The sequence below is a fragment of the Mucilaginibacter aureus genome, assembly GCF_053514885.1.
Genome location: NZ_CP170601.1, coordinates 4,319,354 through 4,377,024 on the forward strand (window position 1 = coordinate 4,319,354; position 57,671 = coordinate 4,377,024).

A 57,671-nucleotide genomic window follows, 5' to 3' on the forward strand; every position below is an offset into this window, starting at 1 on the left:
AAGGAACAGAGAAGTTGGGTAACCGTTGCGAGGTTAAAAATCTCAATTCCATCCGTAATGTACAGCGCGCTATTGAGCATGAGTTTTTACGCCAGATTGAGGTGATTGAAGCAGGAGGGGTGATAGACCAGAATACGCTTAATTTTGATGCTGATACCGGCGAAACATCAGTATTACGATCGAAAGAAATGGCTAACGATTACCGGTATTTTCCCGATCCCGACCTGCCGCCTGTGATCATAACAGAAGCCGAAGTACAGCGCATCCGCGAAAAAATGCCTGCTTTGCCAAAACAGCTTTACCATAAATATACCGGGCAGCTTGGCTTACCGGCGTATGATGCTTCGGTAATTACTGCTGATAAGGAGCTTGCCATTTATTTTGAAGAGCTGATAGGCCAAACCAGTTATTATAAAACTGCCGCAAACTGGATGATGGGTACCGTAAAATCATACTTAAACGAAAATAACCTGCAAATGAGCGAGTTTTCGTTAAGTCCGGCAAAACTGGCTGATATTATTCAACTGGTTGAAAGCGGCAAGGTAAGCAGTTCTGTGGCTGCGCAAAAAGTATTCCCGGAGTTGATCAAAAATCCGGGTAAAAGTGCCTTGCAAATTGCCGAAGAGCAAAACCTGGTTATCGATCAAAATTCATCCGACGTAGCCTCGTTTATTAAAGAGGCCCTGGCCAAACATCCCGATAAGGTGATAGAGTACCATAAAGGGAAAAAGGGCGTTTTGGGTTTGTTTATGGGTGAGATCATGAAAATATCGAAAGGAAAGATAGATCCTAAAAAAACAAACCAGTTATTAATTGAAGTATTAGAATCATCAAAATGAAAATAAAAACATTAACTCGTTTAGCGGGCTTTTTGTGTGCGATCGCATTCGTATCATCATGTAAGGATAATGATGCCTTTGTGCTTAAGGGGCAAATTGATAACCCGGGGAAACTGCATAGTGTTTACCTATTGCAGCCCGATACCGCCCTGAGCTATTCAATGGTAACAGTTGATTCGACAGTGATAAACGATGACCACAAATTTTCGTTTAAGCGACAGGCATTTTTTCCAACTTTTTATAAATTATTGATCGGCAGCCGTACCTATGATATTATTGCCAAAAACGGCGATGAAATATCGTTTAAGCTGGATGGTAAGGATACTACTTACAGCTACCAGGTGTCAGGATCGGATGATTCGGAAAATATGTATAGGCTCAACAAAATGAGCAATTACTTTTCGGCAATTACCACCAAACTTAGTGATGAGTATGGCGCCAAAACAAAGCTTGCCAAAAACAAAGCCGACTCGGATGCGCTGTATACCTTGTATTATCCAAAGTTTATCAAAAATATGGATAACTATGGTGCAAGGGCCTGGGCTTTTATCGATTCGAATAAAAACTCGCTTGCGGGCTTTATTGCATCAAAATCATTAGATAAATATAAATATGAGCAGCAGTTAGTTGCTTACGCGGATGAAATAAAAGATAAGTTTCCGGGTAATAAAGATGTACAAAGTTTTGTGAAAGCCATGGCTGCTGTAAAACCTGTTTCGGTTGGCCATACCGCGCCTGATTTTACTTTGTTCGATGCCGACAACAAACCGGTTAAATTATCAGACTATAAAGGCAAATATGTAATGCTCGATTTTTGGGCATCATGGTGTCAGCCTTGCCGCCAGGAAAACCCTAACGTGGTTAAGCAATATGCAGCATTTAAAGATAAGGGCCTTAACATATTGGGTATCACCTTAGATGAGGATCGCCAGGCATGGCAAAAAGCCATAGCTGCAGATAAGCTGACATGGCGCCACGCGGCTGAGTTTAAACGCTTTGAAGGGCCTACCGTAAAACAATTTAAAGTAGAGGCTATCCCTTCTAATTTTATTATCGACCCCAAAGGTATCATTATCGCTAAAAATATTACAGGTGTTGAACTTGAAGCTTTTTTGAACAAAACGTTTAATAAGCCTCAATAAAAAGTTAAGTTAATGTAAGCATTAACAATTTGTTAATATGTATTTAACCTTTTGCTATAATTAAGGTTATACATTTACACAAAAAATACACATGAGCAGTTCAAAACAAAAGATTCTGATTGTTGACGATGAGCCGGATATTTTGGAGTTGATAGAATACAATTTAAAGAAAGAAGGTTACCACGTATTTACTGCGCGCAACGGACAAGAAGCCGTTTCTGAGGCCAAAAAGGTACTTCCCGACCTGATCATACTGGATATTATGATGCCTAAGATGGATGGTATTGAGGCCTGCCGCATTATGCGCACTATGCCCGAATTTAAAAACACCTTTATGGTTTTTTTAACCGCCCGCAGCGAAGAATACTCTGAAATTGCCGGCTTTAACGTTGGTGCCGATGATTATATAGCGAAACCGATCAAACCCCGTGCATTGGTTAGCCGTATTAATGCAATATTAAGACGTAATTCGCCAACCGAAGAAGTATCGGATAACAAACTGGAAATTGGCGACCTGGTTATTGACCGCGAAGCTTACCTGGTTTTTCAGGGTGGCGAAAAGGTAGTTTTAGCGAAAAAAGAATTTGAATTATTATACCTGCTGGCCTCAAAACCAGGCAAAGTATATACCCGGGAGATCATTTTAAAGAACATCTGGGAAGATTCGGTAGTGGTTACCAACCGAACCATTGATGTGCATATCCGTAAATTACGCGAGAAACTGGGTGAAACTTATGTGTCTACCGTAAAAGGTGTAGGATATAAGTTTGAGCTACATTGATTTCGGATTTCGGATGTTCGATTTCGGATTTATTTAATTAAGAATAGTCGACTTAAATAAAAAGTCTTTCTGTGATATACAGGGAGACTTTTTTGTTTCTAAGCCGTTTGCCTGGCACAAATTCGAAATCCCAAATCCGATATCCGAAATATTACGATATTTGCAGCGAAATGAAGATACCCAAGTTCCAGGACCTGATATTGTTTGAAAACGATGATGTTATAGTAGTTAACAAGCCACCGTTCATAAGTTCGCTTGATGAGCGCGAAGGCGGTGAGATCAATATGCTGCGCCTGGCTAAAAACTACTGCGAAGACGCACAGATATGCCACCGGTTGGATAAAGAAACATCAGGCGCGTTAATTATTGCCAAAAATCCGGAAGCTTATCGCTATGTGTCCATCCAGTTTGAAAAGCGCCGGGTTAAAAAAGTATATCATGCCATTATTGAGGGCACACATGTTTTTGAAGACCTGCAGATAGATCTGCCGATATTAAATGCCGGCAAGGGTAACGTAACCATCAGCAGGCAGGAGGGTAAAAAGGCCGAAACGCATTTTCAATCCATCAAATATTTTAAACACTATACCCTGGTTGATTGCCGCCCGGTTACCGGCCGCATGCACCAGATCCGTATACACTTAGCCACACAACGCGCGTCGATAGCCGGGGATGAGATGTACAAAGGAAAGCCGGTATTTCTTTCGGAAATAAAACGCGGGTACCGTATTGGCAAAGACCAGGAAGAACTACCCATTATGAAGCGGTTTGCGCTGCACGCTTACGAGGTGAGTTTTAAAACCAACGAAGATACACCGGTAACCATACACGCGCCGTATCCAAAAGATTTTGAAACTTTATTGAAGTTGCTGGATAAGTTTGATAGCTAATATCAAACCAGAAAAAGCTCATCAATTTCAATCTTTTCGTGCAAGCTGATCTTGCTCAGGTCGAGCACGATCTGTCCGTCGCCATCGCGGTTAAAAACAGGCTTGAATTTGGCGCCCCAAACTATTTCATCGGCCTGGTAGGAGGTACGCGAGTGCACTGTTTGCGAGAAGGTATCATCAAAAGCCTTTAGTAAAACAGTGAAGTTAACTTCCGCTTTGAGCATCTCATCATAAGTAACGCCTTTTAGCGGGCTGTGCTCGTCAAGCGGGTGCACTACTGTCCAGTTTAAGCTGAGCAGACTTACCTTTTTACGTTCCAGATCCAGTTGTACAAACCGCCTGACAGGTTTGCCGTCAACATCTTCCACGTATGACAGGTTAAGCTCAACCTGCAGATCGATGAGCGAACTTCGGCGTTGATTGGCCAGCCTGAACATCAAACCTAAGCCATGTTCGCCGTAAGGTGCTACGATCATGTGTTTGCTGTAAACAATTTTGGCCGTCGGCCTCGAAAAACGCCCGTATAGTAAACCGGTAGCCAAGGCAAACAACAATAAACCCATCATGGATTCGAGCGCTGCAACGCTATTGGTAGGCACGCCGGATGGACTGATATGCCCGTAACCAACCGTAGATATAGTTTGAGCGGAGAAAAAGAACGCATCAAAAAATTGACTCATAGGAGTCTGGCCCTCTGATCCTATCAGATTATTTGCTCCGATAGCCAGATAAATACAGGTAAAAATCAGATTGATGATGATGTACCCGCTTAATACCAGCAGCCAGAATTTAGTCCAGCGCATGGTAATCAGCGTATGATAATTGTTTGAGGTATCAAAAAACGATAACCCCTTGCGTTTAACATTCACCGATCCGTCCTGGTTGATCAATCGTTGATTTTTAACAACCGCCTGAGTGCCAAAACCAAGATCGTTTTCGGGGTTAAATTTTACTTTCTTAAATCCCATGCTGTAAATATGAAGCTAATACCTGTAAATTTATCATAAAGCTTGTTTTTAGAAAAAACAATTTCCATATTTGTGCAGCAAAATGAAAAAAACAGGTTTAAATAACAATTGGTGGTGGCTTAACGAGTAATCGTAAGGCAATCCCTGTGTTTAAACTATGCTAAATATATTGAAAGGGTTGCCAATGGCAGCCCTTTTTTATTGTAATCCCAATAACCTTCCCTGAGGGTAGTAATTAGTGGAAGTTGAGAATTATAAGATGAAATCGATACTAAATCACCTTTTTGAGCACAAAACCTTTAGCAAGGATGAGTCGAAAACTATTTTGACCAACATTGCCCAGGGCAAATACAACAATTCGCAAATGGCAGCCTTTATGACGGCTTACTGTATGCGGAATATTACGGTTGACGAGCTGGAGGGCTTTCGCGACGCCATGCTTGAGCTTTGCCTGCCGGTAGACTTAGGCACCGATGAACTGATAGACCTTTGCGGTACCGGCGGCGATGGAAAGGACACTTTCAATATTTCAACCCTGGCATCGTTCGTGGTAGCCGGGGCAGGGTATAAGGTGGCTAAACATGGTAATTACGGTGTGTCGTCGGGGTGTGGCTCATCAAATGTGATGGAATACCTGGGTTACCAGTTTACCAGCGATATGGACAAATTAAAACGCAGCATTGATAAAGCAAATATTTGCTTTTTACATGCGCCGTTGTTCCACCCGGCTATGAAAACTGTTGCGCCTATACGTAAAGAGTTAGGTGTGAAAACCTTTTTCAATATGCTGGGGCCAATGGTTAATCCGGCAAAACCGAAGAACCAGATAGTAGGCGTATTTAGTTTGGAATTGGCAAGACTGTATGCTTACCTCTATCAAAAATCAGATAAAAACTATACCATACTGCACGCTTTGGAAGGTTATGATGAAGTATCATTAACCTGCGACTTTAAAACATTCGGTAAGGCAGGAGAGAAGATCAATTCGATCACTGATCTGGGTTTTAAAAAACTGCAGCCTGTTGAAATTGCAGGTGGTAATACCGTACCTGAGTCGGCTGATATTTTTATCAGTGTTTTGGTTGGCGAAGCAACCCCGGCCCAAACAAATGTGGTACTGTGCAACGCGGCCCTGGCCATACAAACGCTTAACGCGGATAAAAGCTTTGCCGATTGCTATTACGAAGCCGAGGAATCGCTGTTAAGTAAAAAGGCATTGATCAGCTTTAAAAATCTGACAAGTAATTAAGCAATGAAGATCAAGGTTTGTGGTATGACGGATATGAATAATGTTAAGCAATTAAAAGAGCTTAACCCGGATTATATCGGCTTTATTTTTTATCCTAAATCACCACGATTTGTTAAAAATGAAAATGCATTAAACGCAGTACCCAAAAACATTATAAAAACCGGTGTTTTTGTAGATCTATATGAAGGCAGGGTTGAGGAAATGATCCATCGTTACCATCTTGATGCTATACAATTACATGGGAATGAAAGCCCCGGATTTTGTGCTCACTTTAAAGGTAGCGTACAAGTTTTAAAAGCCTTTGGTGTGGACGAGAACTTTGTTTTCGATGTACTTGAACCTTACAAAGATTCCGTAGATTATTTTTTGTTCGATACTAAAACAGCGCAGCACGGCGGCTCGGGTAAAACTTTCAATTGGGATATCTTACAGAAATACAGCCTTAATGTGCCTTTCTTTTTAAGTGGTGGTTTAAGTATGGATAACCTGGCTGAAGTACAGGAACTTAAACATCCTATGTTTTACGGTGTTGATTTAAACAGCCGGTTTGAAACAGCCCCCGGTATAAAAAATATTGAGCTTTTAACAAAAGCATTTAACTTATTAAAACAAGCATGAAATACGGAGTTAACGATTTAGGTTACTATGGTGACTTTGGCGGAGCATATATTCCCGAAATGTTGTACCCCAACGTTGAAGAATTACGCCAGCAGTATATGGCCATTACTACCGATAAGAGCTTTATCGAAGAGTTCGATCAGCTTTTAAAAGACTATGTGGGCCGCCCGTCGCCGTTATATTTAGCCAAACGTTTTTCGGAGCGTTATGGCGCTAATATCTTTTTTAAGCGGGAAGATCTGAACCATACAGGCTCGCATAAAATAAACAATGCCATAGGGCAGATCTTACTGGCGCAACGGCTCGGTAAAAAACGCATTATTGCCGAAACAGGTGCCGGGCAGCATGGGGTAGCTACGGCTACGGTTTGTGCCTTAAAAGGTATTGAATGCGTGGTGTATATGGGCGAGATAGATATTGAGCGCCAGGCGCCAAACGTTGCCCGGATGAAGATGCTGGGTGCTACCGTAGTGCCTGCAACATCGGGCAGTAAAACGTTAAAGGACGCAACTAACGAAGCTATGCGCGACTGGATCAATAACCCGGTTGATACGCATTATATTATAGGCTCTGTAGTGGGGCCATATCCGTACCCCGAAATGGTGGCACGTTTCCAGTCTATCATATCGGCGGAAGCCAAAAGTCAGTTATTTGAACATACCGGTAAGCATTTGCCCGAATATGTAATGGCCTGTGTAGGCGGTGGCAGCAATGCTATGGGTATGTTTTATCACTTTTTGGATGATGAAAGTGTAAAGCTGGTAGCGGTTGAAGCAGCAGGTAAAGGCGTTGACAGCGGCCACTCGGCAGCGACATCGGTATTGGGGCGTGAAGGTATTTTGCACGGCAGCCGTACTATTTTAATGCAAACCGATGACGGGCAGGTTGTTGAACCTTACTCAATTTCGGCCGGGTTGGACTACCCGGGTATAGGTCCGCAGCACGCACATCTGCATAAAATTAAGCGCGCACAATATGTGAGCATTACAGACGATGAAGCTTTACAAGCAGGTTTATTGTGCTCTCAGTTAGAAGGCATTATCCCGGCTATTGAAACAGCACACGCCCTGGCACAGCTGGAAAAGATGAAATTTAACCCGGATGATAACGTGATCATTTGCCTTTCGGGAAGAGGGGATAAGGATTTGGCGACGTATATTGATTACTTTAATTTTTAAGATTTTTAGTCCATGGACCATAGTCCATAGACCATAGTTTTTTATTAATATATTTCCATGGACTATTGACCATGGACTATCGACTAAAAATGAACAGACTACAAAAGCTTTTCGCATCGGGTAAAAAGGACCTGTTATCGATATATTATACAGCGGGTTATCCCACATTGAGCAGCACGGTTGCTATTGCCGAGGCACTGGAAAAAGCGGGTGCGGATTTTCTGGAAATAGGTTTTCCATACTCAGACCCGCTGGCTGACGGGCCGACCATACAGCATAGCTCGCAAATAGCGCTCGATAACGGGATGAACCTGAATGTATTGTTCGATCAACTGGCTGACCTGCGTAATCGCGTTAATATCCCGGTTATCCTGATGGGGTATGCCAACCCGATGATACAATACGGAGTGGAGTGCTTTTGTAAAAAGGCTGCCGACGTTGGTGTAGATGGTGTTATTGTGCCCGATTTGCCGATGCACGAATATGAGCAGCTTTACAGTAAATACTTTAAGGATAATAACCTGAGCAATATCATCCTGGTAACGCCACAAACATCAACAGACCGGATACGCAAAATTGATGAGTTAAGTGATTGCTTTATTTATCTGCTGTCGTCGTCAACTATTACCGGTAAGAGTTTGCAGATGAGCGATGTGGTGGATACGTATTTTAAACGTATTAAGGATATGCAACTGAAAAACCCAACCATTGTAGGTTTTGGTATCGCCGATAAAACATCGTATAAAAAAGCCTGCGAATACAATACCGGGGCCATAGTGGGGAGTGCGTTTGTGAAATACCTGGGATCGGATGAAAATTATTTAAATGGAATAAGCAATTTTATAAAGCAATTTAAAGGATAAATTGTTAACTTACCGGCAATTACAGATCATATTTGAGCTGCCCCCTGAATGAAAATAAGTGTTCTAACCCCGTCGTATAATACCGGTAAATATCTCGAACGAGCGATACAAAGCGTAATAGCTCAAAATTATGAGCCATACGAACACATTATTGTAGACGGGGGGTCGACTGATAATTCGCTCGAGCTTTTTGAAAAATACGACGAGCATTTGAAATGGGTATCAGAACCCGATAAAGGCCAGTCGGACGCTATGAACAAGGCATTTAACATGTCGACCGGTGATGTGATCGTTTACCTGAATGCTGATGATGAATTTGCGCCCAATGCCTTTAAAGAAATTGCTAAAACCTTTAAAAGCAAACCGGGCATTGATATGGTAGTTGGTAACCTGGTATTTATTAATCCTGAAGGGAGCTCGATAAGGGTGCCATCGCACAAATACCTGGATATTGTTCAATACTGGTTAAACCTGTTCCCTAATAACCCGGTAAGCTATTTTTATACCCGTAAAATGCAGGCAATACTTGGCGATTTCCCCATTGACGACCATTATGCTATGGATATCTGGTTTTTATTGCGTGCTTACAAAAAGTTCAATATCGTTAAGTTGGATAAGGTTTTGGGTACATTCCATTCGGATGGAACCAATAAAACAGCCACTTCTGATGTTGGCGGAAATTTGCACCGCGCAGTAAAAAAACACCTGAAAACAGAAAATAGGATAATGATTCCTTATTTTTATTATAAGCTTATTATAGGGAAAGTGAAGGGCAAAAGTCAGTAGCTATCGTTATTAAAAATGCCCAAATTTGCTTTAGCAATAACAGCAATTGAAATTTCGAAGAGATACCTTGATAAACAGACCTGTTGCCAGGTTAAATAAACCTGGTGCTGTATTTTTGTTGTTAATTATCAGCGTAACTCTATCTGCCTGGAGCTATTATCGCGAGGTGATGCCCACCGGGCCATACCAGTTTAATTACCCTGCCAACTTTGGTAACCGCGTCAACATACCAGATGATAACCCCACAACAAAGCAAGGTGTTTACCTGGGGCGGATGTTGTTTTACGAGCCACGTTTATCGGTCAACAATACTTTAAACTGTGCAAACTGCCATAAGCAAGAGTTTGCATTTACGGACAGACGCCCGTTTAGTGTGGGCGCAGATGGTGTGGAAACCAAGCGCAACGCCATGTCGTTGGCTAATTTGCTGTGGACGCGTAAGTTTTTTTGGGATGGCCGTGCAGCAAGTTTAGAAGAGCAGGCTGCTATACCATTAACCAATCCGCACGAAATGGGGCAATCGCTGGAAGCCTCAGTTAAAAAACTGAATGCCGAACCCAAATACCCTGCTTTATTTATGGCAGCTTATGGCGATGAAAATATTACCGGAGAGCGGATAGTTAAAGCTTTAGCACAGTTTGAGCGCACTTTGATATCGGCAAACTCGCGGTATGACCAATATCTGCGCAAAGCATACCAACCTACTACAGAAGAACTAAAGGGAATGGAGCTTTTTAACACCGGGCCACAACCCGAGAAAGGCATCCGCGGGGCAAATTGCGCACATTGCCATGGGGGTGCTAAAACTTATATGGAGTTATTTCACAATAACGGCCTGGATAGCATCGCGAAAGATAAAGGCATTGAAACCTTAACGGGCTTAGCCGGCGACCGTGGCCGGTTTAAGGTACCTACACTACGAAATATTGCTTTAACTGCACCGTATATGCACGACGGCCGTTTTAAAACCTTAGACGAGGTGCTTGACCATTACAGCGACCATGTTAAACAGTCGGAATCGCTAAGTACGGTTTTTAGGGGAGAAAGTAACCAAGTTGGCGGGCAAACATTGAAACTGCTTCCGAAGGAAAAGAAAGAGATCATCGCGTTTTTAAATATGCTGACCGACAAAGATTTTATTACCAATCCCGAATTTTCGGACCCGCATTTACATCCTATAAAAAAATAGATGCATCTATATTATGAAAAAACAATTGCTTATCGCTCTTATCGGTTTTATTGGTTTAACCATTCCGGTAATAACCAATGCACAAACAGCTGCAACCGTTAAGGTAACCGGAGAAGTTACTGCGCCGCTAAATCTGACACTTACCGATCTGCACCAGTTTACCCAGGTGACGGTTACCCGTAAAGACAAGGACGGTAAAGATCATATTTATACAGGCGCGGTATTATCGGATATCCTGACAAAGGCCGGCGTAACCATGGGGCAGCAGTTAAGAGGGGAAAACCTGACCAAATATTTATTGGTTGAAGCCAGTGATGGTTACCAGGTTGTATTTGCTTTGGCCGAACTGGATAAAAGTTTTACCGACAGAGCAATTATACTGGCTGATACGATAGATGGCAAGCCGTTGGCAGCCGGTGATGGGCCGTTCCGGATTATTGTGCAGGATGATAAGAAGCCAGCACGATGTATGAAACAGGTTACCAGTATGAAAGTGGTTTTTGCTAAATGATGTTTTGACAGATACCCGTATTTTTTGTATTTTAACCAACATCATCTACTCAATTAAATTGCACAATGGACAGAAATTTACGGGTGCTTAAAAACGATATACTTTTTGCCGAACTTGTTTTTATTTATGAAACCCAGGTATCAGGCAATGTTTCGGTAACTATGTATGGAAGCAAGCCTATAGGCGATGGATTAAGCACTGTTTTTCCGTTGGTTACTTACAGAACTGAATTTTCGCATTCGCTTTTAACAACTTTTGATGCGATTGAAGAGTTTGACCGTGGTTTTTTAAAATCGCAACCCGCACCTCCGCAACCCGAAGACCTGGCAGATGTCGCATCAATTACCTATGATGATAGCATGGCATTAGTGTACGATGCTGTGCATTACAGGTATGTGTTTAACAGCCCGTTTGGTGGTATCGCTGACGTTTATGCCAACTTTATTGAAAACACAAAAGAGCTTAAGTTTATATCAGGGAACAGCATCAGCGGAGACAATTCAGCGTCATCCAATAGTTTTGAAACAAACCTGAATTTTTGTATCCGCTTTGCAAATGATAACCTGATAGACCCACCCACTGAATTTTCCCTGATCGGCTGGCGTTAAGATTAAGTAAATGAGCGTTTCAACAAAGTAATTTGAGCTTTTTAACAAATTGGAACGACTGTAAACCCAGCACCTTTGTTTAACATAAATATTAAACAAATGGAAAGAATATGGTTTATAACAGGCAGCTCCCGGGGATTGGGAAAAAGCCTTACAGAAGCAGTACTTGCCCACGGAGATAAAGTTGCGGCAACCGCCCGTAATACCGAACAATTGAAAGCATTTACGGAAAAGTATCCCGGTAAGGTATTGCCAATTCAACTGGATGTTACTGATCAACAACAGATCAATATCGCAGTTGAAGCAACGATTGCACATTTTGGGCGAATAGATGTGCTGGTTAATAATGCAGGTTTTGGCATAACGGGCGCTGCCGAGGCTTATACCGATGAGCAGGTTCGCAGTCAACTGGAAACTAACCTGTACGCACCCATTGCCGTAACCCGCGCGGTATTGCCTTACATGCGTAAACAACGGTCGGGGCATATTTTACAGATCAGTTCGGTTGGCGGCCGTGCCGGTAGCGCCGGGATAACCATTTACCAGGCTGCTAAGTTTGGTCTTGGTGGTTTTAGCGAAGGTTTATCAAAAGAAGTGGCACCGCTGGGTATCAAAGTAACGTGTGTTGAACCCGGAGGTTTCCGTACGGATTGGGCGGGCGACTCGATGACCTATGCGCAAAGTATTGAAGGCTATGAATGGACCGTTGATGTACGGGCAGGCTTTTTTAAAAGCGGTAGCTTTGTGCCGATGGGTGATCCCGATAAGGCAGCAAAAGTAATGGTTGATATCATTGATCACCCGGAGCCGCCCTTACACCTGATATTGGGTAGTGAAGCTATCGGAATAGTTAAAAGTTCAGAAGCCGGTAAATTAGCCGAGCTGGAAAAATGGCTGCCGGTAAGCGTTTCGACAGACCATGAGGATGCGGTTAACTTTTTTGAAACTAAAGAAGGGCAATCATACCTGGGTTTAAAAGGGTATAAACAGGAATAATTAAATTTGAGGATGCCTACCAAAGAAGAGAAAAGCAAATCGTTGCCCATTTTGTATTCGTGTTATGCAACGCGTAATCGCGAAGGGGAGCAGTTTGTGGCAGACCATGTGTTTAGTTACCAGATATCGGGCACGCTTACGCTGAATGATGGTGATAAAAATTATACGTTTAGCGAAGGCGAGTACAGGTTTATCAGAAAAAATCAATTGCTTAAGTTTAATAAACAGCCGCCTGCGGGCGGCGAGTTTAAAACCTTATCGGTATACCTTGACCAGCAAACGCTGCGAAATTTTAGTATGGAATATGGTTACAAGGCGGAGAAAAGTACCGTTACTGTACCCGGTGTTATCGAATTGAAACCGGATAGACTTTTGGCAGCTTATATCACTTCGGTAATGCCATACCAGAATACCGAAGAGCAGCCGGGTAACGAGCAATTGATGGCTCTTAAGCTACGGGAAGCTATTTTGATCTTGTTGCAAACTAATCCTGAACTGAAAAATGTATTGTTTGATTTTAGCGATCCCGGCAAAATTGACCTGGAAGGTTTTATGAATAAAAACTTTCATTTTAATGTACAGCTTAAACGGTTTGCTTATTTAACCGGGCGAAGCCTGGCTACTTTTAAACGCGATTTTGAAAAGATATTTAACACCTCGCCGAGCCGGTGGCTACAAAAACGCAGGCTGCAGGAGGCGCATTACCTGATCAAAGAGAAAGGGAAGTCGCCATCGACTATTTATCTCGACCTCGGCTTTGAGGATCTTTCGCATTTTTCGTTCGCGTTTAAAAAAGCTTACGGCGTTGCGCCAACTAAAATTTAGCGAAGCAGGGTATTATGTGCCCTGCTTATCAGTTATTTTGCCGGAACGAATTTTAAGGCATACGAATCAAGACAATAGCGTTTGCCGGTAGGTGCAGGGCCATCGTCAAATACATGACCGAGATGTAAGCCTGTGCTACGCTCCACAACTTCCTGCCGTACTTCGCCGTATGAATCGTCTTCAACGATCATGATATCTTTATCATTGATAGGCTTAAAAAAACTTGGCCAGCCTGTGCCCGAATCGAACTTGGCATCAGAACTGAACAGCGGCTTATCGGTGGCCGCGCTTAAGTAAATGCCTTTTTTGTGATTATCCCAATACGGGTTTCTGAATGGAGGCTCGGTACCTTTATTGACCATAATATCGTAAGCATCAGATGATAACACAGTTTTCCAGTAGCTGTTTGGTTTGGCACCCGGAAAGGTTTTGACATCTTCGGAACTGCCTGGTTTGATGGTATGATTTTGACTACAGGCTTGTAGTGCCAATAGCAATAGGGTGGATATGGCTATGTTTGTTCTTTTCATATGGACTTAGTAGTTGTTTTACTATAAACCTTACATGGTTTTTATATTTCAAAGAACGATATTTAGTACCATCGCGGTACCAGGAAACTTAATTATTACAAAGTAATTATCAAAGGTACGGGGGCTGGGGCAGAAAGTAGTCTCACATATTTAAGACAAGCTGGTGTGCGTGTTTACGGTTACAGTGAAAATTTTAAATAATTTAGCTGCAAATACTCAAATGCCAGCAAGTAGAAAGCCAAACACAGAGGAAAAGGATCAACTGCACCCGCGCAACAGACACAGGCAGCGCTATAATTTTTCAGAATTGATAGATGCCTGTCCTGAATTATCAGCTTATGTTGCGTTAAACCAGTTTGGTGATAGATCTATCGACTTTAAAAATCCGCTGGCTGTAAAAGCACTGAATAAGGCCTTGCTAAAACAGTTTTATACTATTGAGCACTGGGATATCCCGGAAGGCTATTTATGCCCGCCTATACCCGGCCGTGCTGACTATATTCATTACGTGGCCGATCTGTTAGCTGAAACCAATCAAGGTATGATCCCAAAAGGAAAAAACACAAAAGTGCTGGATATAGGCACCGGGGCCAATTGTATTTACCCGTTGATAGGTAATTACGAGTATGGCTGGAGCGTTGTGGGTTCGGATATTGATGAGCGTGCTGTCCGTTCTGCAAAAAACATTGTAACGGTTAACTCATTATCTAAAGCCATCAGCATCCGGAAGCAAAATTCGACACAAAACATTTTTACTGGCATAATTAACCCCGGTGAACGGTTTGATTTGACGATATGTAATCCTCCGTTCCATTCGTCGGCAAAAGAAGCGGCTGCCGGTACAGAGCGTAAGTGGAAAAATCTTGGTCGGCAAGATAATGCCAAACAGGTTTTAAACTTTGGCGGCCAAAACGCGGAGCTTTGGTGTGAGGGTGGCGAAGAACGTTTTGTGCGACGGATGATTGATGAAAGCATTGGTTTTGCAAAGCAGTGCCTGTGGTTTACCACATTGATCTCTAAAAAAGAAACATTGACCTCATGTTATCGCGCATTGGAGAAGGCCGGCGCTGTTGAGGTGAAAACGATCAGTATGGCGCAGGGGCAAAAGGTAAGCCGAATTTTGGCCTGGACGTTTTTAAACCAGGAAGAGCGCAATCAATGGTGAGCAGGCTGAAAATAAAAAAGCTCCTTATTTATCATAAAGAGCTTTTTGTTTGATCGGTAAACTTTAAAAGTTAGGTTTCAATACATATTTATCGTAGAACCTGAAGATGTGTTCAACAGCTTCTTCGGCGGTATCAACCAAACGGTAAAGGTTCAGATCATCGGGGCTGATGTTATGTTCTTGTGCAAGCATTTTTTCTTCCACCCATTTAAATAAGCCACCCCAGTAATCGGTACCTACAAACACGATAGGGAAACGGGCTATCTTACCGGTTTGGATAAGCGTTATCGCTTCGAACGATTCGTCCATGGTGCCAAAACCACCGGGCAGAATGATAAAGCCCTGTGAGTATTTCATAAACATTACCTTGCGTACAAAAAAGTAATCAAACTGCATTACTTTATCCCTGTCGATATACTTGTTGTGAAACTGCTCGAAAGGTAATTCGATATTTAAGCCAACTGATTTACCGCCGGCTTCATAAGCTCCTTTGTTGGCAGCTTCCATAATGCCGGGGCCACCGCCTGATATTACACCATAACCGCGCTCTGTTAACAGGCGGGCGCAAGTTTCTGATAATTTGTAGTAAGGGTTATCGTTTTTAGTACGTGCCGAACCGAATATAGATACACATGGCCCTATTTTGGCCATTTTTTCAAAGCCGTCAACAAATTCGGCCATAATTTTAAAGATCTGCCAGCTATCGGTTACCTTGATCTCCTGCCAGTTTTTGTTCTCAAACGCCTGTCTGATTTTTTCTTCACTTGTCATAGATGTTCTCCTGACTCCGCCCTTTGCGGAGTATTTTAATTTTCGAAATAAAGAGCTAAGGTACGGATTTGCGCGGGTTATGCATTAAATATTCGTTAAGCTTTTATGCTTTTGCGGTAATATTTTGTGCTTTGTGCGATGAGGTGACCCATAATCCCACGAAAGTGATCAAACCATTTACGATGATGAGTTCATTATCAAACACATAACCACCAAACCATGCTTTGGAGTAAGTACTTAGGAAAAAGCATACCGCAGGCGATATCAGACAAATGAATGGTACCAGCTTATCGGCAGCCTGGCGGCTTTTAACAAACAAGCCAAAAGAGTATAAGCCCAGTAATGGGCCGTAGGTGTATGAGGCTACTTTAAATATAGCACCTACAACCGCATCGTTGTTGATGCTGTTAAAAACGATGATGGTTAAAAACATTAATCCCGAAAAGGCAATATGCACGTAGTGGCGCGCTTTTACATTTTTTTTGCTGTTGACATCGCTGCGCTTATTAAAGTTCAGGAAATCGACACAGAATGAAGTTGTAAGAGCGGTTAGTGCCGAATCGGTAGTGGCAAACGTGGCTGCCGTTAAGCCCAGCATAAATACAATTGCCGGAACAATGCCCAGGTATTGTAAGGCGATAGTAGGATAGAGATAATCGGTTTTTGCAACTGTGATGCCGTTTTTTTGTGCGTACATATACAATAATGCACCTACACTTAAAAAGAAGATATTGATCACCACAAAAACCCCGGTAAAGCTGAACATGTTTTTTTGTGCTTCGCCTATGTTTTTACAGCTCAGGTTTTTCTGCATCAGGTCCTGGTCGAGGCCAGTCATGGCAACGGTAATAAACAAACCGCCCAAAAACTGCTTACCAAAGTGGAACTTGCTGCCAAGGAAATCGGTAAAGAAAAAGATCTTTGAATAACTGCTGTTTTTAATAGCGTCGGCAGCTTCAAATATATTGTAGTTTAAGCTTTTACAGATAAAATAAATAGACAGGAACACCGACGATACCAGGAACAACGTTTGCAAGCTATCGGTAATGATAATGGTTTTTAAGCCACCACGATAAGTATAAAGCCAGATAAGTAGCAAACAGATCATTACAGTTACCGCAAAAGGAACATGGTAAGCATCAAAAATAAATTTCTGTAAAACTATTACCACCAGGTATAACCTGAATGCAGAGCCAATGGTACGGCTGATGAGAAATATAGCCGCCGCGGTTTTATAGCTCCAGGTGCCCAGGGCGCCTTCGATGTAGCTGTATATGGATGTGAGTTTTAAGCGATAATATAATGGCAGCAATACGGTTGCGATGATAATAAAGCCCGCGGCATTGCCTAATATGAACTGAAAATACGCAAACTGATCGCCGGACGGCGCGCCTACCTTGCCGGGCACGGATATAAAAGTTACCCCGCTTAGTGCCGTACCGATCATGCCGAAAGCAACCAGGTACCATTTGGAGTTACGGTTGGCTACAAAGAAAGTATCATTATCTGATGATTTGCTCGAGGTAAGAAACGAAATAACAATGAGTATCAGGAAATAACCGATGATAAAGGAGAGGAGTATGAGTGGAGACATAATTGATTTGGTACGATGTGAAATCAATTATAGGAATAATTATGGAAGATGTGAAAGGTAAGATGGAAAATGTAAAGACAAGCAAACATCTTCCATTGTACCTCATACATTTTCCACCGAAATAGTTAATTTAGCAAAATGAACTTTTCGTCGAAGTTGCTGGAAGGAGCGGTGGCCGAATTTGCCAAATTACCGGGAGTGGGACAAAAAACGGCCTTAAGATTAGTGCTGCATTTATTGAACCAGGATAAGGATGATGTGGAGCGGTTTAGCACAGCGATCAATAAATTACGTAACGAGATACAATTTTGCAGTGTATGCCATAACATAGCTGATCAGCCGGTTTGTGAGATATGCTCGGCGCCCAAGCGCGACCGTAGTTTGGTTTGCGTGGTTGAAGATACACGTGACGTGATGGCTATTGAAAATACCAGCCAGTACAATGGCTTATACCATGTATTAGGCGCGTTGATATCACCTATGGATGGTGTTGGCCCTGCCGATCTGGAAGTTGACTCACTGATAGAACGCTTACGCACGGATGAGGTTAAAGAAGTGATCTTCGCGTTAAGCGCAACTATGGAGGGCGATACTACCATTTTTTACCTGCACAAACGATTAAAAGATTTTAGTATCAATATATCAACCATAGCCCGTGGTATTGCCTTTGGTGGCGAGTTGGAGTATGTTGATGAAATAACCCTGGGACGCTCAATAACCACACGCGTCCCTTACGAAAGCGCTTTGACGCGATAAATACACCAATATTTAATATGAGTTTAAAAGGAAAAGTAGTTATTATAACCGGTGCATCATCCGGTATAGGCAGGGCTATGGCTGTTGAGTTTGCCAAAAGGGGTGCTAACCTGATATTGGGTGCACGCCAATATGTGGCCTTGTGCGAATTGGGTCAGCATCTTGAGGGCCTGTATAATGTAAAGGCCATTGCGGTACAATGCGATGTAACCAGTGAGGAGGAATGCAGGTTTTTAATTAACCAGGCATTGGTAACGTTTAAAACTATTGATGTTTTAATTAATAATGCAGGCATATCGATGCGTGCGCTATTTAAGGATGCCGATGTAACTGTTTTAAAACGCCTGATGGACGTTAACTTTTGGGGTACTGTTTATTGCACCAAATATGCGTTGCCCCAAATAACTAAAAATAAGGGAAGTATTGTTGGCGTGTCGTCAATAGCCGGTTATAAAGGCTTGCCGGGGCGTACAGGTTATTCGGCATCTAAATTTGCCATGAATGGTTTTTTAGATTCGCTTCGCGAAGAAAATTTAAAAACCGGTGTGCATGTAATGACTGCCTGCCCGGGTTTTACCTCATCTAATATCCGTAATACCGCATTGACAGCTGATGGCAGCGAGCAAAGCGAAAGCAGCATGAACGAGCAAAAAATGATGAGCGCTGAAGCAGTAGCCAAATTGATAGCCGATGGGATAGAGACCCGTAAACGAACTATCATTATGACCACGCAAGGCAAACTGACGGTACTGTTAAGCAAGTTTTTCCCTGCTATGCTTGATAAAATGGTTTATAAAGTTTTTACAAAGGAAAGAGATCCGTTGTTGAGATAAAAGTCCTGGTCATTGTGAACTTGTTTCAGAATCCCTCAGGATAAGTTTGTCGCTTTGCCTTTATGTGGGATGCCGAAATAAATTCGGCATGACTGTTTTTGCAATTATAAATACATCTCCAACTCACCCTTACCTTCACGGATAATTTCAAAATCACCTGTAGTGCAATCAACCACGGTTGAGGGTACGTTATCGCCATAACCGCCATCGATCACTATATCGACCAAATCCTGGTATTTTTCGTGGATCAGTTCGGGGTCGGTAGAGTATTCAATAATATCGTCGTCATCGTGGATGGAAGTTGAGAGGATAGGATTGCCGAGCGCGACTACAATATCACGCGCAATGTTATTATCGGGTACACGGATACCTACTGTTTTTTTATTGCTGCTTAGTAATTTCGGTACATTACCGTTGGCATTAAATATAAATGTAAATGGACCCGGTAAGGCCTTTTTCAGCACCCGGAAAGTTGTGTTATCAATAGGCCTGATATAATCGGATATGTGCCTGAGATCGGAGCAGATAAACGAAAAATTTGCTTTTTCGGGTTTGATCTTCCTGATCTGGCAAACAGCCTCGATCGCTCTGTGATTGGTGATATCGCAACCCAGTCCGTAAACGGTATCGGTAGGATAGATGATCAATCCGCCTTTGCGTAATACAGCTGCAACCTCTTCAATTGCTTTGGGATTGGGGTTTTCGGGGTAGATTTTTATAAGCATTATACTCCATAAACAAACCATTTAACGGTTTGTGTTTAACAAATATAACCAAATAAAAAAGCCACCCGTTACCAGGTGGCCTTTCAAGGAGTATATATATATGAGATCAGTTAAGCTTGTTTTGCAAATTGTGCGTTGATGATCAGTTTCACATCTTCGCCCACAACAACTGCACCTGCTTCTGTAATGCCATCCCAAACTAAACCAAACTCTTTACGGTTAATTTTGCCGGTAACCTCAAAACCAGCTTTTAAGTTGCCATAAAAGTCGGTTGCAGTACCGCCATGATCAACATCAAGCGTAACCGGTTTAGTTACATCTTTAATGGTCAGGTTTCCGGTTAATTTATCATCAGTTAACGATGTTGATTTGAAAGATATCTTTGGATATTTCTCCGAGTCAAAAAATTCAGGGCCTTTTAAGTGGTCATCGCGCATTTTCTGGTTGGTATCAATACTGTTAGTATCGAGGCTAAACTCAACCTGTGCGCCTTCAAATGTATCGCCTTCGGCTGTAACTGTACCTTCAAATGTTTTGAATGAACCGGTTACTGTAGATATTACTAAGTGTTTAACTTTAAACTGAACTTCTGAGTGCATTGGGTCTAAAGCCCATTTTGTTGTTGCCATGATTTTAATTTTTTAATGTTTATGATTTGATGATACAAAGATAAATAAATTAAATGTTTAAACATGTAATTTCAGTGTAAACAAATAGTGAAACTTTAACAGGCAGATCAGGGCGATTGTTTTAAACAACAAGAGCGCCATATAAAGGCGCTCTTGTTCTGACTTTGTGATGCTATTATTTAATCAGCAATGGCCCTGAACATTAAAGCGCCAACAGTTAAATTGGTTCGGCTATCAATAATGATCGCGCCGCCATTGGCTTTATTTTCCTGGTACAGGTCGAACGCCAAAGGTTCGGCGGTTTTTAACACAATCCGGCCAATATCATTCAACTGGAAGCTATCAGCGTTAACCTGCTCTAAAGTATTGATATTTACCTTGTACAATATATCCTGTATTTTACAGCGGGTAGTTTTGCTGTTATGTTGCACCAAATACATTAAAGAAGTATCCATTGGTTTGGTATCCATCCAGCAGAGATCGGCCTCAATGAGTTGCGATACTTTAGGATGTGACTGTGCAGTTACTAAGATATCTCCGCGGCTGATATCAATCTCATCCTCCAAATGCAGCGTTACCGACATTCCTGCTGATGCTTCGGCGGGCTCGCGGTCAAAAAATTCAATTTTACTGATGGTTGAATGAAAACCCGAAGGCAACACAGTTATCTTATCATTAACCTTGAACGAGCCGCTCAGTACCCTGCCGGCATAACCGCGATAATCGTGCAGTTCGTCGGTTTGCGGACGAATGATCCATTGCACAGGCATCCGGGCATGGTCGGTACTGTCATCCACATCAACCGGTACTGTTTCCAGGTGATCTAACAGGCTTTTGCCTTTATACCAGTGGATACGGTCGCTTTTGTAAACAATATTATCGCCTTTAAGCGCACTTACCGGAATATAGGTTACTTCGTTCAGGTTCAGTTTGGCAGCCATGGCCTGATAGTCTTTAACGATCTTGTTAAAAACGTCCTCATCATAATCTACCATGTCCATTTTATTAACGGCAACAACCACATGCTGCAACGCTAATAATGATACCAGGTAGGAGTGACGGATAGTTTGCTCGATAACGCCTTTGCGGGCATCGATCAATATAATTGCCAGGTCGGCGTTTGATGCACCGGTAACCATGTTGCGGGTATATTGAATATGGCCCGGGGTATCGGCAATGATAAACTTACGTGCATCAGTTTGAAAATATTTGTATGCTACATCAATAGTGATGCCTTGCTCGCGCTCTGCCTTTAAGCCATCTGTTAATATGGCCAGATCAATAGTACCATCGTCGTTTTTGCGATTGCTTTTTTGCAACGCTTCCAGCTGATCAACTAAGATCGAATCGCTATCGTACAATAAACGGCCGATCAAAGTGCTTTTACCGTCGTCAACGCTTCCGGCAGTTAAAAATTTAAGTATATCCATTTGTATTTATGTAAGTGGATGAGGTAAGATGGACGATGGGTTTTACATTTTTCACCTTCCATTTCACATCTTCCATCAAAAGTATCCACCTTTTTTACGGTCTTCCATAGCGGCTTCGCTCACTTTATCGTCCATACGTGCGCCGCGCTCGCTTATCTTTGAAGTGCTTATCTCGTTAATAATATCGTCAATCTCAAAAGCGTCCGACTCTACGGCTGCGGTACAGGTCATATCGCCCACGGTACGGAAACGTACGTTTTTGCGTGTGATGATATCTTCATGGTCCATATTCAATGCATCGGCAGCAGCCATTAACTGGCCATTACGGGTAATTACATCGCGCTGATGCGCAAAATAAATGGTTGGCAACGGGATATTCTCGCGGCGGATATAGTTCCAAACATCCAGTTCTGTCCAGTTGCTTATCGGGAATATCCTTACATTTTCGCCTTTGTGAATTTTACCATTGTACAAGTTCCACAGTTCGGGGCGCTGGCGTTTTGGGTCCCACTGGCCAAACTCATCGCGTACCGAAAATATGCGCTCTTTGGCACGTGCTTTTTCTTCATCGCGGCGGGCGCCACCGATACAGGCGTCAAACTGGTATTGCGCGATAGTATCTAATAAAGTAACGGTTTGCAGCTGGTTGCGGCTTGCGTTTTTACCTTTTTGTTCAACTACTTTACCCTGGTCTATCGAATCCTGCACGTAACCTACGATCAGCTTTTCGCCGATCCTGGCCACCATCTCATCGCGGTAAGCAATAGTTTCAGGGAAATTGTGGCCGGTATCGATATGTACCAGCGGGAACGGAAATTTACCCGGACGGAAAGCCTTTTCGGCCAAACGTACCAGGGTTATGGAATCCTTACCACCCGAAAATAACAGGGCGGGTTTTTCAAACTGCCCGGCAACCTCGCGCAATATGTAAATTGCTTCGGCCTCCAGATCGTCTAAATAATTCAGTTTGTGTTTACTCATGTTTAGTTCTAATTACCACCCTCAAAAAATACCTCTTCGTTGTCATGCGCTTCAGTAATGTGTAAGCCGCATTCCTTTTTGCTTTGATCTTCCCACCACCATCTTCCGGCCCTAAAATCTTCGCCTTCGGCAACCGCGCGTGTACACGGCGCACAGCCAATACTCGGAAAACCCTTGTCGTGCAGCGGGTTATAGGGTATATTGTATTGTTTAATGTATGTTTTTACGTCGTTTAAAGTAAAGTCAAATATCGGATGAAATTTGATAAGTTGGTTACCCTCGTCCCATTCAATATTTTCCATATGCTCGCGGTTGGCCGATTGCTCGGCGCGGATACCGGTTATCCAGATATCGTTCCCCGCAAGGGCACGCTTTAGTGGCTCAATTTTGCGGATACTACAGCATTCTTTACGGTTCTCAACCGATTCGTAAAAGCTGCTCGGGCCTTTGGTACTTACCATCTGCTCAACGGCCGCAGCCTGCGGGTAATAGGCATGAATAGGCTGGCCGTAGATCTCTAAAGTGCGGTTCCAGGTATAATAGGTTTCGGGGAACAGCCTGCCGGTTTCGAGAGTGAAGACTTTGATAGGCAGCTTATTGCTGAAGATCATTTGGGTAATTACCTGATCTTCCCAGCCAAAACTGGTAGAAAAGATAACCTTGCCGGGATACTGTTCGGCCAATAACTTTAAAGCTTCAACCGGTTCTAAACCGGCTATATTTTGCTTTATTGTGTTTATATCCGTACTCATGGCTTATATCACTTTAACAATAAATTTTTGGATGCTGTAAAGGCTGATCAGTATTACGATAACTGCCACCGATACCATAATAGCTTTGGTAGAGATCTGGTTTGAGACCTTGGCGGCGATAGGCGATGCCAGTGCGCTGCCGATAATCAAGCCGATAACTGCTTCCCAATGATTGCCATGGCTCAGCATCAGAATAAATGTTACCGAACTCACCATGGCGATGAAAAACCGCGAGAGCTTAACTGTACCTAAAGAGAAACGTGCGTTGCGGCCACCGGCTATCAATGAAGATAACACAATAGAACCCCAGCCGCCACCGCCAACAGCATCAATAAAACCGCCTCCAAAACCCAGCAACGAAATACGTTTGATCTTTTTATCGGTTCTTTTATGTTTTTTCTTAAATGCTTTTTTGAAGATAACGACACCTAATATCAATGTATATAATGATACCACCGGTTTGGTATACATGCTGTAATGCTCTAACGACGATACAATATATGCGCCCAAAACAGCGCCGATAATACCCGGGATCAGCAAAAACTTAAACAGGCGCCAGTTGATGTTGCCCATACGGTAATGCATCCAGCCGGCAATACCGTTGCTCATAATTTCGGATAAATGCACCCCCATACTCGCCGCAGCGGGGGGGATGCCCATGGTTAACGAGAACGTGGTAGAAGTAACCCCATAACTCATCCCGATAGCACCATCAATCATCGCGAAGATAAAACCGGCCAGTAAAAAGTAATAGAATGTTGGATTGATAGTTTGTACAAAAACCTGGAAGTCGGGATTTTTAAGCCAAAAAGCAGTAATAGTAATACCGATAGCGGCGATAATGGAGCACCAGATGAGCCACACAAAGTTTTTCTTTTCGGCGGTCTCGCTTTTCGGCTCGATCAATACCGATGATATTTCGTTCAGCTTTTTAACTTTTGAGGCAAAGTCGCCGCTTAAAGTATCGCGTAACTGGCTCATTTGCTGTAAAGTGATATCCAGTTCTTCGGGCAGGTTATCGTTCAATACTTCTTTAATTCTTTTGGCTACTGTGGGCGATTTGCCATTGGTAGATATGGCCACTTTCAGGTCGCCTTTTTGCACGATAGAACCTAAATAAAAATCGCACAGATCGGGCTTATCGGCTACATTGAGCAACAGATTATGCTGCCTGGCCACCTCCCTGATATACGTATTAAGCGCAGGATTATCAGTTGCAACTATAACCAGGTCGGCCTGGTTCAAATCATCTTCGGTAAATGATTTTTTACGCACAATAACTTGTTGAAATTTGCCTGCCAGTTGATAAACCTCTTCGCTTACCACTTCGGCCACCACAGTTACTTTAGCAAGAGGGCTATTGACTAATATCGCATTTAGCTTTTCCAAACCCACATTACCGGCGCCAACTAACACGGTATGCAGTTCGTTAAGCTTTAAAAATACCGGGAAAAGCTGGTTGCCTGCAGAATTATTATCCTGTGTTATTGTTTGTGTTTTATTTTCCGGTGTTGATCCCATGCACTTTTTCGTTCTGTGTTATAATTGTACCAGCGACTCGCGTTTTGCTTTTACTGTTTGGATAAAGTTTTCTGCTTCGCTTAAATATTGCTGTGCAAATTGTTGCGAAGGTTCGTTTTTATTGATCTGCAATACCAGGTCGGTAAAGGTCGATCCGTTCAGATCCACTTCGCCGGTGGCTACATAATTAGCATCAAAATCTTTAATGATACCTGCCTGTGTACTGTTATTGATACCTTTATCTAATAATAAAGCTTTAGCACCGCTTACCAATGTAGCATAGGCATGGTATATCGCATCCGCGTAAGCTGCACCTGCAAATGATTGCTGTGCCCAGCTAAATTTCTCTTCGGCCTCAAACAGCAGGGTAGCCACCAGGTCTATCACTACGCCGGCACACTCGCCAACGCCAATAGCGGTAGCAAATGTTTCTTCGTGGCCCCAGTCAACAAACTCGTCATCTTTTAAGGTAGTGAGATCGGCCAGGGGTTTTAACAGGTGATAAAAGTAATCCTTTGTTTTACGATCGTAGTAATCGTTAAATAATTCGTTATCAGTAGCGTTAGCCTGGTAATCATTAAGTACTGCTCTAAGTACGTCGGTAGCGCGTTTGGCCGGTACTTTGGTTACTTTATCGGCTGCACGGCCAATGCCGTCGCCAACTATACCACCACCCAGCAATACCTGCACTGATGGTAAAACCTTACCCTGTGCCTTTAACGAGCTGCCATGAAAACCAATGTGCGCCAAACCGTGCTGGCCGCAGCTATTCATACAGCCGCTGATCTTGATCTTGATATCGCGGTTATAGATCAGGTCTTCATACTCGCTGTAAATAACATCTTCCAGCACTTTTGATAAGGTCATGCTGTTTGAGATACCCAGGTTACAGGTATCAGTGCCCGGGCAGGTAGTTACATCGGCAACGCTGTCAAAACCCGGCGCTGCCAAACCTAATTCGCTTAAACCGTTAAATAAATGCGGCAGAGCTTCTTCGGTAGCGTATTTTAATAATAAACCCTGGTTTTGAGTTACGCGAATCTCGTCAGCCACATACGGACTGATGGCCGCAACCAGCTTACGCGCCTGGTCGGTTGGGATATCGCCAACTTCAACCTTAATATATACACCAAAATATCCTTTTTGCTTTTGTTCGAATACGTTGGTTGCGCGCCAGTGCTTATAGCGTAGGGCATTGTTAGGTTCAACGGCAGTAATACCTGTATTTACAGGTGCTTGGGGCTGCGGAACAGCGTTGCGGTCAACAATAAAGCTTTTTGATTTATTAGCTACACGTTCTTCGGCAACCAATCTTAAAACTTCATCAAGGCCGAGCTTTTGGATCAGGAACTTCAGTCTGGCCTTGTTGCGGTTGTTACGCTCGCCATAACGATCGAATACGCGGATAACCGACTCGGTGTAAGGGATCAGCTGATCTTCGGGTAAAAATTCGTAAACAACCGGCGCCAATGCAGGTTGCGCGCCTAAGCCACCACCCAGCATTACTTTAAAGCCACGAATTTCTTCACCATTCTCTATTCTCACTTTAGGGATAAAACCCAGATCATGAATAAACGAGAAGGCGGTATCAGCCTCAGTAGCCGAAAATGATATTTTGAATTTACGTCCCATTTCCTGGCAAATAGGATTGCGCAACAAATAAGAGAAAGTGGCATGAGCATAAGGTGATACGTCAAATGGTTCTTGCGGATCGATGCCCGATGTTGGAGAGGAGGTAACGTTACGTACGGTATTACCGCAGGCTTCGCGTAAAGTAACATCATCCCGCTCTAATTTAGCCCATAATTCGGGTGTACGGTCAAGGCTAACGTAGTGTATCTGGATATCCTGGCGGGTTGTTAAGTGCAGGTTATGGCTTGCATACTCGTCAGAGATATCGGCTATCTTTAAAAGTTGCTTAAAGGTAACCTTACCAAATGGCAGTTTAATACGAACCATTTGCACACCCGGCTGGCGCTGGCCGTAAATACCACGCGCTAAACGCAGGCTCCGGAATTTTTCGTCGTGTATTTTGCCATCGCGAAACTCACGGATCTTTTTTTCCAGGTCAATTATATCTTTTTCAACAACCGGATTTTCTAACTCGGTTCTAAAGCTTTGCATATTCTTAATTTAGCAGTATTATTAAAAAAAATCCCCTTCGGCTATAGCAGAAGAGGTAATTTATCACTTAATATAATAGTATAACCTCTTATCGCTTTAAAGCAGCACTACACATACAACATGTTACATTCAGCATTTCCATGATCAAATTGTTGCAACTCACGCTACAAATATAGATAAAGTATATAGAAAAGATAGACTTAATTTAATTATTTCAATTTAATGACGGAAAGGAGAGAGTTTAGATATCAGCAATGAGGTTGATCTCACGTTCAATAATGTTGGCGATGCTTGTTTCGGTTAAAATTTTCAGCGTTACATCGCGCACATCAACAAAAACACTGCGAATGCCACAGGTGAGTTCGGATTTACACTCTTCGCATTTGTGGTAAAAATTAAGACTGGCGCAAGGTACCATAGCTATGGGTCCATCGGTTATGCGCATTATTTGCACCAAAAAAATGTCCTTGGGATCTTTATTTAGGCTATAGCCGCCACCAGCTCCTTTTTTGCTGTATAAAAAACCGGCATTTCTGAGGTCTAAAAGGATCTGTTCAAGGAATTTTTTAGGAATTTTCTCCTCTTCGGCAATTTTCGAGATCTGAATCGGGGGATTTCCCATGTTTTTGCCCAAACTTACCAAAGCTTTGATTGCGTATTTCGTCTTTTTAGAAAGCATATATTGAAAAACGTGTAAAATTTGATATAAAGAAAGGGATTTTATTGCATTTTGCAAAATCTTGGGAAATAATCTACTATAATGGTGTTTTTTATAGTTAAAGTGGGTTTTAAATACAGAAATGAGAGTTTTTAAGCCTTACAAGGATGCTCTTAAAGTTAAATAAAATGGCGTTTCAATGTGCTCAGCCAACCCGTTCAGGATCAGATAAGCCGTTTTTTCACCCATCGCCTGAAAATCTGTTGAAATAGTTGTCAACCCGTTCAGGATGATCTTCTTTAACGGTGTTTCATTATAGGATATTACACCAACGTCGCTTCCAACCTGTAAGTCGCTCGAAATAATGCGTTCTATCAGGGTTACCAGGTCGCTCTCCATCAGGTTGATATAAGCTTCACCTTTAGCTATCTGTTCGGCAGCTATATTATGTACCACTTTACAATTAAAAGCATACTGGTGGCAAAAGTTAAAATATCCTTTTAAGATCTCTTCAGGGTAATACGAGTTTTCGGGGAAAATGATCTTAATGGTGTGATATTTACTTAACTGTTCTAATGCAAGCTCGAGCGCGTGATAGATATCGTTCTCAAAGTTTTCGTATACGGCGGCAAAGCTGCCATCAACTCCGGGAATGATCTTATCCAGCAGGATCAGTTTTTCTTTCGGAATGGTATTGATGATCTCGTGCGCCTTTTCGCCACCTTCTAAAAAATGAGGGATAATAACATAGTGGGTATAATCGTCGCTTTTGTTTTGTAGTAGTTTTTTAAATAGCGAAAAATCGTTGTTATAGATATAAAGGTCAACCGCAGCCATTTCGCCAAGCGATTCGACGATCGAATCATAAATGATCTTTTTGTGATAGCTCAGTTTGTTAAATAATAAAAACACCTTGAGCTTGTGGCTCAGATCAACACTCTTAACATAGTATCCTTTGCCGGGCACCGAACCAAGCAAGCCAATTTTTTTGAGGTACTTATAGGCTTTTTCCGCGGTATCGCGCGATATCTCAAAATTATAGCTTAACTCGTTAATTGATGGCAGTATATCGTTCTTGCTTATTTTACCATCGCTGATGCAATTAATAATAGAGTTAGCCAGCTGAAGGTATTTTGGTGTAGATGAGTAATAATCAATAAAAATACATTCAAAAATTGGCGGCTGTTTCATTTTTAATTAAGGGGATTAGGGACTTAACTATTTTATCAATTGGTTTACAAAGATGCTTATTAGGCAAACTTTTTCTTTTCAGCAACAAGATTACACAGTTAAGCTAACTAATGCAACAAACACAACAATTTTTTATATAGTGGTTGTGAAATAGTTTAACGTATTTTAACGGGATAATTATGTATTATTGACACTTAAGGTATCTTACTGTGAATCAGTATAACTTTACCTTAATTATATTACCCTATGATTTAAAATTATTGAAAAATGCCGCAAACCATGACAGTCCATGACGGCAGTATAATACAGCTTTTCTACTTTTATCTCTCTAATAAACCAGTTCATAACTAAATTATAAATGGAAGTAATTTTTGGTGTTTTTTTTCACTTTATAGGCGGTTTCGCCTCGGGTAGTTTTTATATTCCCTACAAAAAAGTAAAAGGTTGGGCGTGGGAAAGCTTTTGGATAGTAGGAGGAATTTTTTCGTGGCTAATTGTACCGCCACTGGCAGCATGGTTAACAGTACCCCATTTTGCCGATATTATTGCAGCAACCAATGGCAAGATATTACTTTTAACATATTTTTTTGGCTTATTATGGGGCATAGGCGGTTTAACTTACGGCCTTGGCGTTCGTTATTTAGGCGTATCATTAGGCAGTACCATTATATTGGGCCTTTGCTCGGTTTTTGGGGCATTGGTGCCGGCCGTGTTTTACCAGTTTTCGCCAACAGCAGGTAAAGATAGTATCGGTTTGCTGGCATCCACCCATTGGGGTCAAATGGTATTGTTAGGTATATTAATATGTGTAATAGGTATTATTATTTGCGGCAGAGCCGGTACGTTAAAAGAACGCGACCTTTCAAAAGACGGTGCGGCTGCCAACGAAAATAAAGATTACCGCTTTGGATTAGGTATTACTGTAGCTATCGTATCTGGCGTATTGAGTGCTTGTTTTGCCTTTGGTATTGATGCAGGTGCTGCTATGGCCGACGCTGCCAACGTAGCATGGAGAACGGCTGAGCATATTACAGATACCCGTAATTTTCTGTATAAAAATAATGTAACCTATATAGTTATATTATGGGGTGGGTTAACTACCAACTTTATTTGGTGTATGATATTGAACGCCCGCAACAAAACATTTGGTAATTATACTGATGGAAAAACTCCATTGTTAAAAAACTATATCTTTTCGGCTTTAGCCGGAACAACCTGGTTTTTGCAATTCTTTTTTTACGGTATGGGCGAAAGTAAATTAGGTAACGGTGCCAGCTCATGGATACTGCACATGGCCTTTATTATATTAATTGCCAATATGTGGGGCCTGATTTTAAAAGAATGGAAAGGTGTTAGCAATAAAGCCTTAACCACTTTAATTGTTGGTATAATAACCATATTACTATCGGTGGTACTGGTAGGGTATGGTAACAATATAAAAGATAAAGAGACTGTTAAAACAGCAGTACAAATACAGGCAAACAAATAAAAACAGAACTACAAACAAAAACATCATAAAATGTCTATCAACACAACACAGTTTAAGCACGTGAGCTATTTATGGGATGAAGCAAAAGCTGCGGAATTAGCGGGCGACGAAGTTGCCTTATTAATATATCGTTCAAATTTGTTAGGAGCCGATTTAAGGCTCACTAACTATGGCGGCGGCAACACATCTTGTAAAGTTCAGGCAAAAGACCCTTTAACCGGTCAGGATACCGAGGTAATGTGGGTTAAAGGTTCGGGTGGCGACCTTGGAACATTAAAGAAAAGCGGCCTTGCGGCATTATATGTTGATCGCCTGCGTAGCCTCAAAAATATTTATCGCGGTGTAGAACATGAGGATGAAATGGTTGAATTGTTTAACCATTGCATTTTCGATCTGTCGTCAAAAGCACCATCTATAGATACACCTTTACACGGCTTTTTACCTTTTGTGCATATCGATCACCTGCATCCTGATGCGGCTATCGCTATTGCTGCTGCAAAAGACGGTAAAAAGATAACCGAAGAATTATTTAACGGCCAGATAGGTTGGGTTGAATGGAAAAAACCAGGATTTGAATTAGGCTTACAATTAAAAGCCTGTTTAGATGCCAATCCGGGTATCCGTGGTATCATGTTAGGCTCGCACGGTTTATTTACCTGGGGTAACACCGCTTACGAAAGCTATATCAACACCTTAGAAGTGATTGAAAAATGCGCCGAGTACCTGGAGCAAAATTTTGGTAAAAAAGGCCCGGTATTTGGCGGCCAAAAAATACAAAGTTTGGATGAAGCCGGTCGTAAAAAACAAGCTGCTGCAATAGCGCCTATTTTACGTGGTTTTACATCAAGCGAGCGCAGCATGATCGGTCATTTCACTGATGATGCCCGTGTATTGGAGTTTATCAACTCTGATGATCTGGATAGGTTAGCACCATTAGGTACCAGCTGCCCCGATCACTTTTTACGCACCAAGATCAGTCCGCTGGTTTTAGATCTGAAACCAGGTGAAGACCTGAGCGATGTAGCCGCGATCAAAGAGCGTTTAGCTCCTGCATTTGAGGCTTACCGTAAAATGTATACCGAGTATTACAACACCTGTAAACATCCAAACAGCCCGGCTATCCGCGATACTAACCCGGTTATCATTCTGTATCCAGGTGTTGGTTTATTCTCATTCTCGAAAGATAAACAAACTGCACGTGTTGCGGCCGAGTTTTATACCAACGCCATTAACGTAATGAAAGGCGCAGAGGCTATCTCTGAATATACCTCATTACCGCGTCAGGAAGCTTTCAATATCGAATACTGGTTATTGGAAGAAGCTAAATTACAGCGTATGCCTAAGCCAAAAGCACTATCGGGCCGTATCGCCCTGATAACCGGCAGTGCAGGTGGTATCGGTAAAGCCATTGCCAAAAAATTTGTTGACGAAGGCGCTGTAGTTATTTTAAACGACATGAACGCCGAACGTTTAACCGGGGCAGGCGAGGAGTTTAAAAAACAATATGGCCGCGATTCATACGCTACTGCCGTGATGGACGTAACCAAAGAAGATGAAATACTGGCTGCAATGGACACCGCAGCTTTAGCTTTCGGCGGTGTGGATATCATTGTAAACAACGCAGGCTTATCAATATCAAAATCAATTGCCGACCATACCGAAAAGGATTGGGATCTGTTGTATGATGTATTGGTAAAGGGCCAGTTCTTTGTAACACAGGCTGCTGTTGCCATCATGAAAAAACAAGCCATCGGTGGTGATATCATCAACATTGTAAGTAAGAATGCTTTGGTAAGCGGCCCTAACAATGCTGGTTATGGATCAGCAAAAGCGGCACAATTACACTTAAGCCGTTTAAACGCTGCCGAGCTTGGTGCTGATAAGATCCGTGTAAACGTGGTTAACCCCGATGCCGTGATCAGCGATAGCAATATCTGGGCTGGTGGCTGGGCCGAAGGCCGTGCTAAAGCCTACGGTATTACCGTTGCCGAATTACCTGCCTACTACGCAAAACGTACGTTACTGAACGAGATCATTTTACCGGATGATATTGCCAATGCTTGTTTCGCCTTCACCGGCGGCCTGTTAGGTAAATCAACAGGTAACGTGCTTAACGTTGACGGCGGTGTAGCAATGGGATTTGTAAGATAGTTTATTGGTTCATTTGTTCATTGGTTTATTAGTCCTAAAAAGCTGGTCAACCAATGAACATTGTTGAACTGTAAAAGACCAATGAACTAATAAACTAATGAACCAATGAACCGAGTAGCCTTTAAAATGAAATTATTCCCCGGGTTTAAGGAGGAATACAAAAAGCGTCACGACGAAATATGGCCGGAGCTTGTAGCGTTGTTAAAACAAACAGGAATAAGCGAATACTCCATATTTTTGGATGAGGAAACCAATTCGCTATTCGGTGTTTTAAATGCCGAAGACCCAAAGCTGCTGGATACATTACCCCAGCACGATGTAATGCAAAGATGGTGGAAATACATGGGCGATATTATGGAAAGCAACCCGGATAATTCGCCGGTAAGCGTACCATTGCTGGATGTGTTTTATATGCCTTAATGGAGCGTAAAGTTGGAGTGAAAAATAAGAGAAGAAAATCAATTGTAAACAGGTAGGAGCAGGCGAGGAGAGTAAATCTCATATCTCAATACTCATATCTCAAATCTAAAAAAATGCAAATCGAGAAGTATAAAATTGACGAGATTAATAACGGGGCCTTGGCCGACCACAAGCGCAAATTTGAGTTTGTTGCTGCCGATGTAGCCAACGTTGAAGATGTGTTGAAAAAACTGGAAGCTTTCCAGATAGCTATACCAAGCTGGGCCCTGGGTACCGGCGGTACACGTTTTGGCCGTTTTAGCGGTAAAGGCGAGCCAGGAAGCTTAGAAGAAAAGATCGAAGACGTAGGTGTGCTGCACTCGTTAAATAAATCGAGCGGTGCTATATCGTTGCATATTCCGTGGGATATCCCAAAAGATGCAAAAGCTATTAAAGCCCTTGCCGCACAGCATGGCCTGGTGTTTGACGCCATGAACTCCAACACCTTCCAGGATCAGCCGGGTTCTTCCGAAAGCTATAAATTCGGTTCACTGCAACATATCGATAAAGCAGTTCGCGATCAGGCTATTGCTCACAATATCGAAGTAATTAAACACGGAATTGAGTTAGGCTCAAAATCGTTAACCGTTTGGTTAGCCGATGGTTCGAGCTTCCCTGGTCAGTTAAATTTCCGTGGCGCGTTTGAGCGCACTCTGGATAGCTTAAAACAAATTTATGCAGCTTTGCCGGATGATTGGAAACTGTACCTGGAGTACAAATGCTACGAGCCGAATTTCTATTCAACTACCGTTGCCGATTGGGGACAATCATTACTATACGTGTCTAAATTAGGCCCTAAAGCTTATACCTTGGTTGATTTAGGTCACCACCTGCCGAATGCAAACATCGAGCAAATTGTTTCGCTGTTGCTGATGGAAGGCCGCTTAGCCGGTTTCCACTTTAACGATTCAAAATATGGCGATGACGATTTGACCGTAGGCAGCATTAACCCGTACCAGCTATTCCTGATCTTTAACGAACTGGTTGAAGGTATGGATGCCCGTGGTATGGATCATGCCAACGATTTGGGTTGGATGATCGATGCATCACACAACCTGAAAGACCCTATCGAAGATCTTTTACAATCTGTACAAGCCATCCAGATAGCTTACGCACAAGCTTTATTGGTTGATAAAGCCGCTTTACAGGCTGCACAGAAAGCAAACGATGCGGCTTTGGCACAAGAGATACTACAAAAAGCATATCGTACAGATGTTAGGGCATTGGTATCTGAAGCAAGCTTGCGCGCAGGCGGTGCTATCGACCCGATAGGCACTTACCGCAAGTTACAGGTGCGTGAGAATTTGATTAAAGAACGCGGAGAGAAAACAGTAGCAACAGGATTATAATATGAAGGCCGTTCCGGTAATAGCGATATTTGATATAGGTAAAACCAATAAAAAGTTTTTCCTGATCGACGAGTACTATAAAATTGTGCTGGAACGTACAGCCAATTTTAAAGAAACCGTTGATGATGATGGCGACCCGTGCGAGGATATCGAGCTGTTAACTACCTGGGTAAGGCAATCGCTTGCGGATATTTTAGCGTTGAAAAAATTTGATATCAAGGCTTTAAATTTTTCAACCTATGGAGCAAGTTTCGTGCACATTGATCACGACGGAAAAGTGGCTGCACCACTTTGCAATTATTTGAAGGCGTTTCCGGACGATCTGAAAAATGAGTTTTACGCTAAATATGGCGGCGAGTCGGCCGTATCGCGCGAAACGGCTTCGCCGGTTTTGGGTAATCTAAACTCAGGTATGCAATTGTATCGCATCAAACACCGCAAACCGGAGCTGTTTAAAAGGCTCAAATATTCGTTACATCTGCCGCAATATTTAACCTATTTGGTTACAGGTAAATACTATTCGGATATTACCAGCATCGGCTGTCATACCCAGCTTTGGGATTTTGTAAAAAACGATTACCACAATTGGGTTTATAAAGAAGGGATCGACAAAATACTGGCGCCGGTATTTCCTTCGGATGATGCAATGGCAGTTGTGAAGAACGGGCATGAATTTAATGTTGGCGGTGGTCTGCACGATAGCTCGTCAGCTTTGATTCCGTATCTGGCTAGTTTTTCAGAACCTTTTATATTGATCTCGACCGGTACCTGGTGCATCAGTTTAAATCCTTTCAACAACAACCCACTTACCGTTGATGAATTGCATAAGGATTGCCTTTGCTATATGGAATACCATGGCCGCCCGGTAAAAGCATCGCGCTTATTTGCCGGTAATGAGCATGAGCAACAAAGCAAACGTATTGCCGGGTACTTCCACAAACCGCTGGATCATTACAAAAAAGTTAAATACAACCCGGAATACATTACATCTCACGCCAATGCTGAGTTTAAAACAGGCGATAGCAATTCGTTAATGCAGCAATCCGTATTTGGCAGCCGCGATCTGTCGTCGTTTTCATCTTACGATGAAGCATATCATTTCCTTATCCTGGATATCATGAACCAGCAGCAGGCTTCAACCCAACTGGTGATACAGGATACCGGTGTGAAGCGCATTTTTGTTGACGGAGGTTTTGGTAAAAACGTAGTGTATATGAATTTGCTGGCAGCGGCCTTTCCGCACCTGGAAATTTTTGCTGCTTCTGTAGCACAGGCTACCGCAATTGGCGCGGCACTGTCTATACACAAACACTGGAATACTAAAGCGATCCCCGGCGATATGATAGAACTGAAATATTATGCCCTGGCGCAAAAAATGGAGGTTCAGTAAATCAATTACATTCATAACATGAATAAAAAAAACATCAAGAGGAGTATATGCACCATATATCTCCTCTTTTTTTTAAGCACGCTTTCGGTTTTCGCTCAGCAATATAAAACGGTTGCTAAAAAACGTCCAAACATCATCATCATTTTAGCTGATGATATGGGATACTCGGATATTGGTTGTTTTGGATCAGAAACTCATACGCCCAACCTTGATGATTTAGGCAAAGGCGGCATAAAAATGACCCAGTTTTATAATGCTTCGCGTTGCTGCCCTACACGGGCGTCTTTAATGACGGGATTGTACCAGCACCAGGCAGGTGTAGGCGATATGGTAAATACCCGTACACAACCAGCCTACCAGGGTTATCTGAATCAAAACTGTGTTACCATTGCCGAAGCATTAAAGGCGGGTGGCTACAATACCTTAATGGCAGGCAAATGGCATATTGGTCAGGCGCCGGAGCATTGGCCGGTTAAACGTGGCTTTGATCATTACTTTGGTTTGATAGATGGCGCGAGCAGCTATTTTAATCCTACAATGCCCTACAGACCTAATCAAAAACTAACCATCGCGTTGGATGATAAAGAGTTTACGCCTGGGGCAAATTGGTATTCAACCAACGCTTACGCAGATTATGCTGTGAAATTTATTGATGGAAACAAAAACACAGGTAAGCCTTTCTTTTTGTACATGGCTTTTACCAGTCCGCACTGGCCTATACAAGCGCTGCCCGGGGATATTGCCAGATACAAAGGAAAATATATGGCCGGCTGGGATAAGCTGCGTGCAGCCCGCTTAGCGCGCCAAAAAGCAATGGGTATTTTGCCACAAGACGCACAGCTTTCGCCGAAGGATAGCAATGTGCCTGATTGGGATAGCCTGTCGCCCGAAGAAAAAGACAAATGGGATACCAAAATGGCGGTTTACGCCGCAATGATCGATCGGATGGATCAAAACATAGGCCGCATCCGCGCCAAGCTGAAAGAACTGCACCAGGATAAAAACACCGTCATTATGTTTTTATCAGACAATGGTGCAAGCAGCGAAAGCATTAAAGGACCGGGTTTTACACCCGAAGTGCAGGCAGCAAACAACAAACCCGCCAGCGACCCGACATCATTCACTGCCTATGAATCTTGGGGAGCTAATGTAAGTAATACGCCGTTCCGTTTATTTAAACACTGGGAGTATGAGGGCGGTACGGCAACACCATTTATTGCCAATTATCCGGGGGTGATCAAACCCGGTGGCATCATCAGCAACCCGGCGCATATTATCGACCTGATGTCTACCTGCCTTGATTTTGCCCACGTGGCATACCCAAAAAACTACCATGGCAATACCATTATCCCAACCGAGGGTATCAGCTTAGCGCCGTTACTAAAAGGACAAAAATGGGCCGGGCATGATGCTTTGTTTTTTGAACACGAAGGTAATCGTGCCGTTAGGCAAGGGGAGTGGAAACTGGTATCGCAAAAGCCATTGAATAAATGGGAGCTGTATAACATCAAAACAGACCGTTCGGAGTTGAATGATCTGAGCGCCCAATATCCCGATAAGGTAACAGCCATGGTAGCACTATACAGCCAATGGGCCGAAAGGGCAGGGGTTATTCCGTTTGAAAAATTAGAAAAACGAAAAGGCGAAGAGTTTTAGTTGGATTGTTAAATCATTTATTACATTTGTAATATATCGTATTTAACGATTAAAATTTAAATTGTTTGCATGTCAGATATCCAGTTATTAAAACGTTTACGCATAGTTATTAAAGCCTGTGGCGGCCAAAGCAAGTTCGCAAAAATTTGCGGTGTATCGCAATCGCTGGTGAGCCTGATGCTTTCGGGCGACCGGGATGTTAATTTTACTGTAATACGTTCGGCATGTCATGAACTGGGCTATTCGCCCGAGTGGTTAATTTTAGGTACAGGCGAAAAAAAGCTTGACGGTAAGGACGCTACCAAACTGGTTACCGAGATACAGATACTACGTACCGAAGTTGAGTTGCTGCATGTGCGTATGCGCAGCTACGAAAAGGAGTTTGAGCAGATTTTGACGAGGTTAAAGGAAAGCCCCCCAGCCCTCTAAAGGAGGAGTTTTGAATAGCATAAAAAATAAAACGCCAGTAAGAGGTTCTTACTGGCGTTTTATTTTATGTTCCCCCTTTAGGGGATTAGGGGCTAAAACTTTAAGTGTTTTACCGTTAACCCATTATTGATCAGTTGCTTTAACGAGTCGATACCCACACGTAAATGCGTTTCCACATATTGCTCGGTCACCTTCGAATCGCTTTCGGCAGTTTTTACACCCTCGGGTATCATTGGCTGATCGGATACTAATAAGATAGCGCCGGTAGGTATTTTGTTGGCAAAGCCTGTTGTAAATATGGTTGCGGTCTCCATATCAATGGCCATGGCGCGCAAAGTTTTCAAATATTTTTTAAATACCTTATCGTGCTCCCAAACACGGCGGTTGGTGGTATAGCAGGTACCTGTCCAGTAATCGCGCGAGTGATCACGGATGGTGGTCGAAATCGCTTTTTGCAGGGCGAAAGCCGGTAAGGCCGGTACTTCGGGTGGCATATAGTCGTTTGACGTACCCTCACCACGAATAGCCGCGATAGGCAGAATCAGATCGCCTACATTGTTTTTCTTTTTTAAACCGCCGCATTTACCCAAAAATATCACTGCTTTTGGGTGAATAGCTGTGAGCAGATCCATTACTGTAGCTGCCAGGGCGCTGCCCATACCAAAGTTAATAATGGTAATACCGTTTGCCGAAACGCTTTGCATTGGCTTATCTAAGCCGATAATAGGAGCGTTATCATTCCACTCGGAAAACATTTGCAGGTATTTCGAAAAATTGGTCAGGATAATATAGTCGCTGAAATCTTCGAGCGGGCGACCGGTATAGCGCGGCAACCAGTTGGCTACGATGCCTGCTTTGGTTTTTAAACCTGCTTTTACGGGACTTTGTACTTCTTTAATTGCCTTTGATGGATCTACGGGTATTGCGTCTTTTTTAATGTCTTTTTCTTCGTTCATGTATGTAGAATATAGTTGGCGGTCGCCGTTATAATTGCGCACAAAGGTACGAAATAAAGCCCCGCCCACCGAAACTTTATTTAAGAAGCGTCAGACCCGGAGTCGCCACCTTTTTTAATGGGCAGGCGCTTACCGTAGCTTAATTGCCGCCAAACCCACTCAACAGGTCCATAATAATAGTTTTTGAGCCACCATTTGCTAAAGAAAACCTGGATGATATATACGCCGAGCGCCAAACCTACATAAAATAATGGATGCTGGGTGTTATAGACGCCAAACCCCGCGCCCGAGAATACGAACATCGATATCACGTTTTGTACCATATAGTTGGTGAGCGTCATTTTACCGATGGACTGCAAAGCGCTAAAAAAACGTTTTAGCTTATCCTTAATGTACAGGCAGCATATTGCCGACATAATGAAGATCATGGTGCTGAGTACGCTGATATAGCGCGGGTTGTAATACCTGGTGAAGGTTAATTTAAGACGAGATGCAACTATAAAAACAACAAGCACACTTATCGCCACGGCTAACGACCACCAGAAAACCTTTTTAACGCGTTTTTGGTGCAATACAAGATTGTTAAACACATCATACTTAAAGGCCGAAAAGCCCAGCAGCATACAAGCCAGCATAGCTACGTGCACAGTGATGGCATAATTAGGCAATAAAACTTCTAACCTATAAGTGCCCAATAAGTTAAATTTAAATACATCAAAGATATTGTGGCTGTGATATAAGGGCATTACCGAGTCGGCAACTTTGCCGTAATTAAAAGGCATAAAATGTGATACGAGCGGGCCGCATATTGGTAATAACATAATTAAACAGGCAGCCAATATAAAAGCGAACTTTCCGGATGTTTTGTAAAACAACAAAAAAAAGAGGCCCATAATGGCATAATCCTTTAAAATATCACCAAAAAAGAAGCAACAGTTGATAAATGCAATCACTAATAACCAAAACATACGCCCGGTAAAAAACTTAACCGGGTTTAGGCCCTTTTTTTGGATGTTGTTAATGAGCACCGCGAAGCCATAACCAAATAGCAGGCTAAGCATCGTCCACGATTTTGCAGCGAAAAAAATATTGAGAATACCGTAGGTGATATTGCCCGCTAAATCAATTTTACGTTCGGGTGCGGTACTTAACCCGAAGTCGGCATAATCGATGTAATTCATCAATGCTACTCCTAATAGTGCCCAACCACGTAAAATGTCGACAATTACTGTGCGCTGATTTTGCTGAATAGGAGCGATAGCGGTATTTTCCATTGTGATAGTCAGTTTGATTAAATATAGAAATAAAATTTAATCATACACCGGTCAACAAAAAGCCCCGGCATTTGCCAGGGCTTCCTTATCTTCTTAAAACCTATCGGGGTTATGCTACCTTCAGTTTTTTCAAATCCGATTTTTCGAATTTTTCCAAAGCGTAATCCAGCGTAACGGCAAGCTGTTTTACATCTTTTTTAGATGGGAACTCAAACATAGCGTCGATCATGATCGCTTCGCAGATCGAACGTAATCCACGGGCGCCTAATTTAAATTCCATGGCTTTATCAACAATAAACTCTAAAGTTTCGTTTTCAAACTCCAGGTTAATGCCTTCGTATTCAAACAGCTTTTTGTATTGCTTTAACAGCGAATTTTTAGGCTCGGTTAAAATATTACGCAATGCCTCACGATCAAGCGGATTTAAGTAGGTGAGTACCGGTAAACGGCCAATCAGCTCAGGTATTAAACCAAATGCTTTCAGATCCTGCGGGGTAATGTATTTATACAGGTTTTTCAGATCAACATCATGATCTTCGTTTTTAAACTTATAACCTACAGTTTGCGTACGCAGGCGGTTGGCTATTTTTTTCTCGATACCATCAAATGCACCACCGCAAATAAATAAAATGTTGCTGGTGTTAACGGTGATCATTTTTTGGTCGGGATGTTTACGGCCGCCCTGGGGTGGTACGTTAACCATGGTACCTTCTAATATCTTTAACAAGGCCTGTTGTACACCTTCGCCAGATACATCACGGGTAATGGATGGGTTATCACTTTTACGGGCAATTTTATCAACCTCGTCAATATATACTATGCCGCGTTCGGCTGTAGCCACATCATAATCGGCAGCTTGCAGCAAACGGGTTAAAATGCTTTCCACATCCTCACCTACGTAGCCGGCCTCAGTTAACACAGTGGCATCGCAAATACAAAACGGAACGTTTAATACTTTGGCAATGGTTTTAGCCAGTAAGGTTTTACCTGTACCGGTTTCGCCAACCATAATGATGTTCGATTTTTCGATCTCCACCTCGTCTTTGTCGATCTTTTGGTTTAAACGTTTGTAGTGGTTATAAACCGCAACAGATAATACTTTTTTGGCATCATCCTGACCGATAACGTATTGATCGAGGTGTGTTTTTATTTCGAATGGTTTAAGTATGGTGGCAGCCTGGTTAGGGTTTTTCACCTTACGTACCTTTAACTCTTCGGCTAATATTTCGTTCGCCTGATTAACGCATTTATCACAGATGTGAGCGTCTAATCCGGCGATCAGCATTAAAGAATCCTGCTTCCCTGCTCCACAAAACGAGCATCTGATTTCTTTGCTGTTTTTTGTCATTGGTATATTACTTTATACAAAAGTACGTTAAATAGTTTTAAATCTGACTATCAAAGTTACAAACACCTTAATAGTCAGATTTTTATAATTTTCTAATACAATAATCAGGTATTTATCTTAATGAAAAACTCAGATCATTGTATTAAGTTTTAATTATTTTTTGGCAGCGCCTTTTAAAACTTCGTCAACCATACCGAACTCTTTGGCCTCTTCGGCAATCATCCAGTAATCACGATCTGATGCTTCCCAAACTTTCTCATAAGTAGCACCGCTATGGTCGGCAATGATCTGGTAAAGCTCTTTTTTCAGCTTGGTGATCTCGTGATAAGTGATCTCGATATCAGATTGCTGACCTTGTGCCCCCCCCGATGGCTGGTGAATCATTACACGCGAATGCGGTAACGCGGCACGTTTGCCTGCAGCACCGGCGCAAAGCAATACAGCGCCCATTGACGCGGCCATACCTGTACAAATGGTAGCTACATCGTTGCTGATAAACTGCATCGTATCATAGATACCTAAACCCGCGTAAACCGAACCACCCGGCGAGTTGATATAGATCTGGATATCACGTTTGGCATCGGCAGATTGTAAGAATAACAATTGCGCCTGGATGATATTGGCATTGGTATCATAAATGGCATCACCCAAAAAGATGATACGATCCATCATTAAGCGGCTAAATACATCCAATTGCGAAATATTTAGCTGGCGCTCTTCGATAATATAAGGTGTCATGCTGGTTGGTATGCGGCTGTTTTCAACACGTGAAATAAAGCCGTCAACAGCCAGGCTGTTTATGCGGTGATGCTTTACAGCATATTTGCGAAACTCGTTTTTGTCAATGTTCATATTACTGTGATTTAATTAGCAAAGCTAGGAACGCCCTGCGGTTATTTATTGAAACAATTATAATAGTTTTTAATTAATTAAACTGTGATTGAACGGTCATTTGTTATAGTTTTTTGTGTGACCTGCTTTCTTGATTTATGATGATGTAATTACTGAGTTTTATTTTAGGGCATTTCCCCTTGGGCCGGGCTTTACGCTCATACTGCACCGGCCTTAGTCACCTGGCCTGCCCTGAGCCCGTCGAAGGGCCGGTATCCGCTTCAATCCCTAACGCGAAATTTGGCTAACAAAAAATGCCGGAACTGAGCCCGGCATTCATTTATTTTATTCAAAAAGTTAAGCCATTATTCTTGTGGCAACTTGCTGAACTCGGCGTGGGTTATTTCTTTCTTGTTCAGAGTAACCACACCTTTTAAATGTTCCAGGGTTTTTATAGCTTTTACTTCTTCAAAAATCTTATTTCCGTTCTCTTTGTTTTGCAGGTATTGTACAGCATACTCGCTCAATTGCTCGTCGCTTAAAGCCTGCGGGCTGTACATTCTGAACTGGGCATCCAAACGATCTTTAGCCAGTTGGAAAACTTCTTCGTATTTAATTTCGAGTTTGTTTTCTTTAATGATCTTGTTTTCGATCAGGGTCCATTTCAGGTTTTTAGCAAAGTTGTCGTAATCTTTTTCCAGTTCCTCATCGGTCAGATTTTCGTTAGTAGCCTTTAACCAGCGTTTCAAAAAATCATCAGGTAAATCAAACTTAACTTTATCTAAAGTATAGTTATACAGGTCGTTTTGTAATCTACGGTCACTGTCCTGAGCGCTCATAGCTTCAACCTCTTCGGTTATTTTAGCTTTGAACTCCTCTTCGGTAGTTACGGTACCTGCTCCAAATAATTTGTCAAAGAACTCCTGGTTCAAATCGCTTTCTTCCAGTCGGTTGATATTTTTAACTGTTAACTGGAATTTCGATTTCAGTTCGGCAGCTGTTTCTTCCTCAATATTTAACAATGAGGCAACTTTAGGCGCATCGTTCTCAAATGCTTTTTGAATATCAAATTCAATCACATCACCCTTCTTTAAACCAATCAATGCCTTTTTAATTTTGGCATCTTTGATCTGATCTAAACGAACCGATGTGGTATTGCTTATTCCGTCTTCAAAAACAGAACCATTTGGTGCTAATTGTACTAATTCGCTGTAAAGTACATCATCATCTGCCGATACGTCAGGATTTGTCATCTTTCCATAGCTGCGGCGGATGTTTTTGATACGTGCGGCAAGCGTTTCGTCATCAACTTTAATTACATATTGGGTTAAAGCATCTTTTGATGAAAAGCCTACTTCAAATGCAGGGGCAACACCTACTTCGTAATTAAACTCAAAATCTTCGCTAAAATCCCAGGCAAACTCTTTATGCGGATCAACCTTTGGCAGCGGCTGACCCAAAACATCCATGCTGTTGTCGGTGATGTATTTGTTCAATGAGTCTGATAACAAATTGTTGATCTCGTCAACCAAAATGCTTTTACCGTACATTTTTTTGATATGCGCCGGAGGTACCATGCCGGGACGGAAACCAGGTATCTTTGCTTTTTTAGCTTGCTCCCTGATCGCTTTATCAACGCGGGCCTGGTAATCGGCTGCTTGAATTTTAACAGTAACTATTGAATTTAGGTTGTCGATTTTTTCCTGAGTAATATCCATTATGTGGTACTAAATTAATGATACATTGATTTACCGACCATAGTCCGCAATAGACATTGATCTGGTATGTTTGATTTTGGAGCGCAAAGGTATTAATTTTTTTAATTTGATTATAAACTAATTGTCTGCCGGCGCAAGAAAACAACTATTGATAATTTGGGTTGTTTAAATAAAGCTTTATTATTGAAAGTTGTGTATGTTAGCCAATCCATTTTTTAATTTAAACTAACCAGGCCCTTAATCAAATGGCCATATATCTTGTATGCGTAAATATTTATCGTTCTTTTTTTTAGTGGGATGCTGTTTTACGCTTAAGGCCCAGAATGATACCTTACACAAGGGAAGTAATTTTGAACCGGCCAAACATGCTGCGATTGATTCATCCGCGCAGCGCGACCTGATGGATATATTGCACAGAATGTTAAGAGGGAAAGCCACCCCTGAAAATAGTAAACCTAAAAAGGTTATTTTTTCGGTGGTGCCTTCAGCGGGGTACTCACTGTCTACCGGATTTGGCGTCAATATTAATGGTAACGTAGAGTTTTACACCAGTAGCGATATCAGTAAAACAAACATTTCATACATCGGTGCAAGCGCTTTTATTGATACTAAAAATCAACGCTCGCTAATTTCGTTGATCAACATATGGACCCCGAACAACGATTACGATATTGTGGTTAACTTTCGCTGGCTAAAATATCCAACCAATACTTATGGTTTTGGCGGCTTTACAGGCGTGGGGCAAACAAACCCGATAGATTTTAATTACGTTAAACTTTATCCAACCTTGCTAAAAAGAGTAATACCCAATTACTATATGGGTATAGGTTATAATTTAGATTATCACACCAATTTTATTGAAAAGGGCAACCTTGACGGTTCCGAAAGCGATTTGAGTAAATATGGCAAGCCCTATACCACGGTATCATCGGGTGTAAACTTAAATTTATTATATGATAAGCGCGGAAATCCTGTCAATCCAATCAGTGGGGGGTATGGTAATATCATATTCAGGCAAAACACAACCTGGTTGGGCAGCGATGTTAACTGGGAATCGTTAATTGTAGATCTGCGGAAGTATGTGCGCCTATCTCAACGCAATAATAATGTATTGGCATTTTGGTCGTATTCGTGGTTTACTTTTAATGGTAAAGCACCTTACCTGGATTTGCCGAGCACCGGCTGGGATATCAACAATATATCGGGCAGGGGATATGTAATCGGCAGGTTTACCGGCAAGGATATGCTGTATGCAGAGGCCGAATATCGTTTTACCATAACCCATAGCGGCATGCTTGGCGGGGTATTGTTTACCAACGCGCAAAGTGTTGCCGAATATCCTGATGGCGGCTTCAAAAAAGTTATCCCGGCTGTAGGTACAGGCTTACGCCTTAAACTTAATAAGCATTCTAATACCAACATCTGTGTAGACTATGGGGTGGGTATTAACGGATCGCGCGGCTTTTTTGTAAATTTAGGCGAGGCGTTTTAATTTCCGGTTGTTCGCCAATATCTGTCATCTGGCTGACATTTTACAGGGTATTTATTCGGCCCGAAAAAAATTAATAACATTCTGATCCAACTGCCTATTAATTATGGCATAGATACTTACTAACTTCTGTAGCTTTTTTTGTCGGCCCCGGCGAGCTGTTTTTGTAACTTTTTTGTGGATAACAAGGGCCAATGTTTATAAGTAATGCTAACAGCGGGACACCTTAATAATTAACTTTGTTTTAAGGGTATCGAACATGTTTAGGCATCATTTAATCATCCCTAAATGATTGAAGAATAAGCATGTTAACTACGTGACCCGACTGTAAAATTTCATAAAAAATTACTGAGTTGTTAGTTAAATAGGTTGTTATGTACAACAGCCCGGTAAACTCGTCGACTCTAAAATGTACGAGGAACACACAAAAGATAAAGGATATATGAGCCAGGAAAACGAACTACTGCTGAGAGAAAACAAAGACCGCTTTGTAATCCTCCCCATCAACTATCCCCAGATATGGGAAATGTATAAAAAGCACGAAGCAAGTTTCTGGACCGCTGAGGAGATCGACCTTGGCGATGATATGAAAGACTGGAACGCCATGAATGATGGCGAGCGTCATTTTATATCGCATATACTGGCATTTTTTGCAGCAAGCGATGGCATTGTGAACGAAAACCTGGCTGTTAATTTTATGAGCGAGGTGCAGTTGCCAGAGGCACGTTGTTTTTATGGTTTCCAGATCATGATGGAGAACATCCACTCAGAAACCTATGCCTTGTTGATAGACACTTATATTAAGGACCCTGCCGAAAAGAACCGTTTATTCCACGCTATTGAAACGGTGCCTTGTGTGAAAAAGAAAGGCGAATGGGCATTAAAATGGATAGAGAACGGCACCTTCGCCGAAAGGCTCGTGGCATTTGCTGCTGTTGAGGGTATTTTCTTTTCGGGAAGCTTTTGCTCGATATTCTGGTTAAAAAAGCGTGGTTTAATGCCTGGCTTAACCTTTAGTAACGAATTGATAAGCCGCGACGAGGGTATGCACTGCGAGTTTGCCTGTTTGCTGTACAAAATGCTGAACAACAAATTGTCAAAAGAAGCGGTAAACACCATTATTATGGACGCGGTTGAAATTGAAAAAGAATTTATAACTGATGCGTTGCCTGTCGCCCTTATCGGGATGAACGCCAAACTGATGAGCCAGTATATTGAATTTGTGGCAGACAGGTGGCTGGTTGAATTAGGCTATGATAAAATATACAATGCTGCTAATCCATTTGATTTTATGGAAATGATATCGCTGCAAGGCAAAACCAACTTTTTTGAAAAACGGGTTGGCGATTATCAAAAAAGCGGCGTATTGAACAATGATGCAAAATCACAGGCTTTTTCATTAGATGAGGATTTTTAACACCACAATAACACTGACCGAATAATTATTTAGAATACACACTCACCACTCACCAAATAACTACTGACGATATGTATGTAATCAAGCGCGACGGAAAAAAAGAAACGGTAAAATTTGATAAAATTACAGCCAGGATCGAGAAACTGTGCTATAGTTTAAATCCTGAATTGGTTGACCCTATAGACGTGGCCCAAAAGGTAATTGAAGGTTTGTACGATGGTGTAACCACATCCGAACTGGATAACCTTGCCGCCGAAACAGCCGCATCGTTAACCACCAAGCACCCCGATTATGCTTTGCTGGCATCGCGTATAGCGGTATCAAACTTACATAAAAACACAATCAAATCGTTTTCTGAAACGATGCGCCTGTTATACAACTACGTTGATAAAAAGACTGGTAAAAATGCCGCTTTATTGGCCGACGATGTTTGGGAAGTGATAGAAAAAAATGCCGAGTTACTGGATAGTACTATTATCTATGACCGTGATTTTGGTTTTGACTACTTCGGTTTTAAAACCCTCGAAAAATCATACCTGTTAAAAGTTGATGGTAAGATAGCCGAGCGCCCGCAGCATTTATTTATGCGCGTGTCGGTTGGTATCCATAAAGAAGATATTGACAGCGCTATCAAAACCTACAATCTGATGAGTGAGCGCTGGTTTACACATGCTACGCCAACCTTGTTTAATGCAGGTACACCCAAACCGCAAATGTCATCATGCTTTTTGTTAACCATGCAGGATGATAGCATCGACGGTATTTACGATACTTTAAAACAAACTGCCAAAATTTCGCAAAGCGCCGGTGGTATCGGTTTAAGCGTACATAATGTGCGTGCAACCGGTTCATACATCAGCGGCACTAACGGTACCAGCAACGGTATTATCCCAATGCTGAAGGTATTTAATGATACCGCGCGTTATGTTGATCAGGGTGGCGGCAAGCGTAAAGGCGCCTTCGCTATTTACCTGGAGCCTTGGCATGCGGATATATTTGAATTTTTAGATCTGCGCAAAAACCACGGTAAAGAAGAAATGCGTGCCCGTGATCTGTTCTATGCGCTTTGGGTATGTGATCTGTTTATGAAACGTGTGGAAGAAGATGGCAACTGGAGCCTGTTTTGCCCGCACGAAGCACCCGGATTACACGAGTGCTGGGGTGAAGATTTTGAATTGCTGTACACCCGTTATGAGCATGAGGGCCGCGCACGCAAAACAATTAAGGCGCAAGAGCTTTGGTTTGCCATATTAGACGCACAGGTTGAAACCGGTACACCGTATTTGTTGTATAAAGATGCTGCCAACAGCAAATCGAACCAGCAAAATTTAGGTACCATTAAAAGCTCGAACCTGTGTACCGAGATCATCGAATACACTTCGGCAGATGAAGTAGCTGTTTGTAACCTGGCATCGTTGGCGCTACCCCGTTATATTACCAACGAAGGCAGATTTGATCACGAAAAACTATACGAGGTAACTTACCAGGTAACTTTGAACCTGAACAAGATCATCGATCATAATTATTACCCGGTTGTTGAAGCCAGTAACTCAAACTTCCGTCACCGCCCGATAGGTTTGGGTGTACAGGGTTTAGCCGATACGTTTATCAAATTGCGCTTACCGTTCGAAAGTCCGGAAGCACAGCAACTAAACAAAGAGATCTTCGAAACCATTTATTTTGCAGCGATGACCGCTTCGAAAGACCTGGCTGTTAAGGATGGCGCTTACGAAACCTTTAAAGGTTCGCCGCTGTCAAAAGGTAAGTTCCAGTTTGACCTGTGGAACGAAAAACCTGCAAGCACCCGCTGGGATTGGGATGGACTGCGTACCGAAGTTGTTAAAAACGGTGTACGTAACTCACTATTGGTTGCACCGATGCCTACTGCGTCAACATCGCAGATATTGGGTAACAACGAGTGCTTTGAACCATATACTTCGAACATTTACACCCGCCGCGTATTGAGCGGTGAGTTTGTTATCGTTAACAAATACCTGCTGCGCGATCTGGTGAATATGGGCCTTTGGAACAACGAAATGAAGAACCAGATCATCAGCGCCAATGGTTCGGTACAGGATATTGCCGAAATACCACAGGAGATGAAAGACCTATACAAAACCGTATGGGAGATCAAGATGCGTACCATTATCGATATGGCCGCCGACAGGGGAGCGTATATCTGCCAGTCGCAATCGCTTAACCTGTTTGTAAGCTCGCCAAACGCATCAAAATTAACATCAATGCATTTTTACGCCTGGAAAAAAGGTTTAAAAACAGGTATGTATTACCTGCGTACGCAAGCTGCATCGCAAGCGGTTAAGTTTACGGTAGAGAACCAGGGCGGTAAAAATATGGATCCGGTAATCCCTGACCACGTAACCGAAATTGCCGACGAAATTCCGGCAGGGCCAACCTGCTCGATGGAAGAAGGCTGTGTAACCTGCTCTGCCTAAGTAACAAAGAATAGTTAAGTTAATTGAGTTGTCGTTATACCAATAACGGCAACTTTTTTATTTTACATAAACCTGTACATAAGCAAACAGGTTTATGGTACTTTTGCGGCATGGATAACCATTCAAAACACGAAACCATCAGGTGTGAGCGTTGCAACACTGCTTTTGAATGTAAGGCCAATAAATTCAGCCAGTGTCAGTGTTCTACAGTACAGCTGACATTGAACGAGACACAGTACATTAGCGAGATGTACGATAGCTGCCTTTGCGCGAGCTGTTTACGTGTGCTGCAGCAGGAATATATATCAACAATTCAATAATAAAGAACGGTCATGCCGGATTTATTTCGGCATCTCATCATGCAAGTCTGCTTGCTGCCTTTCACGAGAGATCCTGAAACAAGTTCAGGATGACCTATTTAATTATCTATGACTAAAAAAGAATACTTTTTCCGCATACTCATATTAGGTTTTTTAACTGCCTTAGGTCCATTCTCCATAGATATGTACCTGCCGGGTTTTAAAGATATAGCCCGGGATCTGCATACCGATACCAACGAGGTTTCGCTGTCATTAAGCAGTTTCTTTATCGGCCTGGCAGCCGGTCAATTGCTGTACGGACCGTTATTGGACAGGTTTGGTCGTAAAAAACCGTTGTACGTTGGTTTAGTGCTCTATATCGTAGCATCGGTAGGCTGTATGACGGTGACATCCATTAACGGATTAATAGCCCTGCGTGCTGTTGAGGCGATAGGAAGCTGCGCTGCCGCCGTAGCCTCAATGGCCATGGTACGCGATCTTTTCCCGGTTGAAGAAAATGCCAAAGTGTTTTCGCTGCTGATGATCATTGTAGCCCTTTCGCCAATGCTGGCACCGGCCGTGGGTACTGCAGTAACTGCAGTGCTGGGCTGGCGATGGGTATTCGTTATCCTGTCGGTAATTGGTTTTTTCACATTGATAGCTTCGATATTTAAGCTACCGGTATCATACCAGCCCGATAAAAGCATCTCGCTAAAACCATTGCCCATCATCAATAACTTTATCCTGGTGTTTAAAAATCCGCAGTTCTACACCTACGTTTTTACCGGATCGCTGGCGTTTTCGGGCTTGTTTGCCTACGTGGCCGGTGCTCCGCTGGTTTTGATGGATGTTTACCATTTGAGTAAAGATGCCTTCGGGTATATTTTCGCAGGCATGTCAGTATCGTTTATCGGCTGCAGCCAGCTAAACACTTTGGTGTTGCGTAAATATAAAAGCGAACAGATTGTAAAAGTAGCAGTAGTTGCACAGGTAATAGTGGGCGTGTTATTTGTGGTGTCGTGCATCTTCAATGTGGTAGGCTTGTGGGGTATTCTTGCGTTTATCTTCCTGTCGTTAAGCTGCCTGGGTTTTATCAGTTCGAATACTTCGGCTCTGGCTTTGGCGCCTTTTGCCAAAAACGCGGGGAGCGCGTCATCAGTGCTTGGCGCATTGCAATTAGGGCTGGGTTCGCTTACTTCGGGTATTATCGGTTTGTACAAGGTGCCGAACGCGGTGCCGCTGGCCAGCATTATGGCTATCTCATCGGCTTTAGCTGCAATTGTATTGTTTATCGGCAGCCGCAATATCAAATACAAAGTTGAAGCCAGTGAGGATGCTGCTGTGATGGTGCATTAACCTTATGGTACAGGATGGTGGATAAGTAAAGGTGTATTACTTTTAACTATCCGATTAAAACCATTTTCATGAGGTACTTTAAGCTTTTTATTGCTGTAACATTATGGCTTTCGCCGATGTATTTATCCGCGCAAAGCAAAAGAGAACTGTTGGCGCCAAAACCCGTATTCAGCGACCCGGTTTATGATGGTGCAGCCGATCCGACTATCATCTACAATAAAAAAGATAAGCAATACTGGATGTTTTATACCAACCGCCGTGCAAATGATAGAAACGCGGTGGGCGTAACCTGGGTACACGGCACACGCATCGGTATCGCCACATCGCCCGATGGTGCTAAATGGACCTATAAAGACACGGCCAATATCAATTATCGTCCGGTTGCCGAATACACCCACTGGGCGCCCTGCATTATTGAGGACAAAGGCTTATACCATATGTTTTTAACCTATGTGCCCGGTATATTTGCTGATTGGAACCACCCGCGCAATATTATCCATTTAACCAGTACCGACCTGCTGAACTGGAAATATATCTCTACCCCGGATTTGGTTAATGATAAAGTGATTGACCCGGATGTGATTAAAATGCCGGACGGCACCTTCCGGATGTGGTACAATAATGAAAAGGATCACAAATCAATTTATTATGCCGATAGTCCGGATTTGAATACCTGGACCGACAAAGGCAAAGCTATCCATGATATGCCGGGCGAGGGCCCTGTTGCTTTTAAATGGAAAGGGCATTACTGGATGATTGTAGATAACTGGAAGGGGATGGGCGTATACCAAAGCGATGACCTGTTAAACTGGAAACGACAGGAAGAGCGCCTGGTTGAAAAACCCGGTAAAGGTAAAGATGACCAAGCCATTGGCGGCCATGCTGATGTTGTGGTTAACGGCGACCGTGCTTACGTGTTTTATTTTACACACCCCGGCCGCGGCCCGAAAGAAGCTATGCCTGCTGATAGTAACCATGATACGCGCCGCAGTGTGATACAGGTTACCGAATTGAAATATAAAGAAGATGGCACGATAACCTGCAACCGTGATGAACCAACCTATATCAATCTGAAGAAACAGTAGGTTCGGTAAAATTATCGATAGTGTTTAAAACTCGGTAAAACGCGCTGTACAATTTTCTTAATTCATCCGGTTCGGTAATACCTTCTTCAATATTTAATTCAAGAAAAGCATGTCTGTGGTCACTATGTTCAACAGAATGCATGTGGATGCCGAAGTCGAAGTCGTCTAATTTTTCAAATACATCTCTTACATCTTTGTGATCGAACAAGGCTTTTACCTTGGTTTCGTCGTTGGTTTTGATGATCAGGTGCTTATCAAGGTCGCGGTAGCCAACTTCAACATCCTGCATACCTAAAAACTTGCCGATATCATCTATAAACCCATCGCGGTGCACGGCAAATTTAAAACCTTTGGTATCGGGTATTTCGGCACTAAAGGCAGTGTTTTCATAGCCGCCTTCAAAGCCGCCGCCCAGGTCGATCTCGATGATCAGGTCCACTTTTTTGCCATCCTGATTGATAACGGCATTGTAATCATAAACATCCTGTTCTTTATTCAGATCGGCTTCAACCAGTTTCCAAACTTCAGCTTCGGTTTTCCCGGTAAATACTTTTTGATCTTCCATTGTAAAAGGTTTGTAAAACAGTTAACATTTAACCACAACAGATGTTTTTTAAGTGTTTTGATACCGGCAATTATTTACCGGCACCTTTTAATGTTTCGGTTACCTTGCCACACTCGCTCATGCTTTTACCGTAATATGGGTTTTTTATGGTTTCAGATTCGCTTACCCACGACTCCTTTTTCATCGGGCAATATTGGATATAAACAGGGTTGCTATTGCTCTTAAATTCCTTCAACACCGAATACATATTTTTTGACAGGCTCGCAAAATGTTCGCGCTGGTGAGCAATAGCGGTCGATTCGCCAATGTGGTCGCCATCAAATCTTAACTTTTCGCTGTATTTTAACCACACAGATTTTTGTTTTGCCTCCAGCTTAGCAGCGTTTACCTCTTTCAGGGCGGCGGTAAATGCTATAGCTTTTTGATTGGCCAGCTTACTGTCATCATCGGCAAGAGCGTTCTTTATTTCTAAATAGGCAGCCAGTACTTTATTGATAGATGAGTTGGTATCGGCTTTTACAATGTTGATAGTTAACAACAACAGCGCTGTGATAGCGTATTTAATAGTTTTCATGGTTGGGCTTTTAATAATTTTACAGCATACAAAATTAAATTAAAGCGCGTAATATATACTATGCATATTACGTTTTTAATGTACCCCCCGCAGTCTGTATTTTATTTATGACAATTAGTGCTGTCCCCAATAAAAACGATAATTTTACCAGACCAATATCAATATCCAATGAAACCACTTTACAAAAAATATAGCGCGTTAGCCGGCATAAAGCATTTAGCTGTATTGATGGCATTTTTAGTAGCGATACCTGCATTAGCACAGGACACCACTAAACATAAAAAATTTACGCAGATAAATGCAGAGGCATTTGGCGATAATACAAGGCACTGGTACGGGATATTTGATAAAAACAATATCATAAACCCCTTACCGGGAAGACCAAGGTATAAGGCAAGCCAGATAACCGAAGTGGCCGATAATATTTTACTGTTTCAAAAAAGCAACGGTGGTTGGCCAAAGAATTATGATATGCTGGCTATCCTGTCCGACTCGCAAAAAGACAGCGTACTGCGAGCCAAAGATGAGCATAATACCACCTATGATAATGGCAGCACTTATACGCAGGTTGCTTGCCTGGCCAATGTATATAGTGTAACCCAGGTTGAAAAATATAAAACTGCCGCTATTAACGGATTGGAATTTATACTGGCCTCGCAATATAAAAACGGTGGTTGGCCACAGTATTATCCTTTAGAAACCAATTACAGCCGCTGTATTACTTATAACGATGGTGTGTTTGAGGGTATCATGGAGCTTTTGCAGGATATTAAGGATAATGAGCCGCAATATGCTTTTATAGATAACAACCTTCGCGAAAAGCTTGTTGACGCTTATAACAAAGGGCTGGCCTGTGTTATTAAAACACAGATAAATGATATGGGTAAACCAACTGCGTGGTGCCAGCAGTATGACGAGGTGAAACTAACACCCGCCTGGGCACGCAAGTTTGAACCGCCAAGCATTTGCAATGGCGAAAGTGCCGACCTGGTGCTGTTTTTAATGCGGATAGATCACCCCAAACGCGCTGTGGTTGAAGCGATACAAAATGCCGTGGCCTGGTTTGATACTTCCAAAATTTATTATACCCGTGTTAAAACTATTTCGGCACCACGTTTGGTTACCCCATTCCGGGTGTCGGTAACTGATAGGGTAACTGTAGAGGATACCACGGCACCACCAATATGGACACGTTATTATGAGCTAAAAACTCATAAACCCTTATTCTGTAACCGGGATAGCAAAGTAGTTTATTCGTTAGCTGATGTTGAACGTGAGCGCCGTGATGGTTACGGCTGGTATACCTACAATCCGCAAAAGGTATTGGATAAATACCCGGAATGGCAGCAAAAATGGGCGCCGGGAAAAAATGTACTGGCTAATAAGGCTGCAAACTAAAGTTTACTGCCAAAGTAAACTGAACGCGTACAATCCTGTCGCCGATAAAGCCTGGTCTCCATTTGGGCATGGCTTTTACCAGTCGCTCGGCTTCCATAACCATGGTAGTTGAAGGTGCCGTTAAGGATTTGATATTACTGATGCTGCCATCTTTCTCGATCACAAAACGTACCAATACTTTGCCCTGCCGATTATCTTCACGGTCGCGGGTTGGGTACTGCATATTATCATTAATATACCGCTTTAAAGCGCCATCGCCACCTGGAAAACTAGGCATGATATCAGCATGGGTATAAATCTCATTGCTGAGTTTGATGGAATCGGCCCTGAGCTTCTTTTTGATCTTTGCCGAATCGACAAGCTTTGGTTTTTGCGCATTTGCAACTGATACGCAGCAGATCATGAATAAAATAAACCAGTACTTTTTCATTTTACCTCATCAATTTTTCCCAATGCTATAATTAACAGGCACTGTAAATTTAACCCGAACAGCTTTGCCTTTTTGGATACCAGGCTCCCATTTAGGGCTTAATTGCAAAACCCTCACAGTTTCGGCAGCAAGTGTTTCTGACGGGGAACGCATAGGTAAAACGGTTTTAGGTTTAATATTCTCTTACCAGCAACTGATCGGCAAATTCTTTCAATATAGCTTTACGCTCAGCAGGCAGGTTGATAGCTTCAAAACTTTGCATAGCGCTACGGGCATATTTATTCATCTCGTTTTCGGCCTGCCCGCGGATGTTTAAAGCCGCATAAATACTTTTAACTGCATTTACCTTTTCTGTAGCGTCAAAATCAGTTGCGGCAAGCCAATAGTTTAGTTGAGTAAGGTTATCGCCTTTAGCCAGTTCGAGCGCCTTAATGAGCAGGTAGGTTTTTTTGTTGGATAAGATATCGCCGCCAACCTGTTTGCCAAACTTTTCCGGATCGCCGTATACATCCAGGATATCATCCTGTAGCTGAAAGGCGATACCCAACTGTTCACCAAAATTATAGAGTAGAGTAGCTTCTTTGTCACTGGCGCCGGCAATGAGTGCGCCGATTTTCATTAATCCGCCAAGCAAAACAGCCGTTTTAAGCCTGATCATGTTAATATATTCGTCAACCGCAACGGTATCGCGGCTCTCAAAGTTCATGTCTATCTGCTGGCCCTCGCAAACACCGGTCGCTGTTTCGTTAAATACATCGAGTACCGGGCGCAAAATACTGTCATCAACCAACATCATCAGGCGGTTTGCTTCAACCATCATCACATCGCCCGAAAGGATGGCTACATTGGTGTCCCACTTTTCGTGCACGGTGGGTTTACCGCGTCTGAGCGGTGCCTTGTCCATAATATCATCGTGCATCAGGGTAAAGTTGTGAAACACTTCGATACCGATTGCGGCCGATAAAGCTTTTTCAACATCACCACCAAACAGGTCGCAGGCCATTAACAGTAAGCATGGGCGCATACGTTTGCCACCAAGCGACATGATATAATCTATCGGTTCATAAAGTTCGATAGGGTTGTGGCCGTATTTTTTTGAGGCTAAAGTTTTAGTTACCAGTTGTTGCAGGTCGGTTATAGAATGCATAGAGTATTATAGTCTTGTTAATCCTGAACCAAAGTAAAATCGATCTGCTTTTTGGTCAGGTCAACGTTTTTAACCTTTATTTTCACTTCGTCGCCAAGCTGGTACGTTTTCTTTTTACGCTGGCCAATGATAGCGTAGTTCTTTTCATCCAGGGTGTAAAAATCATCCGATATATCGCGCAGGCGTATCATGCCTTCGCATTTATTTTCGATGATCTCGACATACATACCCCATTCAGTAACGCCCGAAATGATGCCGGTAAAGATATTCCCAACCTGTTCTTTCAAATATTCGGCCTGTTTGTATTTAACCGAAGCGCGTTCGGCATCAGCGGCTTTTTTCTCCATTTGTGAGCAATGCAGGCACAATACTTCGTAATGCTCGGCATTTACCGATTGACCGTGCTGCAGGTAATGTTGCAGCAGGCGATGTACCATTACATCCGGGTAACGGCGGATAGGAGAGGTGAAGTGTGTATAATACTCGAAAGCTAAACCGTAATGGCTGGTTTTTTTAGTGGTATAGATGGCTTTGGCCATAGAGCGGATAGCCAATTGCGTTAACACGTTCTGCTCTTTTTTGCCTTCCACATCATCCATTAAATAATTGAGCGAGCGGGCAATTTCCTTGTCGGATTTGGTATTGATCTTATACCCGAACCGGGCGGCAAACTGCGCAAAGTTTTGTAAGGTTTCTGTTTTTGGCGAATCGTGCTCGCGATAAACAAAGGTGTATTTGTGTTTGCCTGTACCCAATTTGGCTACATATTCGGCCACCTTACGATTGGCCAGAAGCATAAAATCTTCGATCAGTTTATGGGCGTCTTTACGTTCTTTTACGTAAACACCTATAGGTTTTCCTCCGTCATCAAGTTTAAACTTAACTTCTTTGGTTTCGAAGCTGATGGCGCCATTTTTAAATTTACGGGCGCGCAGTATGTAAGCCAGCTTGTTAAGCAGGTTAATTTCTTTTAAATAATCGCCTCCCTGGTTTTCTATAATGGTTTGTACATCTTCGTAAGCGAAGCGTTTATTGGAGTGGATGATCGTTTTTCCAAACCATTGATCGATGATATGCGCTTCCTCGTCCAACTCGAACACGGCCGAAAAACATAATTTATCTTCGTTAGGACGCAGTGAACACACGCCGTTTGATAGACGCTCCGGCAGCATGGGAATCACACGGTCCACCAGGTACACAGAGGTAGCGCGTTCGTACGCTTCTTTATCCAGGGCCGAATCGGGAATGATATAGTGGGACACGTCGGCAATGTGTACGCCAACTTCGTAATTACCATTATCCAGG

General features: G+C 42.5%; 55 protein-coding genes (2 of these 55 running past the window's edge). 31 read left to right on the forward strand and 24 right to left on the reverse strand.

The features are described from left to right. From gatB to ACFGVR_RS18480, 4 genes are all read left to right on the forward strand, one after another. Positions 1-839, forward strand: partial view of an Asp-tRNA(Asn)/Glu-tRNA(Gln) amidotransferase subunit GatB gene (gatB, locus tag ACFGVR_RS18465; RefSeq protein ID WP_448698870.1) — the 3' portion only. It extends 634 nt beyond the left edge of the window; only the last 839 of its 1,473 coding nucleotides appear in the window; the start codon falls outside the window, past its left edge; the stop codon is at positions 837-839. Beyond that, complete coding sequence (locus tag ACFGVR_RS18470; protein ID WP_448698871.1) at positions 836-1,981, forward strand: redoxin domain-containing protein; 1,146 nt, start codon at positions 836-838, stop codon at positions 1,979-1,981. Before gatB ends, ACFGVR_RS18470 begins: the two co-directional genes overlap by 4 nt. Positions 1,982-2,072: 91 nt before the next feature. Beyond that, positions 2,073-2,762: a response regulator transcription factor gene (locus tag ACFGVR_RS18475; RefSeq protein WP_448698872.1), complete on the forward strand. Its 690-nt coding sequence runs from the start codon at positions 2,073-2,075 to the stop codon at positions 2,760-2,762. 170 nt (positions 2,763-2,932) lie between these two features. Next, on the forward strand, positions 2,933-3,652 hold the full coding sequence (locus ACFGVR_RS18480; RefSeq protein ID WP_448698874.1) for an RluA family pseudouridine synthase: 720 nt from the start codon (positions 2,933-2,935) through the stop codon (positions 3,650-3,652). Positions 3,653-3,654: 2 nt separating this feature from the next. On the opposite strand, the gene ACFGVR_RS18485 is transcribed toward ACFGVR_RS18480, so the two are convergent. Beyond that, entirely contained in the window at positions 3,655-4,620 is a 966-nt protein-coding gene (locus tag ACFGVR_RS18485; RefSeq protein ID WP_448698876.1) for an ion channel, read from the reverse strand. A 259-nt stretch (positions 4,621-4,879) separates the two neighbouring features. Here ACFGVR_RS18485 and trpD point away from each other — a divergent pair, with 259 nt between their 5' ends. The 10 genes from trpD to ACFGVR_RS18535 all read left to right on the forward strand — a co-directional run bounded on the left by trpD (position 4,880) and on the right by ACFGVR_RS18535 (position 13,443). Further along, positions 4,880-5,869, forward strand: a complete 990-nt coding sequence (gene trpD / locus ACFGVR_RS18490; protein WP_448698878.1) for an anthranilate phosphoribosyltransferase — start codon at positions 4,880-4,882, stop codon at positions 5,867-5,869. A 3-nt stretch (positions 5,870-5,872) separates the two neighbouring features. Next, positions 5,873-6,487 carry a phosphoribosylanthranilate isomerase gene (locus ACFGVR_RS18495; protein ID WP_448698880.1) on the forward strand — a complete coding sequence of 205 codons (615 nt, stop codon included), beginning with the start codon at positions 5,873-5,875 and terminating at the stop codon, positions 6,485-6,487. Next, positions 6,484-7,665, forward strand: a complete 1,182-nt coding sequence (gene trpB, locus ACFGVR_RS18500) for a tryptophan synthase subunit beta (RefSeq protein WP_448698882.1) — start codon at positions 6,484-6,486, stop codon at positions 7,663-7,665. The genes ACFGVR_RS18495 and trpB overlap by 4 nt, the downstream gene beginning before the upstream one ends. Before the next feature lie 89 nt (positions 7,666-7,754). Further along, complete coding sequence (trpA, locus tag ACFGVR_RS18505) at positions 7,755-8,528, forward strand: tryptophan synthase subunit alpha (RefSeq protein WP_448698884.1); 774 nt, start codon at positions 7,755-7,757, stop codon at positions 8,526-8,528. A 48-nt stretch (positions 8,529-8,576) separates the two neighbouring features. Next, positions 8,577-9,314 (forward strand): glycosyltransferase family 2 protein, encoded by a 738-nt coding sequence (locus ACFGVR_RS18510; RefSeq protein WP_448698885.1) that lies wholly within the window; start codon positions 8,577-8,579, stop codon positions 9,312-9,314. Between the two features lie 46 nt (positions 9,315-9,360). Further along, entirely contained in the window at positions 9,361-10,503 is a 1,143-nt protein-coding gene (locus tag ACFGVR_RS18515; RefSeq protein ID WP_448698887.1) for a cytochrome-c peroxidase, read from the forward strand. 13 nt (positions 10,504-10,516) lie between these two features. Next, entirely contained in the window at positions 10,517-11,014 is a 498-nt protein-coding gene (locus ACFGVR_RS18520; RefSeq protein WP_448698888.1) for a molybdopterin-dependent oxidoreductase, read from the forward strand. Between the two features lie 65 nt (positions 11,015-11,079). Further along, on the forward strand, positions 11,080-11,622 hold the full coding sequence (locus tag ACFGVR_RS18525) for a hypothetical protein (protein ID WP_448698889.1): 543 nt from the start codon (positions 11,080-11,082) through the stop codon (positions 11,620-11,622). A 99-nt stretch (positions 11,623-11,721) separates the two neighbouring features. Then, entirely contained in the window at positions 11,722-12,618 is an 897-nt protein-coding gene (locus ACFGVR_RS18530; protein WP_448698891.1) for an oxidoreductase, read from the forward strand. Between the two features lie 12 nt (positions 12,619-12,630). Beyond that, positions 12,631-13,443: a helix-turn-helix domain-containing protein gene (locus ACFGVR_RS18535; protein WP_448698892.1), complete on the forward strand. Its 813-nt coding sequence runs from the start codon at positions 12,631-12,633 to the stop codon at positions 13,441-13,443. 32 nt (positions 13,444-13,475) lie between these two features. Here ACFGVR_RS18535 and msrB read toward each other — a convergent pair whose 3' ends face one another. After that, entirely contained in the window at positions 13,476-13,973 is a 498-nt protein-coding gene (gene msrB / locus ACFGVR_RS18540; protein ID WP_448698893.1) for a peptide-methionine (R)-S-oxide reductase MsrB, read from the reverse strand. A gap of 220 nt (positions 13,974-14,193) precedes the next feature. Between msrB and rlmF the strand changes: the two genes are divergently transcribed. After that, a complete protein-coding gene (gene rlmF / locus ACFGVR_RS18545) occupies positions 14,194-15,138 on the forward strand; it encodes a 23S rRNA (adenine(1618)-N(6))-methyltransferase RlmF (protein ID WP_448698894.1) in 945 nt (314 codons plus the stop codon). Between the two features lie 63 nt (positions 15,139-15,201). On the opposite strand, the gene ACFGVR_RS18550 is transcribed toward rlmF, so the two are convergent. Both ACFGVR_RS18550 and ACFGVR_RS18555 read right to left on the reverse strand, forming a co-directional pair. Continuing rightward, on the reverse strand, positions 15,202-15,909 hold the full coding sequence (locus tag ACFGVR_RS18550; protein WP_448698895.1) for an LOG family protein: 708 nt from the start codon (positions 15,907-15,909) through the stop codon (positions 15,202-15,204). Positions 15,910-16,012: 103 nt separating this feature from the next. Further along, positions 16,013-17,503: a sodium:solute symporter gene (locus tag ACFGVR_RS18555; RefSeq protein ID WP_448698896.1), complete on the reverse strand. Its 1,491-nt coding sequence runs from the start codon at positions 17,501-17,503 to the stop codon at positions 16,013-16,015. Between the two features lie 138 nt (positions 17,504-17,641). Here ACFGVR_RS18555 and recR point away from each other — a divergent pair, with 138 nt between their 5' ends. After that, positions 17,642-18,259, forward strand: coding sequence for a recombination mediator RecR (gene recR / locus ACFGVR_RS18560; protein WP_448698897.1), 618 nt, complete (start codon positions 17,642-17,644; stop codon positions 18,257-18,259). Positions 18,260-18,276: 17 nt separating this feature from the next. Beyond that, positions 18,277-19,092, forward strand: a complete 816-nt coding sequence (locus ACFGVR_RS18565; RefSeq protein ID WP_448698899.1) for an SDR family oxidoreductase — start codon at positions 18,277-18,279, stop codon at positions 19,090-19,092. A gap of 104 nt (positions 19,093-19,196) precedes the next feature. On the opposite strand, the gene ACFGVR_RS18570 is transcribed toward ACFGVR_RS18565, so the two are convergent. The 9 genes from ACFGVR_RS18570 to ACFGVR_RS18610 all read right to left on the reverse strand — a co-directional run bounded on the left by ACFGVR_RS18570 (position 19,197) and on the right by ACFGVR_RS18610 (position 29,103). Then, positions 19,197-19,817 (reverse strand): L-threonylcarbamoyladenylate synthase, encoded by a 621-nt coding sequence (locus ACFGVR_RS18570; RefSeq protein ID WP_448698900.1) that lies wholly within the window; start codon positions 19,815-19,817, stop codon positions 19,197-19,199. A 110-nt stretch (positions 19,818-19,927) separates the two neighbouring features. Beyond that, on the reverse strand, positions 19,928-20,446 hold the full coding sequence (locus ACFGVR_RS18575; protein WP_448698902.1) for a YceI family protein: 519 nt from the start codon (positions 20,444-20,446) through the stop codon (positions 19,928-19,930). 179 nt (positions 20,447-20,625) lie between these two features. Further along, positions 20,626-21,876, reverse strand: a complete 1,251-nt coding sequence (locus tag ACFGVR_RS18580; RefSeq protein WP_448698903.1) for a sulfate adenylyltransferase subunit 1 — start codon at positions 21,874-21,876, stop codon at positions 20,626-20,628. Between the two features lie 75 nt (positions 21,877-21,951). Further along, complete coding sequence (gene cysD / locus ACFGVR_RS18585; protein WP_448698905.1) at positions 21,952-22,857, reverse strand: sulfate adenylyltransferase subunit CysD; 906 nt, start codon at positions 22,855-22,857, stop codon at positions 21,952-21,954. 8 nt (positions 22,858-22,865) lie between these two features. Further along, a complete protein-coding gene (locus ACFGVR_RS18590; RefSeq protein ID WP_448698906.1) occupies positions 22,866-23,609 on the reverse strand; it encodes a phosphoadenylyl-sulfate reductase in 744 nt (247 codons plus the stop codon). A 3-nt stretch (positions 23,610-23,612) separates the two neighbouring features. Beyond that, positions 23,613-25,130, reverse strand: coding sequence for a TSUP family transporter (locus tag ACFGVR_RS18595; protein WP_448698907.1), 1,518 nt, complete (start codon positions 25,128-25,130; stop codon positions 23,613-23,615). A gap of 18 nt (positions 25,131-25,148) precedes the next feature. Continuing rightward, the gene (locus tag ACFGVR_RS18600) at positions 25,149-27,254 is read right to left on the reverse strand and encodes a HEPN domain-containing protein (protein WP_448698908.1); all 2,106 of its coding nucleotides are present in this window, start codon (positions 27,252-27,254) and stop codon (positions 25,149-25,151) included. A gap of 241 nt (positions 27,255-27,495) precedes the next feature. Continuing rightward, positions 27,496-27,933 carry an RrF2 family transcriptional regulator gene (locus ACFGVR_RS18605; protein WP_448703046.1) on the reverse strand — a complete coding sequence of 146 codons (438 nt, stop codon included), beginning with the start codon at positions 27,931-27,933 and terminating at the stop codon, positions 27,496-27,498. Between the two features lie 138 nt (positions 27,934-28,071). Beyond that, complete coding sequence (locus ACFGVR_RS18610) at positions 28,072-29,103, reverse strand: GntR family transcriptional regulator (protein WP_448698910.1); 1,032 nt, start codon at positions 29,101-29,103, stop codon at positions 28,072-28,074. Between the two features lie 358 nt (positions 29,104-29,461). On the opposite strand from ACFGVR_RS18610, the gene rhaT reads away from it, so the two are divergent. The 7 genes from rhaT to ACFGVR_RS18645 all read left to right on the forward strand — a co-directional run bounded on the left by rhaT (position 29,462) and on the right by ACFGVR_RS18645 (position 38,026). Beyond that, on the forward strand, positions 29,462-30,592 hold the full coding sequence (gene rhaT, locus ACFGVR_RS18615) for an L-rhamnose/proton symporter RhaT (RefSeq protein WP_448698911.1): 1,131 nt from the start codon (positions 29,462-29,464) through the stop codon (positions 30,590-30,592). A gap of 30 nt (positions 30,593-30,622) precedes the next feature. Beyond that, a complete protein-coding gene (locus ACFGVR_RS18620; RefSeq protein ID WP_448698912.1) occupies positions 30,623-32,743 on the forward strand; it encodes a bifunctional aldolase/short-chain dehydrogenase in 2,121 nt (706 codons plus the stop codon). Between the two features lie 105 nt (positions 32,744-32,848). Next, the gene (gene rhaM / locus ACFGVR_RS18625; RefSeq protein ID WP_448698913.1) at positions 32,849-33,163 is read left to right on the forward strand and encodes an L-rhamnose mutarotase; all 315 of its coding nucleotides are present in this window, start codon (positions 32,849-32,851) and stop codon (positions 33,161-33,163) included. A 113-nt stretch (positions 33,164-33,276) separates the two neighbouring features. Continuing rightward, positions 33,277-34,551, forward strand: a complete 1,275-nt coding sequence (locus tag ACFGVR_RS18630) for a TIM barrel protein (protein WP_448698915.1) — start codon at positions 33,277-33,279, stop codon at positions 34,549-34,551. 1 nt (position 34,552) lies between these two features. Beyond that, complete coding sequence (locus ACFGVR_RS18635; RefSeq protein ID WP_448698916.1) at positions 34,553-35,941, forward strand: FGGY-family carbohydrate kinase; 1,389 nt, start codon at positions 34,553-34,555, stop codon at positions 35,939-35,941. Between the two features lie 18 nt (positions 35,942-35,959). Further along, the gene (locus tag ACFGVR_RS18640; protein ID WP_448698917.1) at positions 35,960-37,597 is read left to right on the forward strand and encodes an arylsulfatase; all 1,638 of its coding nucleotides are present in this window, start codon (positions 35,960-35,962) and stop codon (positions 37,595-37,597) included. 69 nt (positions 37,598-37,666) lie between these two features. Next, positions 37,667-38,026 (forward strand): helix-turn-helix domain-containing protein, encoded by a 360-nt coding sequence (locus tag ACFGVR_RS18645; protein ID WP_448698918.1) that lies wholly within the window; start codon positions 37,667-37,669, stop codon positions 38,024-38,026. A 92-nt stretch (positions 38,027-38,118) separates the two neighbouring features. Here the strand turns inward: ACFGVR_RS18645 and ACFGVR_RS18650 are convergent, their stop codons facing one another. The 5 genes from ACFGVR_RS18650 to tig form a co-directional block, all read right to left on the reverse strand. Beyond that, positions 38,119-38,982, reverse strand: coding sequence for an AMP nucleosidase (locus tag ACFGVR_RS18650; protein ID WP_448698919.1), 864 nt, complete (start codon positions 38,980-38,982; stop codon positions 38,119-38,121). An 80-nt stretch (positions 38,983-39,062) separates the two neighbouring features. Beyond that, the gene (locus ACFGVR_RS18655; protein WP_448698921.1) at positions 39,063-40,256 is read right to left on the reverse strand and encodes a DUF418 domain-containing protein; all 1,194 of its coding nucleotides are present in this window, start codon (positions 40,254-40,256) and stop codon (positions 39,063-39,065) included. Positions 40,257-40,365: 109 nt separating this feature from the next. Beyond that, the gene (gene clpX / locus ACFGVR_RS18660) at positions 40,366-41,604 is read right to left on the reverse strand and encodes an ATP-dependent Clp protease ATP-binding subunit ClpX (protein WP_448698923.1); all 1,239 of its coding nucleotides are present in this window, start codon (positions 41,602-41,604) and stop codon (positions 40,366-40,368) included. 153 nt (positions 41,605-41,757) lie between these two features. After that, entirely contained in the window at positions 41,758-42,456 is a 699-nt protein-coding gene (gene clpP / locus ACFGVR_RS18665) for an ATP-dependent Clp endopeptidase proteolytic subunit ClpP (protein ID WP_448698924.1), read from the reverse strand. Between the two features lie 344 nt (positions 42,457-42,800). Next, on the reverse strand, positions 42,801-44,153 hold the full coding sequence (tig, locus tag ACFGVR_RS18670) for a trigger factor (protein ID WP_448698925.1): 1,353 nt from the start codon (positions 44,151-44,153) through the stop codon (positions 42,801-42,803). 262 nt (positions 44,154-44,415) lie between these two features. On the opposite strand from tig, the gene ACFGVR_RS18675 reads away from it, so the two are divergent. The 6 genes from ACFGVR_RS18675 (at position 44,416) to ACFGVR_RS18700 (ending at position 52,252) form a co-directional block, all read left to right on the forward strand. Further along, positions 44,416-45,645, forward strand: a complete 1,230-nt coding sequence (locus ACFGVR_RS18675; RefSeq protein ID WP_448698926.1) for a BamA/TamA family outer membrane protein — start codon at positions 44,416-44,418, stop codon at positions 45,643-45,645. 406 nt (positions 45,646-46,051) lie between these two features. Then, positions 46,052-47,059, forward strand: a complete 1,008-nt coding sequence (locus ACFGVR_RS18680; RefSeq protein WP_448698928.1) for a ribonucleoside-diphosphate reductase small subunit — start codon at positions 46,052-46,054, stop codon at positions 47,057-47,059. 71 nt (positions 47,060-47,130) lie between these two features. Continuing rightward, a complete protein-coding gene (locus ACFGVR_RS18685) occupies positions 47,131-49,512 on the forward strand; it encodes a ribonucleoside-diphosphate reductase subunit alpha (RefSeq protein WP_448698930.1) in 2,382 nt (793 codons plus the stop codon). A gap of 110 nt (positions 49,513-49,622) precedes the next feature. Beyond that, positions 49,623-49,832, forward strand: a complete 210-nt coding sequence (locus tag ACFGVR_RS18690) for a cysteine-rich CWC family protein (protein WP_448703047.1) — start codon at positions 49,623-49,625, stop codon at positions 49,830-49,832. Between the two features lie 108 nt (positions 49,833-49,940). Further along, positions 49,941-51,167, forward strand: a complete 1,227-nt coding sequence (locus ACFGVR_RS18695) for a multidrug effflux MFS transporter (RefSeq protein WP_448698932.1) — start codon at positions 49,941-49,943, stop codon at positions 51,165-51,167. A 68-nt stretch (positions 51,168-51,235) separates the two neighbouring features. Then, entirely contained in the window at positions 51,236-52,252 is a 1,017-nt protein-coding gene (locus ACFGVR_RS18700; RefSeq protein WP_448698933.1) for a family 43 glycosylhydrolase, read from the forward strand. On the opposite strand, the gene ACFGVR_RS18705 is transcribed toward ACFGVR_RS18700, so the two are convergent. Beyond that, the gene (locus ACFGVR_RS18705; RefSeq protein ID WP_448698935.1) at positions 52,233-52,817 is read right to left on the reverse strand and encodes a hypothetical protein; all 585 of its coding nucleotides are present in this window, start codon (positions 52,815-52,817) and stop codon (positions 52,233-52,235) included. The two genes, ACFGVR_RS18700 and ACFGVR_RS18705, sit on opposite strands and share 20 nt — an antisense overlap. A gap of 70 nt (positions 52,818-52,887) precedes the next feature. Next, positions 52,888-53,391: a DUF3347 domain-containing protein gene (locus ACFGVR_RS18710; protein ID WP_448698936.1), complete on the reverse strand. Its 504-nt coding sequence runs from the start codon at positions 53,389-53,391 to the stop codon at positions 52,888-52,890. A 168-nt stretch (positions 53,392-53,559) separates the two neighbouring features. Between ACFGVR_RS18710 and pelA the strand changes: the two genes are divergently transcribed. After that, positions 53,560-54,789 (forward strand): pectate lyase, encoded by a 1,230-nt coding sequence (gene pelA / locus ACFGVR_RS18715; RefSeq protein WP_448698937.1) that lies wholly within the window; start codon positions 53,560-53,562, stop codon positions 54,787-54,789. Here the strand turns inward: pelA and ACFGVR_RS18720 are convergent. The 4 genes in view from ACFGVR_RS18720 to rnr are tightly spaced (at most 19 nt apart) and all read right to left on the reverse strand, a layout consistent with a single transcriptional unit that may run on beyond the window. Then, complete coding sequence (locus ACFGVR_RS18720; protein WP_448698938.1) at positions 54,770-55,219, reverse strand: energy transducer TonB; 450 nt, start codon at positions 55,217-55,219, stop codon at positions 54,770-54,772. The two genes, pelA and ACFGVR_RS18720, sit on opposite strands and share 20 nt — an antisense overlap. 9 nt (positions 55,220-55,228) lie before the next feature. Then, complete coding sequence (locus ACFGVR_RS18725; protein ID WP_448698939.1) at positions 55,229-55,372, reverse strand: energy transducer TonB; 144 nt, start codon at positions 55,370-55,372, stop codon at positions 55,229-55,231. A 19-nt stretch (positions 55,373-55,391) separates the two neighbouring features. Continuing rightward, the gene (locus ACFGVR_RS18730) at positions 55,392-56,366 is read right to left on the reverse strand and encodes a polyprenyl synthetase family protein (protein WP_448698941.1); all 975 of its coding nucleotides are present in this window, start codon (positions 56,364-56,366) and stop codon (positions 55,392-55,394) included. 17 nt (positions 56,367-56,383) lie between these two features. Next, positions 56,384-57,671, reverse strand: the 3' portion of a protein-coding gene (gene rnr, locus ACFGVR_RS18735) for a ribonuclease R (protein ID WP_448698942.1). 848 nt of this gene lie beyond the right edge of the window; 1,288 of the gene's 2,136 nt are visible here — the last part of the coding sequence; the start codon falls outside the window, past its right edge — the gene reads right to left on this strand; the stop codon is at positions 56,384-56,386.

Bases quoted from the DNA above. Each gene is read 5' to 3' on its own strand.
- ACFGVR_RS18470 (WP_448698871.1), top strand. From the start codon at position 836: ATGAAAATAAAAACATTAACTCGTTTAGCGGGCTTTTTGTGTGCGATC.
- ACFGVR_RS18475 (WP_448698872.1), top strand. From the start codon at position 2,073: ATGAGCAGTTCAAAACAAAAGATTCTGATTGTTGACGATGAGCCGGAT.
- ACFGVR_RS18480 (WP_448698874.1), top strand. From the start codon at position 2,933: ATGAAGATACCCAAGTTCCAGGACCTGATATTGTTTGAAAACGATGAT.
- ACFGVR_RS18485 (WP_448698876.1), bottom strand. From the start codon at position 4,620: ATGGGATTTAAGAAAGTAAAATTTAACCCCGAAAACGATCTTGGTTTT.
- trpD (WP_448698878.1), top strand. From the start codon at position 4,880: ATGAAATCGATACTAAATCACCTTTTTGAGCACAAAACCTTTAGCAAG.
- ACFGVR_RS18495 (WP_448698880.1), top strand. From the start codon at position 5,873: ATGAAGATCAAGGTTTGTGGTATGACGGATATGAATAATGTTAAGCAA.
- trpB (WP_448698882.1), top strand. From the start codon at position 6,484: ATGAAATACGGAGTTAACGATTTAGGTTACTATGGTGACTTTGGCGGA.
- trpA (WP_448698884.1), top strand. From the start codon at position 7,755: ATGAACAGACTACAAAAGCTTTTCGCATCGGGTAAAAAGGACCTGTTA.
- ACFGVR_RS18510 (WP_448698885.1), top strand. From the start codon at position 8,577: ATGAAAATAAGTGTTCTAACCCCGTCGTATAATACCGGTAAATATCTC.
- ACFGVR_RS18520 (WP_448698888.1), top strand. From the start codon at position 10,517: ATGAAAAAACAATTGCTTATCGCTCTTATCGGTTTTATTGGTTTAACC.
- ACFGVR_RS18525 (WP_448698889.1), top strand. From the start codon at position 11,080: ATGGACAGAAATTTACGGGTGCTTAAAAACGATATACTTTTTGCCGAA.
- ACFGVR_RS18530 (WP_448698891.1), top strand. From the start codon at position 11,722: ATGGAAAGAATATGGTTTATAACAGGCAGCTCCCGGGGATTGGGAAAA.
- ACFGVR_RS18535 (WP_448698892.1), top strand. From the start codon at position 12,631: ATGCCTACCAAAGAAGAGAAAAGCAAATCGTTGCCCATTTTGTATTCG.
- msrB (WP_448698893.1), bottom strand. From the start codon at position 13,973: ATGAAAAGAACAAACATAGCCATATCCACCCTATTGCTATTGGCACTA.
- rlmF (WP_448698894.1), top strand. From the start codon at position 14,194: ATGCCAGCAAGTAGAAAGCCAAACACAGAGGAAAAGGATCAACTGCAC.
- ACFGVR_RS18550 (WP_448698895.1), bottom strand. From the start codon at position 15,909: ATGACAAGTGAAGAAAAAATCAGACAGGCGTTTGAGAACAAAAACTGG.
- ACFGVR_RS18555 (WP_448698896.1), bottom strand. From the start codon at position 17,503: ATGTCTCCACTCATACTCCTCTCCTTTATCATCGGTTATTTCCTGATA.
- recR (WP_448698897.1), top strand. From the start codon at position 17,642: ATGAACTTTTCGTCGAAGTTGCTGGAAGGAGCGGTGGCCGAATTTGCC.
- ACFGVR_RS18565 (WP_448698899.1), top strand. From the start codon at position 18,277: ATGAGTTTAAAAGGAAAAGTAGTTATTATAACCGGTGCATCATCCGGT.
- ACFGVR_RS18570 (WP_448698900.1), bottom strand. From the start codon at position 19,817: ATGCTTATAAAAATCTACCCCGAAAACCCCAATCCCAAAGCAATTGAA.
- ACFGVR_RS18575 (WP_448698902.1), bottom strand. From the start codon at position 20,446: ATGGCAACAACAAAATGGGCTTTAGACCCAATGCACTCAGAAGTTCAG.
- ACFGVR_RS18580 (WP_448698903.1), bottom strand. From the start codon at position 21,876: ATGGATATACTTAAATTTTTAACTGCCGGAAGCGTTGACGACGGTAAA.
- cysD (WP_448698905.1), bottom strand. From the start codon at position 22,857: ATGAGTAAACACAAACTGAATTATTTAGACGATCTGGAGGCCGAAGCA.
- ACFGVR_RS18590 (WP_448698906.1), bottom strand. From the start codon at position 23,609: ATGAGTACGGATATAAACACAATAAAGCAAAATATAGCCGGTTTAGAA.
- ACFGVR_RS18595 (WP_448698907.1), bottom strand. From the start codon at position 25,130: ATGGGATCAACACCGGAAAATAAAACACAAACAATAACACAGGATAAT.
- ACFGVR_RS18600 (WP_448698908.1), bottom strand. From the start codon at position 27,254: ATGCAAAGCTTTAGAACCGAGTTAGAAAATCCGGTTGTTGAAAAAGAT.
- ACFGVR_RS18605 (WP_448703046.1), bottom strand. From the start codon at position 27,933: ATGCTTTCTAAAAAGACGAAATACGCAATCAAAGCTTTGGTAAGTTTG.
- ACFGVR_RS18610 (WP_448698910.1), bottom strand. From the start codon at position 29,103: ATGAAACAGCCGCCAATTTTTGAATGTATTTTTATTGATTATTACTCA.
- rhaT (WP_448698911.1), top strand. From the start codon at position 29,462: ATGGAAGTAATTTTTGGTGTTTTTTTTCACTTTATAGGCGGTTTCGCC.
- ACFGVR_RS18620 (WP_448698912.1), top strand. From the start codon at position 30,623: ATGTCTATCAACACAACACAGTTTAAGCACGTGAGCTATTTATGGGAT.
- rhaM (WP_448698913.1), top strand. From the start codon at position 32,849: ATGAACCGAGTAGCCTTTAAAATGAAATTATTCCCCGGGTTTAAGGAG.
- ACFGVR_RS18630 (WP_448698915.1), top strand. From the start codon at position 33,277: ATGCAAATCGAGAAGTATAAAATTGACGAGATTAATAACGGGGCCTTG.
- ACFGVR_RS18635 (WP_448698916.1), top strand. From the start codon at position 34,553: ATGAAGGCCGTTCCGGTAATAGCGATATTTGATATAGGTAAAACCAAT.
- ACFGVR_RS18640 (WP_448698917.1), top strand. From the start codon at position 35,960: ATGAATAAAAAAAACATCAAGAGGAGTATATGCACCATATATCTCCTC.
- ACFGVR_RS18645 (WP_448698918.1), top strand. From the start codon at position 37,667: ATGTCAGATATCCAGTTATTAAAACGTTTACGCATAGTTATTAAAGCC.
- ACFGVR_RS18650 (WP_448698919.1), bottom strand. From the start codon at position 38,982: ATGAACGAAGAAAAAGACATTAAAAAAGACGCAATACCCGTAGATCCA.
- ACFGVR_RS18655 (WP_448698921.1), bottom strand. From the start codon at position 40,256: ATGGAAAATACCGCTATCGCTCCTATTCAGCAAAATCAGCGCACAGTA.
- clpX (WP_448698923.1), bottom strand. From the start codon at position 41,604: ATGACAAAAAACAGCAAAGAAATCAGATGCTCGTTTTGTGGAGCAGGG.
- clpP (WP_448698924.1), bottom strand. From the start codon at position 42,456: ATGAACATTGACAAAAACGAGTTTCGCAAATATGCTGTAAAGCATCAC.
- tig (WP_448698925.1), bottom strand. From the start codon at position 44,153: ATGGATATTACTCAGGAAAAAATCGACAACCTAAATTCAATAGTTACT.
- ACFGVR_RS18675 (WP_448698926.1), top strand. From the start codon at position 44,416: ATGCGTAAATATTTATCGTTCTTTTTTTTAGTGGGATGCTGTTTTACG.
- ACFGVR_RS18680 (WP_448698928.1), top strand. From the start codon at position 46,052: ATGTACGAGGAACACACAAAAGATAAAGGATATATGAGCCAGGAAAAC.
- ACFGVR_RS18685 (WP_448698930.1), top strand. From the start codon at position 47,131: ATGTATGTAATCAAGCGCGACGGAAAAAAAGAAACGGTAAAATTTGAT.
- ACFGVR_RS18690 (WP_448703047.1), top strand. From the start codon at position 49,623: ATGGATAACCATTCAAAACACGAAACCATCAGGTGTGAGCGTTGCAAC.
- ACFGVR_RS18695 (WP_448698932.1), top strand. From the start codon at position 49,941: ATGACTAAAAAAGAATACTTTTTCCGCATACTCATATTAGGTTTTTTA.
- ACFGVR_RS18700 (WP_448698933.1), top strand. From the start codon at position 51,236: ATGAGGTACTTTAAGCTTTTTATTGCTGTAACATTATGGCTTTCGCCG.
- ACFGVR_RS18705 (WP_448698935.1), bottom strand. From the start codon at position 52,817: ATGGAAGATCAAAAAGTATTTACCGGGAAAACCGAAGCTGAAGTTTGG.
- ACFGVR_RS18710 (WP_448698936.1), bottom strand. From the start codon at position 53,391: ATGAAAACTATTAAATACGCTATCACAGCGCTGTTGTTGTTAACTATC.
- pelA (WP_448698937.1), top strand. From the start codon at position 53,560: ATGAAACCACTTTACAAAAAATATAGCGCGTTAGCCGGCATAAAGCAT.
- ACFGVR_RS18720 (WP_448698938.1), bottom strand. From the start codon at position 55,219: ATGAAAAAGTACTGGTTTATTTTATTCATGATCTGCTGCGTATCAGTT.
- ACFGVR_RS18725 (WP_448698939.1), bottom strand. From the start codon at position 55,372: ATGCGTTCCCCGTCAGAAACACTTGCTGCCGAAACTGTGAGGGTTTTG.
- ACFGVR_RS18730 (WP_448698941.1), bottom strand. From the start codon at position 56,366: ATGCATTCTATAACCGACCTGCAACAACTGGTAACTAAAACTTTAGCC.